Origin of the sequence: Anabaena lutea FACHB-196, assembly GCF_014698305.1 — a bacterium.
In the GTDB taxonomy this organism is placed as follows: domain Bacteria; phylum Cyanobacteriota; class Cyanobacteriia; order Cyanobacteriales; family Nostocaceae; genus Anabaena; species Anabaena lutea.
In genome coordinates this window covers 57,672-115,342 of the sequence record NZ_JACJST010000005.1, presented here as the reverse complement: position 1 = coordinate 115,342, position 57,671 = coordinate 57,672, and the positions used below count along the sequence as shown (strand labels likewise).

General features: G+C 39.0%; 44 protein-coding genes (1 of these 44 only partly in view). 20 read left to right on the top strand and 24 right to left on the bottom strand.

Going from position 1 to position 57,671, the window contains the following annotated elements:
• A protein-coding gene (gene ppk1 / locus H6G59_RS07525; protein WP_190712973.1) for a polyphosphate kinase 1 crosses the window boundary here: on the bottom strand, positions 1-384 show its 5' end (the start). Its footprint begins 1,782 nt before the window's first position; the window shows 384 of its 2,166 coding nt (coding positions 1-384); it begins with the start codon at positions 382-384; its stop codon lies off the left edge, out of view.
• A 155-nt stretch (positions 385-539) separates the two neighbouring features.
• Here ppk1 and H6G59_RS07520 point away from each other — a divergent pair, with 155 nt between their 5' ends.
• From H6G59_RS07520 to H6G59_RS07510, 3 genes are all read left to right on the top strand, one after another.
• Complete coding sequence (locus H6G59_RS07520; RefSeq protein ID WP_190712971.1) at positions 540-1,946, top strand: sensor histidine kinase; 1,407 nt, start codon at positions 540-542, stop codon at positions 1,944-1,946.
• A 591-nt stretch (positions 1,947-2,537) separates the two neighbouring features.
• Positions 2,538-3,011, top strand: a complete 474-nt coding sequence (locus H6G59_RS27710; RefSeq protein ID WP_422602070.1) for a DUF2267 domain-containing protein — start codon at positions 2,538-2,540, stop codon at positions 3,009-3,011.
• Positions 3,012-3,074: 63 nt separating this feature from the next.
• A complete protein-coding gene (locus H6G59_RS07510) occupies positions 3,075-3,818 on the top strand; it encodes a hypothetical protein (protein WP_190712967.1) in 744 nt (247 codons plus the stop codon).
• 193 nt (positions 3,819-4,011) lie between these two features.
• Here H6G59_RS07510 and H6G59_RS07505 read toward each other — a convergent pair whose 3' ends face one another.
• Positions 4,012-5,103, bottom strand: coding sequence for a tetratricopeptide repeat protein (locus tag H6G59_RS07505; RefSeq protein WP_190712965.1), 1,092 nt, complete (start codon positions 5,101-5,103; stop codon positions 4,012-4,014).
• Between the two features lie 188 nt (positions 5,104-5,291).
• Positions 5,292-5,921, bottom strand: a complete 630-nt coding sequence (locus tag H6G59_RS07500; RefSeq protein ID WP_190712963.1) for a sigma-70 family RNA polymerase sigma factor — start codon at positions 5,919-5,921, stop codon at positions 5,292-5,294.
• Between the two features lie 268 nt (positions 5,922-6,189).
• On the opposite strand from H6G59_RS07500, the gene H6G59_RS07495 reads away from it, so the two are divergent.
• Positions 6,190-6,786 carry a glyoxalase-like domain protein gene (locus tag H6G59_RS07495; protein WP_190712961.1) on the top strand — a complete coding sequence of 199 codons (597 nt, stop codon included), beginning with the start codon at positions 6,190-6,192 and terminating at the stop codon, positions 6,784-6,786.
• Positions 6,787-6,921: 135 nt separating this feature from the next.
• Here H6G59_RS07495 and H6G59_RS07490 read toward each other — a convergent pair whose 3' ends face one another.
• The 5 genes from H6G59_RS07490 to H6G59_RS07470 form a co-directional block, all read right to left on the bottom strand.
• A complete protein-coding gene (locus tag H6G59_RS07490; RefSeq protein WP_242038813.1) occupies positions 6,922-10,323 on the bottom strand; it encodes a CHAT domain-containing protein in 3,402 nt (1,133 codons plus the stop codon).
• 3 nt (positions 10,324-10,326) lie between these two features.
• A complete protein-coding gene (locus H6G59_RS07485) occupies positions 10,327-10,797 on the bottom strand; it encodes a hypothetical protein (protein ID WP_190712959.1) in 471 nt (156 codons plus the stop codon).
• A 56-nt stretch (positions 10,798-10,853) separates the two neighbouring features.
• Positions 10,854-11,549 carry a hypothetical protein gene (locus H6G59_RS07480; RefSeq protein ID WP_190712957.1) on the bottom strand — a complete coding sequence of 232 codons (696 nt, stop codon included), beginning with the start codon at positions 11,547-11,549 and terminating at the stop codon, positions 10,854-10,856.
• Positions 11,550-11,647: 98 nt separating this feature from the next.
• Entirely contained in the window at positions 11,648-11,854 is a 207-nt protein-coding gene (locus H6G59_RS07475) for a hypothetical protein (RefSeq protein WP_190712956.1), read from the bottom strand.
• Between the two features lie 119 nt (positions 11,855-11,973).
• The gene (locus H6G59_RS07470) at positions 11,974-12,402 is read right to left on the bottom strand and encodes a hypothetical protein (RefSeq protein WP_190712954.1); all 429 of its coding nucleotides are present in this window, start codon (positions 12,400-12,402) and stop codon (positions 11,974-11,976) included.
• A gap of 399 nt (positions 12,403-12,801) precedes the next feature.
• Here H6G59_RS07470 and H6G59_RS07465 point away from each other — a divergent pair, with 399 nt between their 5' ends.
• Positions 12,802-13,740, top strand: a complete 939-nt coding sequence (locus tag H6G59_RS07465) for an AAA family ATPase (RefSeq protein WP_190712951.1) — start codon at positions 12,802-12,804, stop codon at positions 13,738-13,740.
• Positions 13,741-13,819: 79 nt separating this feature from the next.
• Here H6G59_RS07465 and H6G59_RS07460 read toward each other — a convergent pair whose 3' ends face one another.
• Positions 13,820-14,782 (bottom strand): M48 family metallopeptidase, encoded by a 963-nt coding sequence (locus tag H6G59_RS07460; RefSeq protein ID WP_190712949.1) that lies wholly within the window; start codon positions 14,780-14,782, stop codon positions 13,820-13,822.
• Positions 14,783-15,011: 229 nt separating this feature from the next.
• Between H6G59_RS07460 and H6G59_RS07455 the strand changes: the two genes are divergently transcribed.
• The 4 genes from H6G59_RS07455 (at position 15,012) to H6G59_RS07440 (ending at position 18,816) form a co-directional block, all read left to right on the top strand.
• On the top strand, positions 15,012-16,559 hold the full coding sequence (locus tag H6G59_RS07455) for an ATP-dependent DNA helicase (protein ID WP_190713250.1): 1,548 nt from the start codon (positions 15,012-15,014) through the stop codon (positions 16,557-16,559).
• Between the two features lie 154 nt (positions 16,560-16,713).
• Positions 16,714-16,929 carry a DUF2839 domain-containing protein gene (locus tag H6G59_RS07450; protein ID WP_190712948.1) on the top strand — a complete coding sequence of 72 codons (216 nt, stop codon included), beginning with the start codon at positions 16,714-16,716 and terminating at the stop codon, positions 16,927-16,929.
• Positions 16,930-17,732: 803 nt separating this feature from the next.
• The gene (locus tag H6G59_RS07445) at positions 17,733-18,077 is read left to right on the top strand and encodes a DUF1815 family protein (RefSeq protein ID WP_190712946.1); all 345 of its coding nucleotides are present in this window, start codon (positions 17,733-17,735) and stop codon (positions 18,075-18,077) included.
• 241 nt (positions 18,078-18,318) lie between these two features.
• Positions 18,319-18,816, top strand: a complete 498-nt coding sequence (locus H6G59_RS07440) for an acyl-CoA thioesterase (RefSeq protein WP_190712944.1) — start codon at positions 18,319-18,321, stop codon at positions 18,814-18,816.
• Between the two features lie 38 nt (positions 18,817-18,854).
• On the opposite strand, the gene H6G59_RS07435 is transcribed toward H6G59_RS07440, so the two are convergent.
• From H6G59_RS07435 to H6G59_RS07390, 10 genes are all read right to left on the bottom strand, one after another.
• Positions 18,855-19,052: a hypothetical protein gene (locus H6G59_RS07435; protein WP_190712942.1), complete on the bottom strand. Its 198-nt coding sequence runs from the start codon at positions 19,050-19,052 to the stop codon at positions 18,855-18,857.
• A gap of 228 nt (positions 19,053-19,280) precedes the next feature.
• A complete protein-coding gene (brxL, locus tag H6G59_RS07430; protein ID WP_190712940.1) occupies positions 19,281-20,738 on the bottom strand; it encodes a BREX system Lon protease-like protein BrxL in 1,458 nt (485 codons plus the stop codon).
• Entirely contained in the window at positions 20,728-21,378 is a 651-nt protein-coding gene (locus tag H6G59_RS07425; RefSeq protein WP_190712938.1) for a hypothetical protein, read from the bottom strand. Before H6G59_RS07425 ends, brxL begins: the two co-directional genes overlap by 11 nt.
• Positions 21,378-25,394, bottom strand: coding sequence for a V-type ATP synthase subunit I domain-containing protein (locus H6G59_RS07420; protein WP_190712936.1), 4,017 nt, complete (start codon positions 25,392-25,394; stop codon positions 21,378-21,380). The genes H6G59_RS07425 and H6G59_RS07420 overlap by 1 nt, the downstream gene beginning before the upstream one ends.
• Positions 25,395-25,435: 41 nt before the next feature.
• Complete coding sequence (locus H6G59_RS07415; RefSeq protein ID WP_190712934.1) at positions 25,436-25,870, bottom strand: hypothetical protein; 435 nt, start codon at positions 25,868-25,870, stop codon at positions 25,436-25,438.
• Positions 25,854-26,687, bottom strand: a complete 834-nt coding sequence (locus H6G59_RS07410; RefSeq protein ID WP_190712932.1) for a DUF4007 family protein — start codon at positions 26,685-26,687, stop codon at positions 25,854-25,856. The genes H6G59_RS07415 and H6G59_RS07410 overlap by 17 nt, the downstream gene beginning before the upstream one ends.
• A gap of 241 nt (positions 26,688-26,928) precedes the next feature.
• Positions 26,929-28,125 (bottom strand): 1-deoxy-D-xylulose-5-phosphate reductoisomerase, encoded by a 1,197-nt coding sequence (locus H6G59_RS07405; RefSeq protein WP_190712930.1) that lies wholly within the window; start codon positions 28,123-28,125, stop codon positions 26,929-26,931.
• 48 nt (positions 28,126-28,173) lie between these two features.
• Positions 28,174-29,667 (bottom strand): glycosyltransferase family protein, encoded by a 1,494-nt coding sequence (locus H6G59_RS07400; RefSeq protein WP_190712928.1) that lies wholly within the window; start codon positions 29,665-29,667, stop codon positions 28,174-28,176.
• 53 nt (positions 29,668-29,720) lie between these two features.
• Positions 29,721-30,323 carry a Uma2 family endonuclease gene (locus H6G59_RS07395; RefSeq protein ID WP_190712926.1) on the bottom strand — a complete coding sequence of 201 codons (603 nt, stop codon included), beginning with the start codon at positions 30,321-30,323 and terminating at the stop codon, positions 29,721-29,723.
• A 117-nt stretch (positions 30,324-30,440) separates the two neighbouring features.
• On the bottom strand, positions 30,441-32,006 hold the full coding sequence (locus tag H6G59_RS07390; protein ID WP_422602021.1) for an ArnT family glycosyltransferase: 1,566 nt from the start codon (positions 32,004-32,006) through the stop codon (positions 30,441-30,443).
• Positions 32,007-32,848: 842 nt separating this feature from the next.
• Between H6G59_RS07390 and H6G59_RS07385 the strand changes: the two genes are divergently transcribed.
• Positions 32,849-33,757 carry a polysaccharide deacetylase family protein gene (locus H6G59_RS07385; RefSeq protein WP_190712924.1) on the top strand — a complete coding sequence of 303 codons (909 nt, stop codon included), beginning with the start codon at positions 32,849-32,851 and terminating at the stop codon, positions 33,755-33,757.
• Between the two features lie 221 nt (positions 33,758-33,978).
• Here H6G59_RS07385 and gltB read toward each other — a convergent pair whose 3' ends face one another.
• Complete coding sequence (gltB, locus tag H6G59_RS07380) at positions 33,979-38,697, bottom strand: glutamate synthase large subunit (protein WP_190712922.1); 4,719 nt, start codon at positions 38,695-38,697, stop codon at positions 33,979-33,981.
• An 891-nt stretch (positions 38,698-39,588) separates the two neighbouring features.
• On the opposite strand from gltB, the gene H6G59_RS07375 reads away from it, so the two are divergent.
• The 9 genes from H6G59_RS07375 (at position 39,589) to H6G59_RS07335 (ending at position 49,587) form a co-directional block, all read left to right on the top strand.
• The gene (locus tag H6G59_RS07375) at positions 39,589-41,538 is read left to right on the top strand and encodes a phosphodiester glycosidase family protein (RefSeq protein ID WP_190712920.1); all 1,950 of its coding nucleotides are present in this window, start codon (positions 39,589-39,591) and stop codon (positions 41,536-41,538) included.
• Positions 41,539-41,962: 424 nt separating this feature from the next.
• On the top strand, positions 41,963-42,382 hold the full coding sequence (locus H6G59_RS07370; protein WP_190712918.1) for a phosphomannose isomerase type II C-terminal cupin domain: 420 nt from the start codon (positions 41,963-41,965) through the stop codon (positions 42,380-42,382).
• Positions 42,383-42,594: 212 nt separating this feature from the next.
• The gene (locus H6G59_RS07365) at positions 42,595-42,921 is read left to right on the top strand and encodes a HesB/IscA family protein (RefSeq protein WP_190712916.1); all 327 of its coding nucleotides are present in this window, start codon (positions 42,595-42,597) and stop codon (positions 42,919-42,921) included.
• Positions 42,922-43,461: 540 nt separating this feature from the next.
• Positions 43,462-43,842 carry a 30S ribosomal protein S12 gene (gene rpsL, locus H6G59_RS07360; protein WP_190712914.1) on the top strand — a complete coding sequence of 127 codons (381 nt, stop codon included), beginning with the start codon at positions 43,462-43,464 and terminating at the stop codon, positions 43,840-43,842.
• Between the two features lie 368 nt (positions 43,843-44,210).
• Positions 44,211-44,681 carry a 30S ribosomal protein S7 gene (gene rpsG / locus H6G59_RS07355; protein ID WP_127053523.1) on the top strand — a complete coding sequence of 157 codons (471 nt, stop codon included), beginning with the start codon at positions 44,211-44,213 and terminating at the stop codon, positions 44,679-44,681.
• Between the two features lie 138 nt (positions 44,682-44,819).
• Positions 44,820-46,898, top strand: a complete 2,079-nt coding sequence (fusA, locus tag H6G59_RS07350; RefSeq protein ID WP_190712912.1) for an elongation factor G — start codon at positions 44,820-44,822, stop codon at positions 46,896-46,898.
• Positions 46,899-46,920: 22 nt separating this feature from the next.
• Positions 46,921-48,150, top strand: coding sequence for an elongation factor Tu (tuf, locus tag H6G59_RS07345; protein ID WP_190712910.1), 1,230 nt, complete (start codon positions 46,921-46,923; stop codon positions 48,148-48,150).
• A gap of 180 nt (positions 48,151-48,330) precedes the next feature.
• Positions 48,331-48,648 carry a 30S ribosomal protein S10 gene (rpsJ, locus tag H6G59_RS07340; RefSeq protein WP_008232935.1) on the top strand — a complete coding sequence of 106 codons (318 nt, stop codon included), beginning with the start codon at positions 48,331-48,333 and terminating at the stop codon, positions 48,646-48,648.
• 294 nt (positions 48,649-48,942) lie between these two features.
• A complete protein-coding gene (locus H6G59_RS07335) occupies positions 48,943-49,587 on the top strand; it encodes an LON peptidase substrate-binding domain-containing protein (RefSeq protein ID WP_190712908.1) in 645 nt (214 codons plus the stop codon).
• A 50-nt stretch (positions 49,588-49,637) separates the two neighbouring features.
• On the opposite strand, the gene pheA is transcribed toward H6G59_RS07335, so the two are convergent.
• Positions 49,638-50,534, bottom strand: a complete 897-nt coding sequence (gene pheA / locus H6G59_RS07330; RefSeq protein ID WP_190712906.1) for a prephenate dehydratase — start codon at positions 50,532-50,534, stop codon at positions 49,638-49,640.
• A gap of 117 nt (positions 50,535-50,651) precedes the next feature.
• Here pheA and H6G59_RS07325 point away from each other — a divergent pair, with 117 nt between their 5' ends.
• A complete protein-coding gene (locus H6G59_RS07325; RefSeq protein WP_190712905.1) occupies positions 50,652-51,239 on the top strand; it encodes a DUF1997 domain-containing protein in 588 nt (195 codons plus the stop codon).
• 33 nt (positions 51,240-51,272) lie between these two features.
• Here H6G59_RS07325 and H6G59_RS07320 read toward each other — a convergent pair whose 3' ends face one another.
• The 3 genes from H6G59_RS07320 to H6G59_RS07310 all read right to left on the bottom strand — a co-directional run bounded on the left by H6G59_RS07320 (position 51,273) and on the right by H6G59_RS07310 (position 57,418).
• The gene (locus H6G59_RS07320; protein ID WP_190712903.1) at positions 51,273-51,941 is read right to left on the bottom strand and encodes a ribonuclease HII; all 669 of its coding nucleotides are present in this window, start codon (positions 51,939-51,941) and stop codon (positions 51,273-51,275) included.
• 8 nt (positions 51,942-51,949) lie between these two features.
• A complete protein-coding gene (gene rne, locus H6G59_RS07315) occupies positions 51,950-54,121 on the bottom strand; it encodes a ribonuclease E (RefSeq protein ID WP_190712901.1) in 2,172 nt (723 codons plus the stop codon).
• Positions 54,122-54,691: 570 nt separating this feature from the next.
• Positions 54,692-57,418 carry a TIGR03960 family B12-binding radical SAM protein gene (locus H6G59_RS07310; RefSeq protein ID WP_190712899.1) on the bottom strand — a complete coding sequence of 909 codons (2,727 nt, stop codon included), beginning with the start codon at positions 57,416-57,418 and terminating at the stop codon, positions 54,692-54,694.
• Between the last annotated feature and the right edge of the window lie 253 nt (positions 57,419-57,671).

The following is a 57,671-nucleotide window of genomic DNA, read 5'->3' as shown; positions in this document are numbered from 1 at the left end:
TATATAATCTAGGATGTAAATCCCCTGATTTGCTAGTAAAGGTTGCAGTACTTGCTCAAACTGTTCGTTCTGTTTTGTGACTTGGGGACTAAGTTTGAGGCGAATATCATCTAGCTGTTGTTGCGGTGTGCGACCATCAGGGGTTAATAAATTGACTTTTGCTTCTACCTGTTGCTTTAAAGCCGCAATCCGCACCATGAAGAATTCATCTAAATTAGAACTGAAGATTGCTAAAAATTTCAGGCGTTCTAAGAGGGGTGTACGCGGATCACAAGCTTCATGCAACACCCGACTATTAAACTCTAACCAACTTAACTCACGATTTATATAGTATTGTGGATCACTTAGATTAAGGCTGGGGTTGCTCTTCTTAGATTTTGGCATGATTACCTAAGGGCTAGTAGATGTCGCCCATTCAACATCAGGGGACTCTACTAATATAGTAAGTCTTAGTTAAGTAAACTTTAACAGTGAGACTTCATCTGAAAGAAAATCCAGATTTTGTCAAATGTCTATTGGGTTTTCTCGGAGTTGTAAAAATGTTTCAAGCTACTCGTCGCCGCCTTGCCCTTTGGTATACTGTAGTAACTGCTGTATTGCTTCTACTATTTGCTACTGGAGTTTATGTATATGTACGCAGTACTTTAGTGGAAAGGATTGATGATACCTTAAATCATGTAGTGGAAGTTGTCGAGCGATCGCTCGTCATTGAACCCGTTAACCTGCAAATAGATCAACTCCGAGTCAATGTAGAAGCTAGTTTTCGCAACAATGCTGACACCACAGAAGATGATCACATTGACCTAGAATGGTTTAGTCCTACGGGAGAATTACTTTGGTCAACTCTCTCTGAACCTTTAAATATTCCTATTCATAATCATCCCAATGGGGAAACTGTGCGCGTAGTGGGAATGGGACGATGGGGTGATAGTAATCCTCACTCAGCAGCCAGCATCCAAGACTCAGCGCTTTTATTAAGACAAGTCACACAACGGGTGCAAAGGGGAAGACAGGTATTGGGATATCTGCGCGTGAGTCATCCCTGGTTTGAAGTCACTAAACCTAGTCGTCAGTTGATATTTGATTTAGCTTTGGGTACTGGGTTAATGGTGATTTCCGTAGCAGCTACTGGGTGGTTTCTTTCGGGTAAAGCAATGGAACCTGTGGGAGAATCTTACCAACGTTTGAAACAATTTACTGCTGATGCTTCCCATGAATTGAGAAGTCCCATTGCTTTAATTCAAACTAATGTGCAAGTTGCTCTTGCTGATTTAGAATTAGCAGAGGATTATCGACAACAATTAAAACTAGTAGAACGCCTAACCCAACGTTTAGGTAAATTAGTTAATGATTTACTCTTTCTCGCACGACAGGATAGTGGTATTAGTAAAGAGGTTTTTTCACCCTGTCCCCTAGATGCTTTATTAATGGAAGTAGTAGAAGAACAAAAACTTTTAGCTACAGAAAAAGAAATTTCCCTCACTCTCAACTTAGTTGATCCTCCCTTAGAACTCGACCCAGAATTATTGGAAAACAGCTTTACTCTGATCGGAAATTGGGATCAACTAGTGCGGTTATTTACAAATTTGATTGGTAATGCTTTGCAATATACTCCAGTAAATGGAAAGGTGACAGTGGAGTTAACACGGCTCGATTCCATCGCATTACGTTACACCAATTCCTATTTACAAATTAAAGTCAGTGATACAGGAGTGGGTATTCCCCCAGAGTCCTTACCACACTTGTTTGACCGTTTTTATCGGGTTGATCCTGCGCGTACTCATCAGATTGCTAAGACAGCTACAGCCACTACTACGGGTTCTGGCTTGGGTTTAGCGATCGCACAAGCTATTGTCGAACATCATCAAGGTCAAATTCAAGTTGATAGTATCCTTGGTAAAGGTACTACCTTCATTGTCACCTTACCAATCTCTCTTGAGAACTAACTATTGATGCAACATTTGTTTCTTGTGATAGATGAAGACAAATATACTAAGAGATTAATATACAAGTAGTTAAAACTCAAAAATTTCACATCTAATGTAAATTACCCTCGGCAGGAATTTGTCGATATTCATTGTTCCTAGCCTGGAAATTGTCTGCATTTTAGATGATGTGAAATTTGAATTGGAGGAAAGCGACTCATGCCAATTACTATCAGAAACAATATTACCTACACCTTACTCAAGAAAATTAACGAAACTGGGCAAGGAATGCATGAAGTTCACTTTAATCAAGCTGATTTTACCGGACATCAAATAACAATAGCCGACTTTTTAGGACATTTAGATTACTTAAATCAAAAGCATTATATCAATGCTGAGTTTACAGGTAATGCTTATGCAACTCAAGAAGACGTTCCTGATTTTATTCATCCCCAGGAATTTGACTTGCGAATTGCCAATACTCTCGGCGCACCAGATGGACCTTTACCTCATTTGATTACCTTTAAAAAAGCAGAAATGACGGAAAAAGGACAGCAGTTATTAAACAAACTGGAAGCTAATCCTCCGCAAGTCTCAGAGGAACAACCATCAATAGCTATTGCTGATAAAGATTTGCCTTTTTTAGAAAAAGTCATGGTAAAAAGTGGCTTACCAGATATTTTTGATGCCAGAGATGTAACTGAAGTCGTCTTCCGGGTGATGCGGGATTTAATGACAACAGAAGCAGCGGACAGAGTGGAAGCAGAACTGCATGAACCAGCGGAAATAACTACAGATAAATCCCTGCAATTAGAAATCGCAGATTTATGGCATGATACGAACCCAATTGTCGCCTTTTTGAGTCGAGTCCGTCCACCTTGGCAAGGACCAGGCATTTTTAAGATTGATAGCGATCGTTTTTTGTTTAGAGTTGAAAATGAAGGAGGAATGCCATCAACTGTAGACAGAGAAGAAGTAGTTAAAGCCGTATTTTCAGCTACGAAAGACGAATTATCACCAGAACGAATTCAAGAAGTTTCTACTTGGCTACCTGATAAAATTCGCCAACTCTGGGAACAAGCGTAAGAAAAGGCCAGAGGAGAATTACCTGTTACCTGTTACCCATATTTTCAGAGGAGAGAAATAATAATGAATATTAACAAGTGTACTCAATTAATTGGGACGGTTTGTGGTGGATTACTGATGAGTTTACCAGCCATTCCCCAACTAGTTATGGCACAAGCAACCACTGCTAAAGTTAATCCATGTCCTAGAATTTTCTACGAAGAACCACATAACAATCGCGTATTAGTTCCCGCAGGATGTCCTCCCAATGCTTTAACTCAGCAATTCATGAGACAAGGACTAATTACCCCAAATCAAAGCGGCTTAAGTGTTGGTGGTGAATCATCCTCAGTACTTAATCCCAATCCTGGTATTTTTAATGAAAGTCCTTATAATCTTTCTCAACGAAATTCTCAGCCAGTCAGCGCTACAATCCCTCAACAACAAGCAGTAGAAACCCGTTCCCCTGACAGTGGGTTACAACCACCAGCACCAGAACAAAGACAAGAACCCAGTACGAGAATGGCGCTGGCAGATGGCAAAGCAAATATCATGTTGATTAATGATACCGGAGCAGATGTAACTTATCAAGTAATTGGTGATACAGCTCCACGCATATTAGCAGGGAAGTCAAGCACGAATTTAACAGATTTAACCACACCAGTAACGGTGACATTTCAGCGGGAAGACAGAGGATTACTCATGGTAACTCCTAAAGCTGCTAGGGAAAAAGGAACCTTGGAAGTGACATTTAAAGAAACAACTGATGTCAACCAGGATAAAAGTGCAATGATAATTCAAGCAAATGGCTCAGTTTTTTTAAATTAGTTTTTTATCAGTTGTAATACTTTTCTGAAGATGAAGTTGCATAGAATAGGATTTCAATCAAGAATTATTACCTGCACATAAAGACAGATGAATTCATGGATTTGATGATTCTATGCTACTTCACATAAAATTGGTATCACCACTTTGCTATAGTTGTGATTAGTTACTGACCAATTACTAATCATCAAGAAGACTAACGTTTTGGTAATTCATTAATCTTATATAGCAACTTCGCTTCTTGTTTTACATCTTCTAATTTTCTCGCTAGTGAAAGCGCCTGTTGATAAAAATTACGTGCTTTGCCATAATTCCCTATTTTTTCATAAAGTTCACCAGAAGAAATAAAATATTTAAATTCTTCTGTAGGACTATTTAAAAATTTGGCAATTGTTAAACGTTGTTCTAACAATTCTAACGCCCGTTCATAGCGACCAACCGCAGCATGAGCCGTAACTAAACCATCAATTGCTCGTAATTGGTTAGGACGATCAAAATTGATTTTAGCTAATCGCATTGCTGCTCCATAATTACCTATGGTGTTTTGATAGTCTCCTACCATCAGATAAGCTTCACCTAAATTATTTAGAGTATTGACTTCACCAATAACATCACCTGTTTGTCGGCGAAAACCTAACGCAGTTTCAGCTAATTTTACGGCTTGGTTATAATCACCTAATCTCGCAGTTACTAAACTTAGATTACTTAAAGAAAGTCCTTGTCCTTCAATGTTTTCCAGATTGCGAGCAATTACCAATGCATCATTAATAGTTTCTCCTGCTGCTTTTGGTTCACCTTTTTGTAATAACACAGTTCCCAGATTATTTAAAGCAAAAATCTGATTTTGAAAATCTTTATTATCACGAGCTATTCCTATCCGGCGACGTAAAACATCTTCTGCTTCTTTGATATTACCTAATTTGATATAAGCACTAGCTAGTAAATCGTAAGTTATACCTTGGGCGGTTATGTCACGAATTGAGTGATAAATCTCTAGTGCTTGCAATCCTGATTGAATTGTTTTATCTGCATATCCTGAAGCATATTGTTGCCTACCTAGACGTACCAATCTATCTGCTTCTTCTCTTAATAGTCGTTCCGCAGGATTATTTAAAGGACGGTGGATTTGTTTGGTAATATCAATAGCACTAGCTACTGTAGGACTGAGCAAACAAGCAAATAGTAAAATATAAAAACTGCCATATTTTAATTTATTGACTTGCTGTCTGGCTGGATGAGAATTTAAGTTTAGAATGGTATGACCTGATAAAAAATTCCCATGTTTCATAACACTTACCCGTGAAATTTTGGATTTAAGTAGAAGGTTTAAGAAAAAGTTTTAGTGCTTAACCGAAGAATCTAGTACATAACAGCATCAGTCAAGTAAGGATTAAAAATTGCTAAAAAGCTGATAGAATTTGCTTTTTAAATTTTTAATGTTTAATTTTTAATTCTGACGAAGTGGTACTAGCTACGTTAGGACTGAGTTAAGTTTTCGCCTAAGTAAATAGCGCGAATATCAGCAGGTAATTTGTCTTCTAGCATACGATAACCTTCTTGGAGAAAATTGGCTACTTCTCCCGGAGAAATATTTTCTCCTTCAGCTTGTAGATAAGCCGCAATTCTAGTTTCACTCCAGTGAAAGGTTTGCGCCATCAGCACTATTAAGCGTAACACTGGTTGTAGTTGATTTAATGCTTGTTCTACATAACACCATAATGGCGGTGAAGTAGCCTGGAGAGAATAATGAATTGCTTCAGTTGGTGGTAATTTAATTTCATTAATGCAGAAAGCAGTGATGTTGATTAACCAGTTTTGCAGGGTTAAATCTTGTTTTCCTGTTTCCGGGTTAGTTAAATCGAGTCCACCGAGTTCATAATAGATATGTCGCCAGGTGAGAGCAAACAGATAATCGGCTTGCACAGGCGATCGCGCTGAATGTTGAATCAAGGTGTAGACTATAGGGCTATAGCGGCAAAAAATCACCGTAAAAAACTTGCCACAATCTGGATAGCGCTGAAATAGGCTCAGTAGTTCCTGGTCACTGTGATGAAACAGCGACTTAACCAGGGGGTGATTAGCTTCGGGAAAGTGAGGAATTTGCACAAGCCTTTAAATAGTAGTGGTTAAAATATACAGGTTAATGGTCATTGGTCATTGGTCATTGGTAACTGGTCATTGGTCATTGGTCATTGGAGAAGACGTAATTAAGTTATTCTTAATTTTCTCCGCGTCTCCGTGTCTCCCCATCTCCGCGTCTCCCCATCTCCCTGTTCCCTGTCTCAGACTATGAGATAAACTAAAAACAAGAACTTAATGTTAGTCTTAATCGACAATACTAAAAGCGGCTCCCTCATATAATATTCGTTTGTTCATGGTTATAGCAGCTAGTTTGATACCGTTCCTGGTTAGTCATTTTACTCTAGGCTCGTTTTTACCGTCTTTGCCCTTGGATAGCCTTTTCTCTACCCAAGGCATTATGGTTATGCTGTTGGCGGCTTATGCTGGGGCTATGTGGATGTTTCTCACTAGCGCCCCCAAGGTACATACTGTCATGGTGTCGGATTTGGAAATTGCCCGACAGTTGTATGAAGGGTTACTAGATTTGCCAGCGGCGGAAGTACCTTTGCACTATTACTACAACTACGAACAAACCATTGGTGCGACAGGGATAGACCCGCTGTATATGTCTACCAGTCCCAGTTGGTCAAATAAAGCGATGAGTAATGCCAATGATGGGTTGTGGTATCAATTAAAGAAAAATACTCAACTGCACATTATTACTGGTGCAAGTTTGGGGATAAAAAATCAGCAACGTCACGTTTGTTTTGACCGCGAATGTCTGGAATTGATTTTAATGCGGGTGGAAGTACGGGGTTTGAAGTTTAAGATTCGCAATCAAAAGCCTTTGAATTTTTTGGTGAAAGATTATGAAGGGCGTGTGATTGAATTGGCTGAGGTTGCAGCGTAGGGGCGGGGTTTCCCCGCCCTCATAAATCAATTATCATAAGGGTGTGTTGGGGTTTTCCTGATATACCCTTAAATTTTTATTAATGAACCGCGAAGGCGCGAAGGACGCGAAGAAAGAAGAGAAGAAGAGAGAGTTTTATCGTAAGCCGTGGCAAACAAAAGCAGCCCAGTAGCGAGGATGTGCAAAGGGAAATTCTGGCTCAGATGTTTGAATTTTTTGTTTTATAAGTCTATTTATTTTGGCATGAATATTATATTGATCCTCCCATTTTGAATACTCAACTGAATTACGATTATATTGTTGTCTATTTCCTATTAGTTCTTTTTCCTTTTCATCTATTTGATTTGATATTTCTGCTAAATCTGCTTTTCTTAGTTCCCGCAGTTTAATTTGCGCGTGTTTTAAAGATTCTGGTCTATTTTTACCTTGTTTTCTCTGTTGATAGTAAAAAATGGAAAATAGCGATGTTGCTAAATCATCAACTGACCATAAAGAACTAACTACACTTCTAGCACCGGCACATAAAAAGCCTGTAGAAAGTGTAAGAATATCATCAGTTAATGGAGTTGTACCTAAATTGGTTTCGCAGCAAGACAGAAACACATCGACAAGATTAGGTAAACGCCAACCAGGTGACATCAATTGTCCTAAAGTAATATTACCATCAGCTAATTTTAAATATGATTCTAAAGGATTATATAAACAAGATTCGGCATGATGACAAGAGTGGAGAATTTGCACTTGTTCAGCTAGTTGTCGGTAATTTTCAGGAGTGGCTTGACTACTACCTATTAATCTTTTATCTACTGGAATATTATACATTTTGGCGATTTGTTCACCTTCAAATCTAGCGCAAGGTAAATCATCTGTTGCGTCTTCTACAGTTCCATATTGCAGAGAATTGATATCTAATGTTTCTAAATTGGGGCGTTGGTGACAAAAATCTAAAATTTGACAACTGGGAGTATAACGAATGAGGAATTTATCTACTAAATGTTCTTGATATTCTCCTGTGGGTAAAGCCGCAAAAGGAATTTGATGTAGTAGGAGGTGAGGTACTATAATTAATTCCTCTATTCCTTGAAGATGTTGGTCAATTAGTTCTGATAATTGCAAACGTTGAGAAAGTTCACGCAGAATAGTTTCGATTTGACTTTCCCATTTTTTAGACTTTTTTTCTACATATTCTTTATAAGGTAATAACCAATTATGAACAATCCAATTTTGGAACGTCTCTAAACCTTCTCCGGTGCAAGTATGAAGAGTTATTCTGTCTTTTCTGACTATAAAAATATGGGTGTCAGTGTTCGTAGTATAGAAACTTAAAATTGCTGTAGTTGGATTATCAATTAACTTTTGGATATCTGTCAGACTAAGAGGATGAACTTGAATTTCTCCAGCTAATACAGGATCTTCACTTCTTATCTGTTCCCAAACCTGCTTTTTTTCTTCTTCTAAAAATTCTATTTTTTCATTATATGCTTGGTAAACTGCCCGTGTTTCGCTGCGGTTATTTTCTGATTTATGCTGTTGACGTTCTGCGTCAATTAATTGTTGTAATTCTTCATACTGCTGTAATAACTCTTGGACTTTTGGTGGTATATTCTCACTTTGAGAGAGATTATTACTTGCCATTAAGTCTACCAGACGTTTGGAACGCGAACGTTCAGAATATTCAAAGGCTTTATCTATTTGTCCAGAATTGATACAAGCTTGTATTACGTTTTGGTAAATATCAATAGATTCTTGTAAAATCTCTTGACGACGTGATTCTGATTTTGCCCAAATGCGGCTAGTTTCAACTGCTTCAATGGCTGCAAAATAACCTTCTATAGCTGTCTGCCAGATTCCAGCAGAGTAAGCGGTATTACCTAAGTTTCTTCCAGTTCTAAGACAATCTAGTGGTAAGATTAATTGTTTGTATACAACTAGGGCTAACTGAAAATGTTGTATTGCTTCTATAAAACGTCTGTGTAAATTATATATATGTCCAATATTTGTGTGAGTTAATGCCCAGTCTTCTGGAAATTCTTCTTGAATACGAACTTTTAAAGATGCTTTAAAAGCGGTTATAGCTAATTCTAAGTTTTTCTCTGTATCTCCTTTAGAAAGCTCACCATAACAAATTCCTAAATTCATTTGAGCCATAGCCCATTCGTAAGGAAACGATTTTTGTGTGCGAAATTCTAAACATTTTTGTAAAGCCATTATAGCCAACTCTAAATTATCGGCTCTACGTCCATAAATTCTATCAAGATAAGCAATACCCAGGTTATTTTGAGTTGTAGCCCATGCTTCAATAAAAGTTTCTTGATTGAAAATTTCCAAAGCTTTATTAAAAGAATCAATTGCTAATTCTATTTTCTCTTCTCTATCTTCTCTGAGAATCTCCAGATAGGCAAGTCCCAGATTATTTTGTAAATTAGCCCATTCTTTAGGAAAGTCTGTCTGCGTAAAAACTTTCAAAGCCTGTTGATAACACTTTATAGCCAATTCTATATTTTCTTCTTTTTCACCTTTAATACGATAACGATAGGCATTGCCTAAATTTTCTTGAGTTTCAGCCCATAGCTTAGGAAAAGCTGCCAATGTTACAACTTCCAAAACTTCTTGGCAAGTACTTGCAGCTAATTCTAAGTTTTCTGCTTTATTTTCTCGAAGTCTTTCACGGTAAGCAATTGCCAGATTGTTTTTGCTCATAGCCCAAAATTCAGGAAAAGCTTCTTTGGTACGGACTTCCAAAGCAGATTTTAAGGCAGTAATAGCCAATTCCAGATTCTCTACTTTATTCCCTTTTATACGCTTGAGATATGTACCTCCTAAATTATTTTGGGTTTGCGCCCATTCTTCGGGTAGATTTTCTTTATTAGTCACTTGTAAACAACTTTGCAAAATAGCAATAGCCAATTCCAAATTCTCCGCTTTATCTCCTTGGAGACGATTAATATAACTAACGGCTATATTTTGTTGAATTATGAACCATTCATGAAAAAATAGTTCTTGTGTAAAAACAATTTGTGCTATTTCATAACCAGTGAGAGCAATTTCTATACTTATTCCTTGATTTATTAAAGAAAAATTAGTAATTAGGTTACTCAAATTGAAAATATTATTTGCTAAAACTTCTGGTTCTATTAATTTCTCTTTGAGGCTATTAATAGCCCAGGATTTTAAAATTTTGGAAAAATCTTCATCAAATTTATCTATATTTTTTTCTAAAACAGGATAGACAACCTCTGAATTAGCTCCGCTACTAGAAATTGCCTGTAACACCATCAGAATAAGTTCAACATAGTTTTCTGCTGATGATACTTGACCTATAGCCCCAGAAATTGTGAGAGCAACATTACGCATAAATATAGCATTATCTTTATCTCCTTGTTCTGATAGACCTGCTGCTACTTGCTTTATTGTTTCTACTAAACCTGCATCTATTAGGCTTTCATTAGCCTTTAAAATTTTAGCTTCTTCACCATATTCAGAGTTAAGTAGCTGACTTATCAAGTTTAGATAAGCTTTAATCCGGGTTTCGCTCATTACTTAGTTACCCAAAATCTCTGTCAATTTCTCCACCAAATCTTCTGCCAAATCCAACAACTCAATTTCATCAATCCCTTCATTCCTAGAACTGCGATTACTTCCTGCAACTGCAACACCACCAACTAACAAATTCTTCGCAGCAAAAATTCTTTCATTCTCTGTTAATTGACTCAGACAATATTCTAAACCTTCAATAATTTCTGAAACAGATTTATTCTGTAACTTTTCCCTTACCTTCACTGCAACCACATCATCACTTTCTAAAAAAGTTGTCAATAATTCTCTATGACTTGGTTCTTCTTCATCATCTCCCCAAGTTTCTAACCAATCACCATCTATATTTTCAAAATATAAATCTACAGAATCAAGACCATGATTTATCCAGTCTTGCTGCAACTGTCTACCTTCTTCTAAATGTTGCATAAACTGTGTAAATTGCTCTTGACCGTTAATTGGTCTTTCTTTTACCATGATTATTAACTCTCTTGAAGAACCATACTATAAAAATCATGAATGCACATAAACAGCTATAAATTGAATTTTAAATAAACACCTATTTGCAAATTATCGCTGTTATATAGTGAAATATTAACTATCTGTTTCACAAAACCATCTATACCAGGATTGTAACTTAAGAATAATCCTCTTTCTATTTCCCAATATTTAAGTGTGTTTTCCCACTTATCAAATTTATCTTGAGAATATACATCAGATAAGCTGGTAATTTGAATACATAAAGCCTGTTCTAGGCTACTACTAACAATTATATCAGTTGCCATCGACAAATCGGCAATATAAGACTGCCAGAAATCACCCCCACAGTTGATAATTTCCTTAGCTACTGCTGTCAGAACTTGAGTATCACTCTGATCAAATTCTCCAGACATTAATTTTTGTTTCCACTTTTCCAAATTGGGGTCAACTTCTTCCAGCCATTTGGGAAACAGATAACTATACCAATATCTTTCCGTTGGGGTCATGCGCTGATAATACTGTTGTTTCTCGTCTTCAGTAGCTAGACTTGTGATGTTTAAGTAAGTGCGAGCATCCCTAACTATCTGTCTGAGAAAGAAGAGGACAAATTTCTTCGCAGTCAAAGAACCAGGCTTGATATCTTTAACCCAGCGATTGATCTGTTTTAACCTTTTTTCTAAGTTTGGATCTACGGTCGATGCTTCCTCAATGAGTGACTTGAGTATTTCCTTAATCTCTTGTGGCTGCAAAAAAATTACACCTAAAAAATCGAATTTGTTTTATATACATTACTATCATTTAATACTTTTTTCAAGTAAAAAGATATAAAATCGCAATATTTCATTCCTCATATAGTTTTTTCTGACTCTATAACAATTTGTTCATTATCATCTCCCCAAGTTTCTAACCAATCACCATCAACATCATCACAATACAAATAGGCTGCATCCAGACCATATTTCATGATGTCATCCTGTAATTGACGGGCTGCTTCTAAATGTTGTAAAAATTTTTCTAATCTTTGTTGACGGTCAGTTAATTTTTGGTTAATCATCACTATTGATATTACTAAATCACTAATTCCACAAATAATCCTGCTATTGTTATTGTCAGTTGCAGAAATACAATCGCATCTCCACAACTGGCACAATTTATCATTGCCAATCCCCAACCTTATTTATGACTATCAAGTAACGCATGGCGAGAAAAAATACCCTTCAATTTCAAATTAGTAAATTCAATAACAGAATTGATTAACTCCTGTTGTTCGGAGTTTAAATTTAGTGCTTCTAATGCTTGATTAAGATTACTACCAATATGCAATTCATGAGCAAGTTGTGTACGTTGTGAAGAATCTAAAACTGCAAGAATTTCCTTATTTCTTCGTTGACGTACAGCTTGAAGTTTTTGGCGTTCCTGGGGAGTCAAATCATCTACAGAAAATACAATAATGTCGCTAGTATCTTCGCTGAATGAGGTGAATATTACTTGAGGGGAAGTAAAAAAATTATTTGCTGATGCTACAGTAATTCCGGGAAATAAGAAATTACAAGCAACAACAAGCAATAACACCAACAACCGTTTCGTCAATTTAATCATCATGTTGAGAAAAACCTAAATCAGATTCAAGACTGGGGCATAGTCAAGCCCTTATCATTTTCCTACTTATTAGGTAATACCATTTTTCAGAAAAATTGATACATATCATTTCTCCTAGCCCTGGTATGTTAGCGGCTTGAATTCCTTTTATATGTTTCAAATTTTAAGTAAATAGGCATAAACTAATGAGGGACTGAACAAATTTTACCAATGACTAATGACTAATAACCAGCCTTCGGACTGTCTCTATATTGGAGGCGGGGTCAAGGAGATAATGTTTTCTCTATGACTAAACTCAGGAATTGATAATAAAGAAATATATATCAGACGTATTAGAATTACGTTCTTTTATATTTACCGACTTGCCGCTATCATCAAAATCATTGCTAGAGGTAATAAGTCATGAGTGGACAGATTTTGGAAACATCAGCATTTACCGCCGTTACCCAAGATAGCGAAATCGATTTAGAGGCAGCTTTTCAAGAATCTCATATCCAAGACATTCTGGATAAGTTAGACCAGGAGTTAGTCGGCTTAAAGTCTGTCAAAAACAAAATCAAGGAAATGGCAGCTTTGTTGTTGGTTGACCGGATTCGTAAAAGTCTGGGTTTAACTGCCGGTGCGCCTAGTTTACATATGACATTTTTAGGCAATCCAGGTATGGGTAAAACTACTGTAGCCATGCGGATGGCAGAAATTCTTTATCGCCTAGAATATATCCGCAAAGAACACGTCATGTTAGTGACGCGAGATGATTTAGTTGGCCAGGGAATGGGGCAAACTGCACCAAAAACTAGAGAAGTTTTAAACAATGCAATGGGTGGTGTTTTATTAATCGATGAAGCTTATACTTTATACCGCCCAGATTATCCAGGTGATTTTGGTTTAGAAGCAATTGAAATTCTCATGCAGGTAATGGAAAATCAGCGAGATGATTTAGTGGTCATTCTGGCTGGTTATAAAGACCACATGGAGAGATTTTTTCACAGTAATCCGGGGATGAATTCTCGCATTGGTTTACACATTGAATTTAACGATTATGGCGTTGATAGTTTAATGACTATTGCCCAATCCCTAGTCAAATCACAAAACTATTGTTTTAGTTCAGATGCAGAAAAAGCCTTCCGTGAATATTTAATTAAACGGAAGACTATGCCCCATTTTGCAAATGCTCGCAGTGTTCGCAATGCCATAGACAGAGCGCGTTTACGTCAAGCTAATCGTTTACTGAGCAGTGGGAAGAAATTAAATAAGCAAGACTTAATTACTATCGAAGCAGTAGATATTCTGGCTAGTCGAGTATTCAGAGAAGGTGTTCCCGACTGCGAACCAGAAAGTTGATTTAGTCATTAGTCATTAGTCATTGGTCATTGGTCATTGGAAACACTATCACCAATCACCCATGACCAATTATCTCCTGCTAATTAGACTTTTTCATTCTGTCAATTTCTCGTTGTAATTCTTCAATTTGCTGCCTCAGTTTTTCTGATTCATTTTCTGGGTTTTCAACTTTGACATTAACGGCTCCCGTAGCTGGTGTTTGCTGATAGTTACCACGCTTTATTTGCTGATATTCTTCTGATACTGCCCAAGACCGTAAATAATGCAGGCGTTCGACTGGGAAAGGGTGAGTCAGCATTGTTCCTTGAGCGCCGTTATACATCAGAAATTTATATACTTGATTCAATCCATCATCATCTAGCGCTTGATATTTTTCAGACTGCTGGATAAATTCTTGTAAACTACATTCGTTGGCATATTTGTTACTACCACCGGAGATCTTCATCATTGAGGACATGACTGTATTTAGGTCATCTGTTACCAACAAGGCTGCACGATCTGCGGTTAGTTCGGCTTTGCGTCGCCATTCAAAAAAGGCATAAATCAAGGCTTGACTAACGAAATTGCCTAAACCGAAGGTTAACTCACCAATGACGGAAGCGGCACTCATCGCCCACATCGCCATTTGAATTAAAATAGTATGACCACATTTAATATGCCCCAGTTCATGGGCTAACACTGCCCGAATTTCGGCTTCGTTAAGTAAGTCTAGTATGCCTGTATTTACGACTATGTAAGGATTCTCTTGCCCTAAAGCATGGCTATTGGCTTGGGGATTGTGTGAAATAAATAGTGCAGGTTCGGGGTAAATGTCCAAATCCCGCACACATTCTCGAAATATCTGGTAAATAGTGGAATATTGGCGAGGCCCAACTTGGATGGTGTTACCCATTAAATAGACTAATTGAGGGCGTTCATAAATAAATTCTACAAATTTACGAGCGATTAAATCAAATCCCGGTAAGCTTCGTAAGGCTTGCTCTGCTTGCTGATCCAGTGGATGTCTGAAGGCTTCGCTGGAAATTCCTGTGTAAGTTGGCATAATTTAGGGAAGAGGGAATAAGGGACAGATGACAGGGAACGGGAAACAGGGGAGACACGGGGACGCGGGGACACGGGGACGCGGAGAAAATTAAGAATAACTTAATTACCTATCACCTATCACCTATCACCGATTACCAATTACCAATTACCAATCACCCCTGACTAATGACAACATAATAGAAATGGGGCAGTTCGGAAAAAGTCACTTGTTATGGGATGAAAAGCGTGTGATTGAGGCAGAAGTTCATTTGTCACTACATAACTTCCTGCGATCGCAGGCGGGGTTTCCTTCTTGGCCCCATCACTTGACGATGGCCAGGTTGGTAGCACGCGCCTTGCGCTTGGGACGTAGTGCTTTAATTCAAGTAGGGGCAGTTTGCGGTTATCAAGGACGATATCGCACAAGTTTTGTTGCCTCTGCTTTAATGTGGCATGGGCCTGTAATCATTGTTGCCACAGAAACTGTGCAGCAACGCTTGCTGTTAGTAGAAATTCCCCGGTTACAGCAATGGCTACCAGCGAACAAACCGATTAGAAGCGGTGACGCTTGGCCTAATCCTGAGTTTCAAGGGCTGCTGTTAACTTCCCCAGAAGCTTGGTTAAAAGGTCAGTTTGCTACTCAAAACCCATTTCCTCCAAATATTCCCACAATTATTGATGGTGTTGACGATTTGGAAGATTGGGTGCGTCATCAGCTGACTGAAGATATTCAACCCCATGATTGGGAGCAACTGATGTTGGCTTGTCCCTATGAAACTGAGGTAATTCGTGAAGCCAGGGTAAAACTGACACATGAACTATTTCAGCATCCAGAAAATCCCTATGAGTGTTATCTGATTTCTCAGCCAGAAACAGAAATTCTGCAACGTCTGTTTTTGGCTTTAGATCAAACTTGTCTTCCAGATGCTTGGAAACATTTCTGGCAGCAATTTCACAGTCTTGATGAAAATCTTTCCTCTCTTCCCCTATTCTGGGCTACTATTGACCGTCGTCAAGGTTTATTTTCTTTACATTATGCCCCGATTGAGTTTGGAAAAATTCTTGCTCCTATTTGGCAGCGGCAACCTGTAGTTTTAGTTGGCAGTGCTTTGGAATCGGAAACAGAGGCTCCTCTATTTCGTCAGCGTTTGGGGTTGGAGGATGTAACTTGCTTGAAGTTCTCATCTGATAGTCAAGGGGAAGCTATTCAACTTTATGTACCCTATAAGTTGCCTCTACCCAATACACCGGAATTTCAAGCAGCATTTATTCACAAAGTCCGCACTCTGGTGTGCTTGAGTGCTACAGCACCGGGGCTAACGGTGGTGTTAGTGGGAGATGTGCCACTTAAGTCGAGAGTGGGGGCAATTTTGGCTTCGGAATTTGGCTCGCGGGTGCAGGTAGAAAAAACTTGTTTGGATGAAAATGGTATTTTAGTAACTGGGTGGGAATATTGGCGGGAGCATCAAACTGTTTTACCTGCACCCAGGTTGTTAATGATTGCAACTTTGCCTTTACCATCTCTGGAAAATCCTTTAGTGGCAGGTAGGGTGGCTCATTACAAGCGATCGCACCAAGATTGGTTTCGTCTGTACTTGTTACCCACGGCTTTGAATGAATTGCAAAGAGCGATCGCTCCCGTCCGCGAAAATCAAGGTATCGTAGCTTTACTGGATAGTCGTGTCGTTAACCGCAGCTACGGCGCTCAAATTCTCGCTTCCCTAAGTCCTCTAGCCCGTTTGAACTATCTCGATCCCAGTCTGTTTTCTCAGACTAATGACCAAGATCCTGATTGAGCAATAATGAATAAGAAAAGATCAGCCCAACAGTTATCATCAAGTTAAATCGTCGCCATTTGAGACGAGAGATGAAATTTCTCAACAAGATCCAGATCTCACAATGTCTGGGAACATATACTAAGAACCTAAATTGAATTTTGAATTGCTAATTATGGGTGAAGCAAAACGTCGGAAAACCACACTTGGTGAACAATACGGTCAAGACACTCCCATCTTACCCTGGGTTCCCATCACTAAATCTCAAGCTGAACTATTTGTGAGTTTAACTACTCGTGGGGCTTGGTTCGGCATTGGTTTAATGGTTGTAGCATGGGTAACTATCCGTTTTATCGGCCCTGCTTTTGGTTGGTGGCAAATAGTAGATTAACAATCTCCGTTTTTGTATACGCGGAGATTCTGATTACTTTTACTCTTTGACAAGGCTTCTCTAGGAGATGCTAGGCGAAAGCCTACACAGAGTTCACCAGAAATGTGATATGGCAGGTGACAGGTGACAGTGTAAAAAGTCTTTTGGTGTATAGGTTTTATCAATGGGTTACGCAGTGCGTTAGCACTACAGTTGTTATCCGAACCATGTTGGCAGTTGCTATATCAAGTTTGCTTAACTACTTATAATTCCAAACTCTCCGCGTAAGAGCGTCACCCCATCCCCGCGTCACCCCATCTTCCCATCTCCCATCAATCCTAACCTTTTTGTGCTGAGGACAACTAGTGTTATATTTTTACTCAGCACTGTTTCGGTAATGTAAAGAAGAATTTCACTACACTATAGATAGAAGCAAAAATCCGAAAAGTCGCGCTAGAGTAAATGAATACCTTGAATAGTGCTGCAAACTGCCTATAAAACTTTAATATGGAGCTTTTCTGTATTTGACTAGCACCAGATTTGAGTTACGCTGAAGGCGGATTGCTGTAAGTAAGAGGCGACAATCACAGAAATGTCTAAAGACAATGTTAATTTTAGAGATTATAGCTGAAATTATAATCTTGCAAATTGAATAGTTTGATACGACAACTCTAATCGTTATCTACTACCCTAAGCAAGGTGACTAATTACAAACTTTACTGTTCTTTTGATATTGTAATGAATAGTTTACAATATCAAAGAATGGGAAAATCTAAAGAAAATATAAAAGAGACTCAAATGACTGTGGTGTCTGGAGGAAAAAAGTGTTTCTGAGACTGGCACATCAACATAGACAATTTGTCCAAGACTTGGTAATGAACCTGCAAGCCTTGGCAATAGTATTAGAACGGAGCGGCTATCTAGCTTCCTGCTATACCTGTGGCGACCAAATGAATAGTGCTTCGTTTATGGTGAGCTTGGGAGACAGCCACCTAATTCGCTTTCTAGTATCAGATTACGGAATTACTTGGACTGAAATGCGGGATGACCGCGAGCTAATGAAATTAGAAGGTGCAGAGGCAATTAACCAATTGCAAGAACTAGCAAATCTTGTCAAGCAATCTATGCAAACTTCTACAGGGAATAAAACCCTTGTCACGAAAGGCTAAGTTGTTAAAATCGATGGCAAACGGGTTCTACTTGTTGGTAATTGGGAAAAAGGTAATAGTAGCTTGATTCGTGAACACCTATTACCTATTCACCATTACCGGAAATTGACTGTTTTTTAACTGATTTGTTAAGTGTTTTTCAGCGTCTGCTAAAATCTAATGGGGAGGAATTAAACCTATTACCCATTAATCAGAAAAATTATTCGGTAGCTTGTCAAAGTTGCTACTCCAAAGATTTAAGATGTCTGAAGAAACACCAAATCAACCACAACTACCACCAATCAGCGCCATTGACAGGGTGACGAAAGCGGAATTTGATAATTGGTTTGAATATCCTGTGAGAGTGCAACCTCACCACACCGATTATGGAGGCATTGTTTGGCATGGTACTTATTTAACTTGGATGGAAGAAGCGCGAGTAGAATGTTTGCGCTCCATAGGTATTGAATTTGCTGATTTAGTAGCTTTAGGCTGTGACTTGCCTGTTGTAGAATTGTCGGTACGCTATCATCGGTCACTTCAATTAGGGATGATGGCGTTGGTAAAAACCCGTATGGCTGAGGTAACGGGTGTCCGAATTAATTGGGATTATAAGATAGTTTCCACTGATGAGCAGCAATTATATCTGACTGCCCAAGTGACGCTAGTTGCATTAGACCGTGAAAGAGGTAAAATTATGCGTCAGCTACCTCCTACATTCAAAGATGCATTGGCAAAGATTGCTACATCACATAAGTAATCAGTTAAAAATTCAAAATTAAGGCTCCTGAACTGGGATTAATTACGTACAGAGATTTGGGAAATGTTTTGAGTAATTTCAGCTAGTTTCTGCCAAATATCTTGGGGTGTAATCCCAAAACCAAAGTATAATAAAACCACTATCGCTGCAAAAGTAACAGCAGTTTTGATAGTGGTTTTTACTAATTTCCAAAGTATAACAAATATTATCCAAGCGACTATTAAAGTAATGATCATAATCTTACATCCTTGAAAATCAATGCTGTTAAATTAAGCTATTTATTATAGGCGAAAATGTCGAAATAATTGAGTTGATTCATGAAAATTTCATTAAACTTTTATTTTAAGTTAAATACAATAATCAAACCTTTTGAAAATTATGAAAATTATTTCACTGCGACTCAAGAATAATTTTTTAGGTTGGGATTTTGATGAACTTTATTGTGGATATTTAAATTTTAAAAATCATTTAACATCAACATAAATTTCTTTACCATATTTCTTATATTCATCATCAAGATTGTATAAGATATTGCGAATTTGTTGACGAATTTCTCTAGCAGGTTCTAAACAATCTCGTTGATAATCTTGTAAAGTTAATTGCAAATGGGGATAAAGGATTTTTAAAAAACCTGATGCTGTTTTGAGAATTGCTTTTTCATCTCTAACTGTAATAGTTTGATGATCAAATTGAGTATGTTGTTCAGCATATTGATAAAAACGATTATCTCTTCTTAAAGATAATAATGCTTCTCCAAAAAAGTCCATTTTTAAACCTATTTGATTAGCAATCATATCCCTTTGAAACTTAGGAATTTCCCAACCGGGTAAAATACCAGAGAAACGATCTAAAAATGCGGTTTCCCATAAAAATTTAGGTAAATTATTCATTAAATTATATCTATGTTTAGGACGTTGATCTCCATCTAGTTCAATGTTACCTAATAATACTAAAGAACAATCACTAGAAATAGGAATATCAGAAAACCCAGAACGGTTATAACGTCCATTTGCAAGATAGGTTTTTAAAGGTCCAATAATTTCATCAGGATTATCAAAAGTTAAACTTTGAATTTCGTCTAAAACCACTACATCATAACGTCCTAATAAACCCACTGATTTAGTTTGACCATCAATAAATAATTTTGCAGGTGTTATTTTACCTCCACTCACTACAGAGACTTTGTTATTGATATTTTCATAAACAAAACTTTTTCCTGTTCCTTTGGGCGCTAATTCCATAATATGATAATTAGATTCAACTAAGGGAATTAATCTAGTTAACATCCATGTTTTTGAGCGATAATTATAATTTGGATGTTCAGGATTAAAACCCATTGAACAAAACATTAAATCTCGCCATTGTTCTGTGGTAAACTGAGAACGATATTGAGCGTATTGTTGTAAATCAACTTCCGAAGATTGGAAAGGATCAAAATCAATAACTGATACTCTAAAATTATTATTCATATTGCTTTTCAGACGCAAAGTAATTTTACCCCATACCCCTTGTCTCAATAACTTTTGATAACGTTCTACAATATCTGTGGAAATTTCACAATCTGAAAAATTTAAAAGTGGAATATTCGCTAAAGGTTCAGGAATTTGTTTAGAGTTTGAGTCTAATTTTATTCTTACTTGTAATAGTGCAATTAATTTATGGGTTTGTCCTTGAGTAAGTTTAAATTTAATAACTTCTTGATCATCTTTTCTGGGAAAAGCTCTCTGCACAAAATCATTAATAATTGCTAATTCTAGATCGTTTAAAATTCCATTTCCCGGAACTTTTTTATCTAGTAACCACTCTGCAACAAAACTAGGAATACCTAAATTAGTTAGTCCACTAGAAGGTAAGCGTTTTTTATCAATACTGTATATTTGAAAGAATTGTTGAACCAAATCATTATTGTAATTAGAAGTCATCTAAATCTCCTTGAAAACCACTATTGTAAATTTGTTTAATAGTAATATATGATTCCGAGTCAAGTTTTGATTCTCCTAAATCATCATCATTAAAACTAAAGGTTAGTTTACCAGATAATTTAATAGTCATTTTATTTTTGTCTGGTGGTAATTTAGGATATTCACTAATTATCATTGGATGAATAATTTTATCATGAGGAGGAATAGTAAAATCTGGAAGTTCTACATTTTGAAAATTGCGTAACTCATTAATAGTTAGATGCAGATTACTCAAAGTTATGGGATAATAATTATGAATTGTAATGGTTAATTCTCCTGGTGTTGAACCTTCACATTTACCTACACAATTAACTATTACAGTTTCAGTAAATTTATTAGTAATTTCTTCAATTTCTGGGGTAGAAATATCAATATTGATATCTTGTTTATTATCTTGTGGTTGTTTTGTCTCAACAATTAAATCTAATTTATTCCATACTCTTAACCATTCTTCAGTCCAGTTACAAAGTGCTTTACCTTTAATCCAATAATGATCGTGTTCCAGGGTAAAATGTTTTAACCATTCTACTTCTGTAGAAATGACAATGTGGTTATTTTCTGGTGGATATGAACCAGTAGAATCTAAAATGATTTTACTCATTAATTTTCCTCCTGGTTATTCAAGAATGCTGCTAATTTTTGATATAGTTCTTGTCTTCTAGAAACAGGAAGTTGTTTAAATAAAGCAATAATTTGGTTTTCTATACTTTCAGATTGAATTGCTTGTATTTGATTATTAATATTTTCTAATGTTAAATCAGTATCATCTTGTTTTTTGATATTAGTTTCTTGTTGATTTTCCTGTTGTTGAAGATTTTCTAAGATAATATGATTTAATTTTTCTAATATCTCCTGGACTTTTTGTGCCAATTCTGGTTGAGTAAAACGGTTTTGTTGTTGACTAATTTCTTGGGATAATTCTAGTGCTTGATTTTTGGTTATTCCTCTGAGTCTTTCTTCCCAAAGTGCGATTTTTTGGACTAAATTTTGAGATTTAGTTTCAATGTCATTAATTATTTGCTGATAATGTGATTCTTGTTTGACAACATCATTAGTTAAGTTTTCAATTTCATTAATAGTATCAATGTAATCCTGTTGAGTTGCGTTATTACTCAGAGTTTTATAAAGAATTTCAATTTTATCTAAAGATACTTTAATTTCTGATTGATATTGAATATCAGTTAGTTTTCTATTAGCAACTTGAAGAGAGTAATTTAAGGTATCGAGTAAATGTTGCGGTAAGGAAACTTGAGCAATTTTTTCAATTGCTGTTTGAACTTCAACTTGATAACCACCCATTTCTTGTTCTGTTTTCAGAAATTCAGATTTTTCACTTAATTTTTCAACAACTTCATTAATTTTATCTTGAACTCTTTTTAAAGCATTAGTGTGACGTTGCTTTTGTTGTTGAGTAGGATAAACAATATCTGATGTACCAGATAATACTGATGATTTCGAGTTATTTACTAAATTAAAAGTTTTTGGTTTTGCTAATTGTATTTGCAGATGAGGATAAATATTTATCAACGCTTCCAGGTTGACATCATCAGATAACTTTTCTGCTGTTTCTATTGGTTTAAACCAATGATCAATTTTTTTGATTCCTGCTAATATTTGTTCTCTTTTAGGTTGAATTGCTTGCAATTGTATTTGATCAGGATCAGCAGAATTAATAAATTGATCAATTTTTTCAATTAATTTTTGCGCTTGGTTATAATCACATTTTTCTGGTATTTCTGGACATATAACAGGTTGACTACGAATTAACTGAGGTTTTTTAACAGATGTTAAAATCCATTCATTGACAAAATCTTTAGGTTTATCAAATACATTAGTTGTTACCCAATCTTTGATGGCTCTTTCTTCAATTGATACTTGATCTTTCTTGGTTTTGGGAATACCAAAGTTTCCTTTTAGGGTTACTTCAGCACGATGATAAGATATCCATCCTACAAATAGCATTGTAAAGGTATATTCATTATACCCAAAGGGAGGTTTAGATAATTCTTGCCAAATTTTATCTATATTAATAGATGTTTGTTGTTTATTTCGTAATGCTGTTAGTTCATCTATTTTATTCCATGCTGTTATCACATTTTTATTGGTGGGAATTTGCACAGAATATTTTTGAGAAGCTGTTTTAAATAATCCCCAACTATTAATAAATACTTGAGTAACTAATGTATGATATGATTGGTTAGGAAATTTAGTAGGATTGAGATCGTCTTCTAATAACCGTTTAGCTAGATAACCGATTATAGTATTTCCTGTAGAACTTTTTAACGCCATCTTATCATTTTTAGCAATGGGTGGTACAAAAGAATAGAGATTGCTTAAAAGATGACTAACAATACTTTCTCGATCTTGCTTTTCAATAGTATTAAGTTCATCTAAATTGAGACAATAATAATTTGCAGAAGCAATTACTTCTTTAATTTTCCTTTTGATTTTATCTTGCAATTCTTTACTTAATTGTTGTAAAGCTGTTCCCGCTTCCTGTTTTTCAGCAGTGGTTTTTCTTCTGATAATGTCTAGTTTTAATAAATCAACACAAATCTCTCTCACGGGTTTATTAGGAATAGTAACAGCAATACTATCTTTATGTTTAGATTGAGAAATTAGCTGATTTACTTTGGTGCGAATATATTGTATTTCTTCAATAGTCTCCGCTAAAACATAAGCAAAAATTCCTTTCCCTGCTGAGTTTTCTATGGTTTTATAATCGGATAAAGCTTGTTCAAAGTCTGTGATACTATAAAATTTATATTCAAAAAACCATTCATCATTCAAAAGTTGATTTTTTTCAATAAAAGCTGTTCCTTCAATTTTATCAAATTGCAAATAAGTTATAACTTCTTTTTGACAATGGTTAACAGCTAAATTAACTGAAATTTTATTAGCTTGTTTACTCGCTTCTTCTGCTATTTCTTGACTAATTTCTAGTAAGTTACTACCAGCATAAAAACGATAGGTATTATCTCCAGAATTGAAGTAAATAACTTTTCTGTCTTGGGTGAGTTTTTCTAAGGTTTCTTTTGTTTGTTTTTCAGATAAACCTGTTAATTCACTGAGAATAAAATCATGTTTTTCTGATGCTGGTTTATGAAGCTTATTGTGACTAACATAAAATAATAAAAGTCCTTTTAAAACTGCAATTTCTTCAACTGTAGCAGATGCAGCTATGGTATCATAGGCTTTTTGATATTCTGAATAATGACGATAAAATTCTGGTTGGTAAAAGTTATCTTTAAAAGCATCAATTAGGGAAATAGGAGCAAGATAGTTTAATTTACCGTTCTTTTCAACAGGTTGAGAGTTAATAAAATTTTTCACATCTTCTTTGATATATTGAATTGCTGTTCTACCTTGAGTAAAATCTAAGTTACAAAGCAAATAACTATTCAACGGATGAAGGGGAAAACAACCAATAGTTAAAGTGTTATTAAATTCCTGTAAACTCCAACCTCTTTCTCGATAAATATTAATTCTGTGTTCATGAGATTTTCTACTATCAGTTAAGAGTGTATTGTTCCAGATTTGAAAAAATTGATTCCATAAATTAGTGTTATCTTGTTTTGGTAATAAAGCTTTAATTACTAATTCTAAACTAGAAATTGGTTCATAAGTGCTTTCAGCAATTTCTAACCGAGAAGCAAGTTTTTTGTAATCGTCTGCTGATTGACTGGGAACTGATTTTAGTGGTCTAATTTGAGTAAAACAAACTAAAGCTAGTTTACTTTTATTGTTTTCACAAATATTGGTAATGCTTTGTAATGTAAGTCCTCCTGAATTAAATGAATCCTTAGCCCATGCTTGTAAATACGCATTTAGTTCATCAAATAAAATTAAAATTCCTGCATATTTCGCATTTTCACCAGAACATAATTGATTGATTAATTCTGCTAAGATTTCTTCAATTTTTAAATCTGTATCAAAGTCAATTGCAAATCCTTTATTTAGTTGTCTGCTAATTTCTTTAACTGTAGAAATTACCCGATAATTGTCTTTTTCTAATAAATCAATAAGACTGTCAAAATCTCCAAATTGGTTTCCTGTGGTTTCCAAGAAATGATTAACTTGATTAATTTGTTCTTCGGTTAAATTGTACAAATATTCCAGGGGTTTTTGACAAAGTTGCTGTGCTAATGAATCGGTAATACCTTCATTTTCTAATGTTTGACGCAGGGACTTTAAAAATATCTGTCTTAAATCTATTCCTTCATCGCCACTAATACAAATTACTAAATGTTTAGGATTCCGTCTTTTATAAGCTGTTAAATCTTCTAATATTCCTTGATTATTTTCTGCTGCAATTTTAATTTGATTTAATATTCCTTGAATTTCAGAACCATCTAATAATTGTTTAAAATAGTTAGCTGCAACTACAGCAAAGTGAGATTTACCTTTACCATAATCTTGCACAAATAAATGAATGTTTGAACTATTTGGACTTTGATAGCTTTTTTGAATTTTATCCAATACATCTAATGTAGAATGATTAAAAACAAATCCTTGACATAAAAGTAAGTTTTTTTCAGCATCAGCTATCATACCAAAATTAACGGCATTAGCTACCATTCCTGATTCATTAATTGTGACTATTTGGTTAAGTTGCATGATGGTAAGCCTCCCTGGTATATGTGGTATATGATTCAGTTTTAAACTATGGTTGTAATTCGTTTTTTATTCCAGTTAATAGGATGTATTTGCGTAGGAAGCAAAATCCATAAAATACTTTCTAAATGTCTCATGTTTCCTAGTTTGTGCCAAAATAAACTCAAGGGGGATGATGGTTGACTGTAAAGATAGGTAATGAGAATTTCTAAGTCTTTTAATATCACTATGGGTTTATTTGCATGATCACAAATTTCTTTAATCGCTGCTAATTCTTGACTGATATTTTCCTGGAGAATCAGATATTTTTGTTTGCTGTTAATACGACTAATTAAGTTATCACGATAACTGATAATTTGAGCATTGTTATTAAATGCGAGTTGATGAATTTCTGCATCATGAGGACTATCCCACAATAATAAATGTGGGTAATCTGCTGGTTTTACATCTTGAAGGGATAAATTATTTATTGTTAACATAGGCTTTTTCTAATAAGTTAACAGGATCATCCCAACGACGGATAATTTGATAGGGTGACACTGTGCGTCTTTGTTCAATAATTCCCAAGGATTCTATACTATTTAGATGTTGCTGTAATGTTTCTGGTTGAATACCTAAAACTGGGACAATTCCCATTTTTTGATTGATGATATCGTCTGTTAAAACAGAAGTTTGCTTATTAAAATCTCGCTCCCAAAGTTTAGCAATAAAATAACCAATTAAATGAGAATTAGGAAGTTTAGCTTTTCCTGTTTGATATTTGTCGGTTTTAATTTCTTGGATAATTTGACAATTAGCTAATGCTTGCGGTTCGGTATAAGCTCTTAAAATATATTTGAATCTTTCAGGAATTACTTTAGCTGGTTCTTCAAATATAGGAATACAATTTTGAAATAATTCATCTTTGCTAAATGTGGGATTTTCTGGCAGAAATGTATAAATAAAATAAGTCCATCCTCCCCATTCCGCAGGGTTTTCTGGTATTTGCTTTAAACCTTCATTACCAAAGCTTAAATAAAAGTGCATTAACCAATCGGTAATTATTGATTGTAAATAAAGATCATGTTTTAAAACTATTTTTCCTTCTGGACTTAAATAATTATCTTTAACTAAACCTGCTCTGGTTGCCCAACTTTTAATTTTGCCAACTTTGGCATTACCTAAACCTGTTTTTGTCATCAGGTTTTCTAAGGTGTCTTTTAATCCTTTTTTTTCTGAAGCTGCTTCTAGTATTCTTTTAATTTCTTCTTTTTTGAGGGAGAAGTTACCGTTGAAATGTAGTTGCATTTTAGCCATAGTCTATCCAGTATTCAGTAATATGAGATTTTCAGTTATCTTGCTTAAAAAAAGTTGCCCTCGCAAATAAAAACTGCTATTTGGGTTTGACTGCGGTGGCAGTATTTTCAGTTTTGTTTAAGTGCTGGTGCTGAGTTTATTATAGTGTATATTATGATATTTTAGGAGTCTGAGATACCCGACTTCTTCTTTGTTGCTGTCAAAAAATTTTCAGCTAATGTCAGAAGTCGGGGATCTGGTATTAACCCACAGAAATTACCTGTGGTTGAATTGCTAACTTTTCAGCCGCAGTTAAAACTTCTTGCCTAGCCCATTTATCTGCTGCCAAAATGTCATCTAAAGAGGGATTTTGTTTGTTATGATTTTGATGGCTATCACACACAAATTCAATACACCGAGCAATATCCAAATAGTGAATTTTCTCTTCTAAAAATAAAGCCACAGCTTGTTCATTAGCCGCATTCAAAACCGCCGGCATAGAACCACCAGCCCTACCAGCAGCATAAGCTAAACCCATGCAAGGATATTTTTGATGATCCGGTTCACGGAAAGTTAAATCACCAGATTTTACTAAATTCAATCTTTCCCAATTCGTGTAAATTCGCTCCGGCCAAGATAAAGCATAAAGCAAAGGTAACCGCATATCTGGCCAACCAAGTTGAGCTAGAACTGAAGTATCTTGTAACTCTATTAAAGAGTGAATAATACTTTGAGGATGAATGACAATTTCGATGTTGTCGTAATCCATCCCAAATAAATAATGAGCCTCAATTACTTCCAAACCCTTATTCATCAAAGTTGCAGAATCTACAGTGATTTTTCGCCCCATTGACCAGTTAGGATGTTTAATAGCATCAGCAACTTTTACTTCTGGTAATTTTTCCACAGGCCAATCTCGAAAAGCACCACCGGAAGCAGTCAATAATATCTTTTTTAAACCACCTTTAGGAACACCTTGCAAACATTGAAAAATCGCCGAATGTTCGGAATCTGCGGGTAATAGTTTCACTCCGTGTTTTTCCACCAAAGGTAACACCACAGGAGCGCCGGCAATGATAGTTTCTTTGTTTGCTAAAGCAATATCTTTGCCCGCTTCAATAGCCGCAATGGTTGGTAATAAACCTGCACAACCAACAATACCAGTAACCACCGTTTGGGCATCGCCATAACGAGCAACTTCTATCACTCCCGCTTCACCAGCGAGTAAAATGGGTTGGGGATTTACGTCTTTAATAGCTTCCCGAAGTTCTGGTAATTTCTCAGCAGCCGAAATAGCAGCGATTTGGGGGCGAAACTGGCGAATTTGCGCCGCGAATAACTCCACATTCCGCCCAGCAGCTAATCCGACGATTCGGAACTTATCTGGGTGTTCAGAGACGATATCTAAGGTTTGAGTACCAATTGAGCCAGTAGAACCAAGTAAAGTTATAGCTTTCACAATTATTTAATAATTAACGGTAATTTTAAATATAAATTGCTTCGGCTACTAATTTCCCGATTTTTTGAGAACAGAATTGATATCGCTATCTATAATCTGGCTACAAGAACCTGGCCGCTTATAGATACAAGTTTCTTGCCAACATTTCTGCAAAGTATAGTTTTGATATTGAGATGGTATGGAACGATTGCCAATAATGTAGTTAAAACCTGCTTTTAGCTCTTCAAAATCTGCGGCTTTTTCAACTTGATATATAGGAACATCCTGGTGAAAATAGGTATACCCTCCTGATAAAGCCCAATTAACCCCCCAAAGACCAAGACCACACACTGTATTTTCTGTACTTAAGCTTTGTAAGGCTAGTAAATTATCAGTTGTAGCATACAAATGTGTGTTTTCTAAATTAGTACCAAAAGTAGAAAAATTCAAAGGATTATAGATATTAAATCGGCTGATAAGAGCTACAGAAGTGGAAGTCCAGAGGAATAAACAAAGTAATATTGCTATTACTATTTTTCGAGTTGAAAGCCATCTGTGGGACAAATTTAAAACTAATTCTGCTGTTCCTATTCCTGCTAATATCATCACCATTGGTAATGCAGGATAAATAAAGCGATATTCTTTATGAGCTAAGAAACTGTGAGACAAGATAATAATTAAAGCTGACCATGCCAAAATAGGAATACGACGGGAACCTAAAAAAGCCAGAATAACTATAGGGATAGAAAACCAAGACCAAGTTTTAAGCAATAAAATAAAGTATTCATACCAAGGAGAAACTCCATAAAGTTTACTTCTTCCTTCAACAAGATTTACCCAAATATTTAACCAAAAAGATTGAAAAGGATAAGACCAAGTAAAAGCATCAACAGTTCCGAAGATGAGTAGGGGGGCGATAATTCCTGCTATCATAGGCAACCATTTATGTTGCCACTCTCGTCTACAAATGTAAATTACAATAAAAGCAATACAAGGTAAAAAATGGATTCTTAATGCTAGAGATATTCCCAACCAACATCCTGACAAAAACAACCGATTTCTGAGTTTAAATAAATTATTTTGAACCCCTAAATATATTCCTGGTAACAGAAAATGTGTTGCTACGACTTCGGTAAAAGCTTTGGCAGAAAAGTAGATAATTTCAAACCAGATAGTGCAAATAGCAGCACAAATAAAGGCTGTAATTGTTCCTCCTATTTTTTTTCCCCATAAATATGCGACTAAGATATTACTCAGGGAAAGTAGAGATAAAAAGATATTAATTCCTATTAAGTAGCCAGTAGAACCTTCTCCCAGCCACGAAGTTAGACGCATAATACCGGCTAAAATTCCTGGTAATACCCAGGAACGAATACCGTCTCTAAATTCCCAGGTGACGATACCGTTACCAAAAGCTAGTCGGTGTGCAGGTTCTAGGGTTTGAAAAATTTCATCCGCCCAAAATATATTGGGGAATTTTAAAGCAATACCAACGCGCAGTATTAATGCGAATATAATCAGGATACCTAATAATAGTTTATCTAGTTTAAACAGGTGATTCATCTGTTGTTATGATTGGATCATATCATTCATATAATATGATAAGCCGACAAGTTTTAACTATTATTTTCTGATTCAGATTCCACAACTCCAAACTTCACTTTATTATATAAATACTGTAAAGAAATCTCAAAAGTTACAGTGACAAGAGATATTTTTTCATCTTCTTCATCATACTCATACAAATTCCATCTTTTCTTTCCAGTTTTAGAAAATTGTTCTACATGAATGCGGTTTTGATCAATTAATAAATATTCTTGAAAACTGGGAATTGTTCTGTAAGCTTCAAATTTATCTTCTCTGTCGTAACCTTTGGTAGATTTAGATAAAACTTCAATAATTACCTGGGGATTTGTAATTGTATCTGTGCGATTATTGAAAAATTCTGGTTCATCTGCAATAATCATTACATCTGGATAGGTGTATATTAGTCTTTGGGGTATCCATAGACGTATATCACCCATAAAAACTTCGTAATTTTTATCTCTAAAGGCAAAATTCAGCCCAGAACTGAGATTTAAAGAGATGCGGTTATGATTGATAGATGCACCAGCCATCGGAATAATTTGTCCTTCAATGTATTCGCTTTTGTAGTCAGCAGTTGCTTCTAATTCCAGATATTCCTCTGGGGTGTAATATTGCTTTTCTGTGATTTGCATATTTTTGATTAGAAAGCTATCTATATTAATTTAGCATATTAGCAATAGTTATTGCTAACTATATCCACTATGAATTGGCTAATATTTAATTTTTTGATATTCAAAAGTATACCTTAATTAGTCTTGAACAACAATTGAAATCAGTTTAAAATCGTTAACTTCTCCTATAACTTGACTCTGATTTAAATTCAATTTCTCCAAAGTCTCATTATCCACCAACAAATTAAATTTCTTAGAAAACATTTCCTGCAACACCGAAATAGGAACAGCAATCACTTGACAATCACTATAAAAATCTAAACTAGGACGACTATAAGCAAAAGAAGTATAAATAGTTGTTCCCGCTGGAATATGTTTACGAATTAATGCAGCAACTGGTTTAACTGGAAACGCTTCGTTTAACTCCCATATCCAAGAATTTGAACTCATTAAAAGTAATAAAACTAAATACATTCCAGTAAATAAAACTGGGATAAAATTACGATTTTGCTTAATAACTAACCATGCAGTAATTCCCATACTGATTGCTAAAACAATACTCATGATAATTAATATTGGTTGTGGATCAGCAAAACTAAAATAAATACAACCTCCCAAACCAGCGACAGTCAAAAAAGCAAAGAATCCTCCCATAAATTTGACATTAAACTTCCCTTGCTGCCAAATTTCGCTCAAATTAGCACCAATTGCTAGAGCTAAAAATGGATATATAGGCATCACATACCAGGGAAGTTTTGTACTCATAAATGAGATAGTCCCAAAGTAAATTACTGTGCCGATAATAATCAGAGAACCCCAACTAGTATGACGTTTTCTCCAAGCTAAATATAATCCTCCAGGCAAAAACAATAACCAGGGAAAACCATATTTAAGTATTTCTATGAAATAGTACCAAACAGGTCCACTATGACCTTCTACAGATTCTACAAGTCGCGCAAAAGTTTGTGATTGCAAATTTGTTTGTAAGAAATTCTCTCCATAATGTTGCCATTGGGCAATATACCAAGCAATTGGTAAAGCATTTCCTAAGAATATTCCTAGCCATAAATATAAGCTTTTGAATAAATAAAACTGTCGATTTGCTAATATAAATAAACCTGCAATTCCTCCTAATAGCAAAACTATCATGCCCTTGGTAAGAGTAATTAATCCTAAACTAAAGCCAATTCCTAACGCATAAATTCGCTGCTGACGGGATTTTAAAATACAAAATAATAACAATAAGAAAAATGTAATAACTGCACCATCTAACATTGCTAGTCTGCCATGACGCACCACAGGTAACATAGTCATATAAACCAAAGCAGTAAATAATGCTGGTAAACTTTGGTTAAAAACTAAATTTCCTACGGAATAAAGTAAAGGCACACCTAAAGCAGTTAATACTGCACTTGGTAAGCGTGTTGTCCATTCATTTACACCACCCAAGGAATAAGTAATAGCAATTAACCAGTGTATTAAAGGTGGTTTATTATGATATGGATCACCTCCTAAAGTTGGGTAAAGCCAAACCATTTTATCAACTGGGTTACGCCAAATTTCACGGGCAACTTGGGCTATAGTACCTTCATCCCAATCTCTTAAAGGTGAGTTTCCTAAAAATATTAACCACAGGCATAAAGATGTAAATAAAAAACATAAAAACCAGCGGTTATTCCTCATATTTAAAATAAGATATTGCATAAATTTATGGCGCTCTAACTCATGTTATGACACAGTTAGATGGTAAGGCTGAATGAACTAATTTTAATTGATGAAGGTAGCCGCGATAGTTTCGCTCGCTGTAGGCATCGCTCTTTGAGCATGATCTGGGAATTATATCATCATGATAATCGAGTGCGTTATCTGAGTCTAGTTAGAAATTTTGGTCATCAAGTCTCAGTAGACATAGGAGTGAAAAAGAATGTAAAGCCGAGAATCCCTACCCAGGTCACTTCTCTACAAGGGTTCTGGAGGGAGCATATTTCATTTCTAGAGATGTCTAGTCTCAATAAGAGCCTGAAATATGAAACAGGTTTAAATTTTGAGAAGAGTATCTAGCTTAACGACTAATCATGGCTTGATAATGGGAAACTATAATCAGTTATTTGTTGTCTACATACAGTATGAAATTCCAAAAACAACAATATGCTATTAAAAATTTAATATTTTCTTTAAAAAGAAGGAATGAACTAAAAAAATAAACTACACATTAACAGTGATGCTACTGATAGTTTGTGCCGTTATTTGGAGTTAGATACTCTATTCTTTTTGGCTATTTATGTGGAATAATCATTGATTCATTATCCTACTGTGTTGACAAAAGTACAAAAGTTAGAGATTCATCACTTAAGAGGTTAGCTAAAGACTAACGTATTAGGCAACTCCGTATAATTTATCATGCTAGATTGCGGAATTTCTGTAAGTTTGTATCGCAATTTTCATGATTACTAGTCAGCCGTTAAGTATCTAATATCTAGACAAAATGTGTTATAACCTACCGTCAGAAACCTGACTGATGGTTCAACCCTTAAAGGAGCTACATAGTGGAACAAAATAAGTCGTTTTTTTGGCCTCAGGGAATATTAATTGCCTTGGTTTGCTTAACTGGTACTGTGGGAATTGGGTTGATGCTCCTGGTTAAGCCAAATGCATCTGAAGCTCAAAGCAGCCAAAATTTGAGCGTGAATGAGATGTCCGCCAATGTAGGCACTCAAGAGCGTATTGAAGAATTTAAGACAATGATGCTTAACAGTTGGCAGCAAGAAGCGCAAGCAAAAGGCGTTGCTCCTGATGTGCCACTAAGGTTTCAAGGGGCAACCATTAAGGAAGCAAAACTTCCTCCAGAAGAAAAAGTCATTGCGCTCACCTTTGATGATGGGCCTTGGCCTAAAAGTACAACACAAGTACTGGATATCCTCAAAAAGAATAAAGTTAAAGGGACATTTTTTGTTGTTGGGCAAAATGTCAAGATTTATCCCGACTTAACCAAGCGGGTAGTTGCTGAAGGCCACACCATTGCTAATCATACCTGGCATCATTGGTATCACCACATGAACCCGCAAGTGGCAGCCTATGAAGTTGCTAATACTACAGACATTATTTATAAAACTACAGGTGTGAAAACCAGTTTATTTCGTCCACCCGGCGGCCATATGACTAATGGAGTAGCCGGTTACGCCAGAAATAATAAGTATGCAATTATTATGTGGTCTTCTGACTCAGTAGACTACTCTCGTCCATCTGTACCTAAATTAATTAATAATATCTTTAGGGCTGCAAAACCAGGCGGTATCGTATTAATGCACGATGGTGGTGGTGATCGCTCTCACACTGTCAAGGCTTTACCAGAAATTATCAGTAAGTTCCGCAAGCAGGGTTATAAGTTTGTTACTATCCCCGAACTTTTAGAACTACAAGATAAAAATCAGGCGTTAGTTGCTAACAAGAAGTAATTACAGCAGAATTCAGGAGTCAGTAGGGGCGTATTGCAATACGCCCGTACAGGAGTCAGGAGTAAAACTGGCGAATGTGTCTAGGTTTCAATTTTGATTCTGTACCGTATGACTACGCCACGCAAGCTATCGGCTGACGCTCACGGTGAAGCCTCATTGATCTGCAATCTGCTGTAAGTAAATCACCTGTTTTCAGGGCGGGGAAACCCCGCCCCTACGGATTAAACAGAACTTAGTTGTTTGTGTTCTGAAGTTGCTTCAGGATTCGTTTCTGGACTGTCGGCTTCAGAAGGTGGGACTAATTGCCAGAACTTGGGTAAATATTCTTCCCAGTTTTGGATAATTAGCTTCGCTTTGGGTGAATCTGTGCGATCGCTATGAGTTTTAATTAACTCATAAAGTTGTTTTGCACCTGCGTCTGTCACTACCCGCTGGGTTTTGACAATAGCTTTGTTGACTAATTCCGGGAAAGAACCATCTTCATCTAAGAAATATCCCAGTCCCCCTGTCATACCTGCACCTACGTTTCGTCCGACTTTCCCCAGGACAACAATCACCCCACCAGTCATGTACTCACAGCAATGATCCCCAGCGCCTTCAATGACGGCTGTACCTTTAGAATTACGTACAGCAAAGCGTTCTCCAGCTAAACCATTGGCAAATAACACACCACCGGTCGCACCATAAAGACAAGTATTGCCAACTATCACATTTTGTGCTGGGTCATAAGTAGCTTCTGCTGGGGGTTTAATGATAATTTCCCCACCATGCATTCCCTTACCTACGTAGTCGTTAGCTTCACCGGTCAGAGTTAATGTTAAACCAGGTAGATTAAACGCGCCAAAGCTTTGCCCGACACTTCCCAGGAAATTGAGGTTAATTTGCCCTTCAAAGCCGCTATCGCCGTATTGGGAAGCGATCGCTCCCGCTAATCTTGCACCCACTGTTCTATCAGTGTTGACAATAGAAATCGTCTTGTTGACAGTAGTTTGATTCTTGATTGCAGCTTGAATATCGGCATCAGCCAGCAATTGGTCATCCACAACTGCACCGTTGCTGTGAACTTCTTCATGTACCAACCAGCTACGGTTTAGTTTTGCGTCTGGTAGCTTAGTTAAGCAATCCAGATTCAGGGCTTGAGTTTTGGTGAGATTGACATGAGAACGCACTGTTAACAAATCTCCCCTACCAATCAATTCAGTGAGAGAACGATAACCCAGCCTAGCTAACAGACTACGGACTTCTTCCGCGACAAAATAGAAGAAATTAACAACGTGTTCTGGGATACCGCTAAAACGTAGACGTAGTTCTTCTTTCTGAGTAGCAACACCTTTAGGACAGGTATTTAAATGACATACCCGCGCCATAATACAGCCTTCAGCAATCATGGCGATTGAACCGAAACCGAACTCCTCCGCGCCCATTAATGCACCGATGAGAACATCCCAGCCACTCTTGAGACCGCCATCTACTCGCAGAATGACGCGATCGCGCAAACTATTCTCCATCAATACCCGATGCACTTCACTTAACCCGAGTTCCCACGGGCTGCCAGCGTGTTTAATAGAACTCAAAGGTGATGCCCCAGTACCGCCATCATGACCAGAAATCTGGATAATATCAGCGTTGGCTTTGGCTACACCAGCCGCAATTGTGCCAATGCCAATTTCTGCGACTAGCTTCACGGAAACTTGTGCTTTTGGGTTAATTTGATGCAAATCAAAAATCAACTGCGCCAAATCTTCAATTGAGTAAATATCATGGTGTGGCGGCGGTGAAATCAAAGTCACTCCGGGCTTAGAACGCCGCAACATGGCGATGTAAGGACTTACTTTTGGCCCTGGTAGTTGTCCACCTTCACCTGGTTTTGCACCTTGGGCGATTTTGATTTCAATTTGTTTGGCGCTGGCTAAATATCCTGGAGTTACACCAAAGCGACCTGATGCTACTTGCTTGATGGCACTCGCAGCCGTGTCACCATTCCGTAACCCATTCAAGTGGGGAAGAGTGGGTGAATGACCAGATGAGTCAACATCATTTAACACTTTGTAACGAACTGGATCTTCGCCACCTTCACCAGAGTTAGATTTACCCCCAATGCGATTCATGGCAATGGCAAGTGTCTCATGTGCTTCTCGTGACAATGCACCTAAAGACATTCCCCCAGTACAGAAGCGTTTGACAATCTCGCTAACTGATTCTACTTGTTCAATGGGGATAGATGGGCGATCGCTTTCAAAATCCAGCAAATCCCGTAAAGCCGTTGCCGGTCTACCTTCTAAATGCTTTTTGTAAACTTCGTAATGGTCATAATGCTTACCGTCTACAGCCTTATGCAGCGCCTTAGACAGTTCCGGGCTATTCATGTGGTATTCACCACCGGGACGGTACTGGACAAAGCCCAGATTTTCTAACTTTTTGGTTGTTAGTTCTGGGAAAGCTTTGCTATGGAAAGAAAGCACCTCTTGAGCTAATTCCATGCAACTCAGACCACCAATCCGGGAAGTAGTCCCCCAGAAACCCAAAGCTAACAAATCTCCACCGATACCAATAGCTTCAAAAATTTGTGCGGCTTGATAGCTAGAAAGCAGGGAAATTCCCATTTTTGAGAGAATTTTCAGCAAACCTGACTCTACAGCTTGACGATAATTAGCGATCGCTTGTTCAAGAGTCAACGGATTAATTTTACCCCTTTCCATAAACTGTTGCGTTTTCGGGTCAGACCACCAATCCCGCACAGTATCCAAAGCCATATACGGACAAACCGCACCAGCACCGTAGCCCAGCAGACAAGCAAAATGGTGAGTACTCCAACATTGAGCCGTATGCACTACCAGCGATGTTTTCATCCGCAAACCTTGGCGGATTAAGTAATGGTGGACAGCACCCACAGCTAACAAAGGTGGAATGTAGGTTAATTCTGCACCAATTCCCTCTTTGTCCCCCTTATTAAGGGGGGTAGGGGGGATCTTATCACTCAATATCAAAATCTTCGCACCAGCCTGGACTGATTCCGCTGCTTGTTTTTGTAAAGATTCCACCGCAGCTTTCAAACCATCTGGCCCCGAAGCAATGGGGAATAAAGTTGATAACTCCGCCGTCGCAAATCCTGATAACTTAATTGCATCCAATTCTGTATCAGTCAGCACTGGCGACTCTAGCTTTAATTTCCGAGCGTGTTCTGGCTTGGGTTCCAACAAGTTACCCCTCTCACCCAGTTCCACTGTCAAGGACATCACCAGTTTTTCCCGTAAAGGGTCAATGGGTGGGTTAGTCACCTGTGCAAAACGCTGTTTAAAATAGTCATACAGCAGGTGAGGTTTTTCTGACAGCACAGCCAAGGGAATATCATCCCCCATGCAAAAAGTTGGTTCTGCACCTGCACTGGCCATGGGCTGAATTACCATTTCCACATCTTCTGATGTGTAGCCGAAAGCAATTTGCTGTTGCAGTAAGGTTTGTTTATCGATCTTGCCAGTTATTAGTTGCTCGTTGTCAGTTGGATGATGACCGTTACCATTACCATTCCCGTTACCATTAACAAAGGACGGTTTTACTAACTGTTTCAGTTCTTGGCGGTACTGTTGCAGCCATTCTCCATAAGGATACTGTTTAGCAATCCGCTGTTTAATTTCCCAATTCTTGAGAACTTCCTGGGTTGTCAAATCCACCGCAATCATTTGTCCCGGCCCCAGTCGGCCTTTTTCAATAATATTTGCTTCTGGGAATTCCACTACACCAGCTTCAGAAGCCACGACGATATAATCATCTTTGGTAATCACATAGCGAGCCGGTCTTAAGCCATTTCGATCTAATGTTGCACCAACTTTTTTCCCATCACTAAATACCAAAAGTGCTGGGCCGTCCCAAGCTTCTTGTAGACCGCTGTAATATTCATAAAAATCAACAATTTCTGGATAATTCTGCAAAGAAGGTTGATTTTTGTAAGCTTCTGGAACCATCATCATTAAAGCTTCCAAGGGGCTACGTCCAGAACGCACCAGCAACTCCAGTACATTATCGAGTGTGGCTGAGTCGCTACTGTCAATATTTACCAGTGGCTTGAACTCGTCAGCACGTCCATTCCACACTGGATGATCTAAGGTAGCTTCTCGTGCCATCATCCAGTTAATGTTACCCAACAGTGTGTTAATTTCACCATTGTGACCCAACAGCCGCATCGGTTGCGCCAAAGGCCACTTGGGCATAGTGTTGGTACTAAAGCGGCGATGATAAACTGCAAAAGCACTGTTGAAAGCCGGATTTTTTAAATCCTCATAAAATTCTCCCAACACTGCCGAACGCACCATGCCTTTGTAGACAATTGTCCGGTTTGACAAGGAGCAAACATAAAATTCTTCAGAAATGTTTTTGGTCGCTTTGGCAATACGACGACGAGTGATATACAGTTCTCTTTCTAGTTCATCACCACTTTTATCAGCCGAAGCTAGAAAAACCTGTTCTATTTGGGGTTGATTTTCTCTGGCTTGTACACCCAACAAATCTGCACGCACAGGGACTACTCGCCAGCCCAGTACAGTCAAGTTTTCCGCTTTTGCAACTTGCTCAAATGTAGCTTTTGCTTGTTGGGCAGCAAGCTGATCTTGGGGTAAAAATATCATCCCCACAGCCATCTTACCAGTGTCGGCAACATTAATTCCTTCTTGTTGGAACAATTCCCAAGGAATTGCTGTCAAAATCCCTGCGCCATCGCCTGAATCTTGGTCTGCGCTACATCCGCCTCTGTGTTCTAAGCACGTTAGGGCGGTTAAGGCTTTTGCCAAAATTTCATGACTAGCTCGATTTTGGCGATGGGCTATAAAACCCACACCACAAGCATCTCGTTCTTCTACTAACCATCTTTGTCCTTGGTATGTATCCTTGATTTCCATCTCTGACAATGTAATGTTCTGACCCTGATTCAACGATTGACGATTCATACTCTATATCCTGAAATGTTGAGTTACGGATTTTGCCAATATTGCTACTGCTGAGAAGAAAAATTTCTAACTTTAACGATGGAGAAATACATAATCACGAAAATTTAGGGAAAAAAAATTTTAACTTCGGGGTTACTTTATGGATCACCCGTGTTAAAATTATTGCGTTATTTTTTTTAGGTGTTTATGTACTGTTAGAAAAGCTATCTTTGTCTGGATAATCTATTTTCCCTGACATTATTCGTATTTAGATACTGAATCTAATTATTTCTATGCTTTTTGAAACTATTACACTATATGTCCATTTGACAATTCCTACTAGTTTCATTGGCAACTGTACTTCACTGAATTTGCAACTATAGCAGCTATCGGTGAGGTTGGAAGATAATTACATTTGGCTTTAAACGCTGGGACTACTATTATAGACTTTTTTTAAAAAGTGTCATTTAGAACATTGACTGATAGTAGTTTTGGGGGAAAAGTTGCTTGCCTGTTTTTACTGGTTATAAAAATCCAACTTAAATAATATCACGGTTGTTGCAAAATAAAGTCATAATTTTTTAAGATTTCCTCATAAATTAGTCAAGAAGACGCTCTTATACCCCATGTCTAAAGCCAGGGGATTCCAGCGAGGAATGTCTTTTTTCTTCTCCACGACTCAAGTCAGGGGCTTGAAACCATTTGCGTCGAACATCGGACACGGGCGACTCTCCGCGTCGCCCTTCGGGTTCGGAAGTGATGCCTCCGGCACGTCCTTCGGACGAACGGACTCGACGGGAACCGCCAAGACTCCGACTTCCTCACCGCGTCTCCCACTCTGGAGCGTCCTCTTCGGTCAGGTAGCTCTGAGGGTGGTAATTTTCATAAGTACTGAAGTTAAGGTTAGTAAAAATGACGAATTCTTGCCGACGAGCAGACTTTAATACCATTACCCTAAATTTTAAGAACAGGTTTTTCCGCTACTCTATCCCTCTTCTATCAACAGCACTGTGCTTAACTGCTACTGTTGCTACTAACGCTCAACCAGTTCCTATTCTGACTTCTCCCTCACCTGCTTCTGGAGAAATAATCCCATCTGGTAATCAAATTTCTCTCAACGGTCGGACTTTAACAGGGGCTTGGTTACAGGAATCGGGAAATACTGGTAAGGTGACAACTCATTTGAGTGATGGGGCATTCAGACAATTAATCGGGGTAGATTTATTAAATACTAGTAACCCTACTCAACAACCGGTGGAGTGGTTTTCGTCAATCAAACCACCATTAGCTTTAAACGCCAAGTTGTGGAGAGGATATCGTTATTTAGATATTTCTAGTTTTGCACAAACAGCAGGCTGGCAGATGCAGGCTAATGGCAATACTTTGGTGATTTCTACCCCCCCAGCAAAAATTACCAATCTTCGTTTGGGAAAAAGACCTGTGGGTGAGAGACTGGTTGTGGATTTAGATATTCCCACTCCTTGGCAAGTTACACAAGGTCAAGCTATCAAAAGACCCATCGACCCTCAAGAACCAACTTCCTCAACTACCAGACCGCCAAATCGAGAATGGACAATTACTTTAGATGCGATCGCCGATCCGGCTTTAATTCAACGTTATACTCCCCAGCCAATCATATTACCGCCAACCGGGTTAAAACAATTACCATCAGCACCAACTTCTGACCCACTGATTCAAAAAGTGGAGATAGTCAATAATCAAACTATGATCAGTCTTAGTGTTCCCTTTGGTCTTTCACCGCGTATTAGTGCGATCGCTAACCCCAATCGCTTAATTATAGATATTCAACCTGATGCTTTGGTAGCAAAGGATATCACTTGGGCAAAGGGATTACGCTGGCAACAAAAGTTTGTCACTTTAGGTAAAGACAGCTTTCCAGTTGTATGGTTAGACATTAATCCCCGTATCGTAGGTTTAACACTTAAACCTATGTGGGTAAATTCCGATATTTTAGCAGGCACTGCCCCCTTGATTCAAACTGCACAACGTTATTTAGCAGTAGCAGGTATTAATGGTGGTTATTTTAACCGCAATAATAGATTACCTTTAGGAGCTATTCGTCGGGATAATCAGTGGATATCTGGGCCGATTTTAAATCGGGGTGCGATCGCTTGGAATGATTCAGGACAATTTTACTTTGGCCGTCTCACCTTAAATGAAAATTTAATCAGTGCCAATAACCAGTCTTTACCCATTCTTTTTCTTAACAGTGGCTATGCCCAAACTGGTATTGCTCGTTATACATCGGTTTGGGGCAGTACTTATACACCTCTCACAGACAACGAAATCCTCCTAGTTGTCCAAAATGACCAAATTACCAATCAGCTACCTGGTGGTAAAGCAGGTGTCACCCCCGTTCCCATTCCCCAAAACGGCTACCTCCTCACCTTACGCGGTACTGCTACTACTAACGTCAATAAATTGCCTATTGGCACAAAAGTCAGTATTACCAGCAATACTACTCCCACCGATTTTAGCCGTTATCCCCACATTGTCGGCGCAGGTCCACTCTTGATTCAAAATCGGCAAATTGTTCTCGATGCCAAAGCTGAAAAATTCAGCGCCGCTTTTATCTCTGAAAAAGCAGTTCGCAGTGCCATTTGTACCACCAATACAGGTAATTTGATGATTGCCGCCGTGCATAATCGGGCTGGTGGAGCAGGAGCTACCTTAGCCGAACACGCCCAATTAATGCAGGTTATGGGCTGTGTAAATGCCCTGAATTTGGACGGTGGTAGTTCTACTAGTTTATACTTGGGAGGGCAATTACTCGACCGTTCCCCCAGTACTGCGGCTCGTGTCCATAACGCTATTGGTATTTTCCTGAACCCAGAACCATAAGCCAATTGCAACCTAGAAATGCAAAATTATAGAAAAAATTTTTCATGATTTTGCATTATGATTCTTCCATTCCTTTTTAAAGTTGAGAACAAGCTGGCATTTTCTTTGATGAAGAGTTAGTATAGACCCAAAAGTTTTACTGGTAATCAGTTACGCCATGACATTTAATTTTGCTATGGTTAGCAAAGTGAAATTAAATTGCTAATTTTCACTATTTAAATATCACGTCAAATTCGTAAGGATTCAGGATACAGAATGTTTGATAGCAGGGAACTCTTAACAGGGAACAGAAGAGAAAATATTCTTCATCCTTCTTTCTTTCTAACTCCTGACTCCTGACTCCTGACTCCTGAATTCTTACTCAAATTCTTGCATCCCTTATTCAGAATAATAAATTTTTTGTATGTCTCCATCTGAGGTAACTATGGCTTCATTTACAGAAACAGCCCAAACTAACACTCTCACCCTCAACGCAGCCCTCAATTCTAAAAGTATCGCTGCTAGTGAATTACGTCCTTGGGGTTCTTTTACAGTTTTGGAAGAAGGGCGCGGATATAAAATTAAGCGGATTGAAGTTAAGCCTGGACATCGCCTCAGTCTACAAATGCACCACCACCGTAGCGAACACTGGATTGTGGTTTCAGGTACAGCTAGAGTAGTTTGTGGCGAGAAAGAAGTTTTACTCAGTAATAATCAGTCAACCTATGTACCTCAATGTACTGTTCATCGTTTAGAGAATCCTGGGGTAATTCCCTTAGTATTAATTGAAGTCCAAAATGGCGAATATTTAGGTGAGGATGATATTATTCGCTACCAAGATGATTACGCTCGTACAGAAAAGTAAGCATGGGAAATTGAGCAAAAGGTGATATCCTGTCCGGTTGAATACTTATCATTAGGGAACCGCACTCTGACGCGGAAAGTTTTTTGATTAGCAATTAGCCGGACTTAATATGATTGGGTAATTTTCCTGCTCCTCTTCAACTCTGGAACTTCTTGTCCACAAGTGTCAAACTCCCGTTAATATGATGATGGAGTTTGTGCAACAAAAATTCCATGATTAATGTGAGTCCAGCAGCCGCAAATGAAATTGGGCGATTAAAATCCAAGCAACAGCCAAATATCTTGTTTCGCTTGCAAGTGAAACCTGGTGGATGTTCTGGGTTGTTTTATGATATTTCTTTTGATGAAGTCATCAAAGTCGAAGATCAGGTTTTTGACGTTAATGGCACTCAAGTAGTCCTAGACGCTCAAAGCATGAATTATATTACTGGGTTGGTATTGGATTATTCAGAAGACTTGATGGGTGGTGGTTTTCGCTTCCATAACCCACTAGCGATCGCTACCTGTAGCTGTGGAAATTCCTTCTCTATTCATGTATAGCAGGCGACAGGGATAGGTGAAAAAATTAATTGCTGCGAATCCACTCCAGATAGCGAAGCGTGGTATAAGTCATACACCTGACTACAGAATTCCTATTTTATTTTTGAAATACACCTAGAGTGGGCATTGCCTACAGGAATTAAAATTTTTCAAAAATGATTTAGTATTAAAAGATAGCAATCCTTGCGGAAGCGGTGAACACACTTTAGGTTGGCTTATTACGCGGTAATTAACTGATAGCGCTCACAGATAAATCACTAAACCGCGTCATCGCTCAACAGCAACTCTAAAATATGTGTTGATTATTCCTGACAGTTGTCTATAACAATGCCTGATTATTAGTCAGTAATAAAAAACCATAGCAAGTAAATCTGTGAAGAGTTAAAAGTCTTGTTGTGTCTGATTTTCATGATCAGTGTATGTCATAACCTACCTGGCAACTGACACAATAACAAAATAGTAATTGACAGAAAATTATGAAAAACGCTATAATCAGGATTTGTTAAAATAGACTATAAGCAGCAACACGCGCTGTAACTCATGCCAACAATACAGCAGCTAATACGTACGGAACGCGAGCAAGCGCGTCAGAAAACAAAGTCCCCGGCTCTGAAACAATGCCCTCAACGTCGAGGAGTTTGTACCAGAGTCTACACAACTACACCGAAAAAGCCGAACTCAGCGCTCCGCAAAGTAGCAAGAGTCAGACTTACCTCTGGATTTGAAGTTACAGCTTACATCCCAGGTATTGGTCATAACTTGCAAGAACACTCTGTTGTGATGATTCGTGGTGGTCGGGTAAAAGACTTACCAGGTGTGAGATACCACATTATCCGTGGCACGTTAGATACAGCTGGAGTTAAAGACAGGAAGCAAGGTCGTTCCAAGTATGGAACTAAGCGTCCAAAAGCAGCCAAATAATAGGAACAAGACGATTAATCGCATCACTTACGATTAATCGCCTTATTACCTAAAACCGCAGTCAACCCAAACCAACAAGCTGCTTCCTCTTGTTTAATAAATAAAGTTGCTCTCGGCGCTAAACGAACAAGTGTAGGTTTTTCAAGCAGAATAAGGTCAGCGATAGCAGCACTTTAATGTAAATATTAAAGTTTACAATGTTTTCGCCTTGTGTATCTGGTAGGGGAGCAGCAAGTAAATTAGTTCAGCCAAGCTGCAACTAGAGCCAAAACTCAAGGAAGTGAGAGCGGCTACTTACACCGCTTTTAAGTTCCTATGTTCTGATAGCATATAATTTCGTTGCCAAATTCCGAATTTAAGGATGAAGTATGTCTCGTCGTGGTGTTAGTCAAAGACGCCCAGTTCCGTCTGACTCAGTGTATAACAGTCGTCTGGTCAGCATGATTATCAGGCGGATCATGCGTCATGGCAAGAAATCACTTGCCGCAAGGATCGTTTACGATGCATTGAAAACTATTGAGGAACGCACTGGTAATGGTGCTTTAGAAACCTTTGAAAGAGCAGTGCGAAATGCAACGCCTTTAGTAGAAGTGAAAGCTCGACGAGTAGGTGGAGCAACTTACCAAGTACCCATGGAAGTGCGGACAGAAAGGGGTACTACCCTAGCCTTGCGTTGGCTAGTGCAATATTCTAGAGCCAGACCAGGCCGCACAATGGCCAGCCGACTCGCAAATGAGTTGATGGATGCTGCTAACGAAACAGGAAGCGCGATTCGCAAGCGGGAAGAAACGCACCGGATGGCTGAAGCAAATAAGGCATTTGCACACTATCGTTACTAACTAGAGCAACGATATATCGCCATCGGAAAGCGGTATATCGTAAAATTTCCTGAAAAAGACGGTTTTCCGTAAAAGTATAGAATCTTAACAAAGAGTAATATACAAGATATCATGAGGCAAAAACTATAGGAGGTAACTGTGGTACGCACAAACCCGCTAGAGAAAGTACGCAATATCGGTATTGCGGCGCATATAGATGCGGGCAAAACAACGACAACAGAGAGAATATTATTTTACTCTGGGATAATTCATAAAATTGGCGAAGTTCATGAAGGAACGGCCGTCACAGACTGGATGGATCAAGAGCGGGAGCGGGGAATTACCATCACTGCTGCTGCGATCAGTACCAGCTGGAAAGATCATCAAATTAACATTATCGATACTCCTGGTCACGTTGACTTCACTATTGAAGTTGAACGTTCCATGCGCGTGTTAGATGGTGTAATCGCCGTCTTTTGTTCCGTTGGTGGTGTCCAACCACAATCTGAGACAGTATGGCGACAAGCTGATCGCTATAAAGTGCCTCGGATCGCTTTCATTAACAAGATGGATCGCACAGGGGCGAACTTCTATAGAGTTCACGAGCAGATGATTGATCGTCTGCGTGCTAATGCGATCGCTATTCAACTGCCAATTGGTAGTGAAACTGAATTCAAAGGTATCGTTGACTTGGTGCGGATGTGTGCATATATGTACGCTAACGACCAAGGTACTGATATTCAAGAAACAGAAATACCAGCCGAATTGCAGGAAAAAGCAGCCGAATACCGCATCAAGCTGATAGAAGCAGTGTCAGAAACCGATGACGTGCTGATGAATAAGTACTTCGAGGGCGAAGAACTTACAGAAGCAGAAATTCGTTCTGCCCTGCGTAAAGGCACAACTGCGGGGACGATTGTACCAGTACTGTGCGGTTCAGCCTTTAAAAACAAAGGCGTACAGTTGATGTTGGATGCAGTCGTAGATTATCTACCCGCACCCACAGAAGTGCCACCAATTCAAGGCATCTTGCCCAATGGCGAGACTGTCGAACGCCGAGCCGATGACAACGAACCTTTAGCAGCTCTGGCATTTAAGATTATGGCTGACCCTTATGGTCGCCTGACTTTCGTTCGTGTTTATTCTGGTGTGCTGAAAAAAGGCAGTTATGTCCTCAACGCCAGCAAAAACAAAAAAGAACGGATTTCCCGCCTAGTGCTGATGAAAGCAGATGACCGACAAGATGTCGAAGAACTGCGAGCAGGTGATTTGGGAGCAGCATTAGGATTAAAAGACACCTTGACAGGTGACACTTTATGTGATGAAGGATCACCAGTAATTCTGGAATCCTTATTTATTCCTGAACCCGTAATCTCGGTAGCGGTAGAACCCAAAACCAAGAACGACATGGACAAATTGTCCAAGGCGTTGCAATCTCTCTCAGAAGAAGATCCCACCTTCCGTGTGCGTGTAGATCCCGAAACAAACCAAACTGTAATTGCTGGGATGGGAGAACTCCACCTAGAAATTCTTGTAGACCGGATGTTACGGGAATTTAAAGTGGAAGCGAATGTCGGTGCGCCACAAGTCGCTTACCGGGAAACGATTCGCAAAGCCGTAAACAAAGTGGAAGGCAAATTCATCCGCCAAAGCGGTGGTAAGGGTCAATACGGTCATGTTGTCATCAATTTGGAGCCAGGAGAACCAGGCACAGGTTTTGAATTTGTCTCCAAGATTGTTGGTGGTACCGTACCTAAAGAGTACGTAGGCCCAGCAGAACAAGGCATGAAAGAATGTTGTGAATCCGGTGTTGTCGCTGGATATCCACTCATTGATGTCAAAGCTACTTTGGTAGATGGCTCTTACCACGATGTAGACTCTTCGGAAATGGCTTTCAAAATTGCTGGCTCAATGGCAATGAAAGAGGCGGTATCGAAAGCTTCACCTGTCATCTTAGAGCCTATGATGAAAGTTGAAGTTGAAGTACCCGAAGACTTTATTGGGAACGTCATTGGCGACTTAATCGCCCGCAGAGGGCAGATTGAAAGCCAAAGCACTGAACAGGGACTCGCTAAGGTGGCATCTAAAGTTCCACTGGCAACCATGTTTGGCTATGCCACTGATATCCGGTCGAAAACCCAAGGTCGGGGTATCTTTACAATGGAGTTCAGTCACTACGAAGAGGTGCCTCGCAGCGTGGCTGAAACTATCATTGCAAAAAGTAAAGGGAACGCTTAATTAAAAAAGGAAACGAGCATTCATGGCACGCGCAAAGTTTGAAAGAAATAAACCCCATTTAAATATCGGTACTGTTGGCCACGTTGACCACGGCAAAACTACTTTAACAGCAGCAATTACCATGACTTTGGCTGCTAATGGTCAAGCTGTAGCTAAAGGTTACGACCAAATCGATAACGCACCAGAAGAAAAGGCACGTGGTATTACCATCAATACTGCTCACGTTGAGTATGAAACCACAGATCGCCACTATGCTCACGTAGACTGTCCCGGACACGCTGACTATGTAAAAAACATGATCACCGGTGCGGCTCAAATGGATGGTGGCATCCTCGTAGTGGCTGCTACCGATGGTCCTATGCCCCAAACCCGGGAACATATCCTGTTGGCAAAACAGGTGGGTGTTCCTAGTCTGGTCGTCTTCTTGAACAAAGAAGATTTGATGGATGACCCCGAACTGCTAGAACTCGTAGAACTGGAACTTCGGGAACTGTTAACTAGCTACGATTTCCCCGGTGATGATATCCCTATTATCAAAGGCTCTGGTCTACAAGCTCTCGAAGCCATGACCAAGAATCCTAAGACGCAACGGGGAGAAAATCCTTGGGTTGATAAAATCTACGAACTGATGGATGCAGTAGATGCCTATATCCCCACTCCTGAGCGGGATGTAGACAAGCCTTTCTTGATGGCTGTAGAAGACGTTTTCTCCATCACAGGTCGTGGTACTGTGGCTACAGGTCGGATTGAACGGGGTGTAGTCAAAGTCGGCGATAACGTCGAACTGGTAGGTATCAGAGATACTCGTGCCACTACCGTAACTGGGATTGAGATGTTCAAGAAGAGTCTTGATCAAGGTATGGCTGGAGATAACGCTGGCGTACTGCTGCGGGGTATTCAAAAGACTGATATTGAACGGGGCATGGTAATTGCTAAACCCGGTTCTATTACACCTCACACTCAATTTGAAGGTGAAGTGTACGTTCTCACCGAAAAAGAAGGTGGTCGGAAAACACCATTTTTCGCTGGATACCGTCCTCAGTTTTATGTCCGGACAACTGATGTAACTGGCACTATCAAAAGCTACACCTCCGATGAAGGCAAAGAGGTGGAAATGGTTATGCCTGGAGACCGGATCAAAATGACAGTAGAACTGATCAACCCCATTGCGATTGAGCAAGGTATGCGCTTCGCTATTCGTGAAGGTGGTCGCACTATTGGTGCTGGTGTGGTATCCAAAATCCTGAAATAGTAAGCACCTTTTTCCTTCTCATAATCAAGGAGCAGGGATGGTTTGATGCATCTCTGCTCCTTTAGCTTCCCCAAAACAATTTTGGAGTTTAAATTTTGGATCTGGTATTGCATCTGAAAATCTAAAATCTAAAATCTAAAATCTAAAATCTAAAATTCACAGAACCTGGAAAACTTTCATATGGCAACTCTACAGCAGCAGAAGATTAGAATTCGCTTACAGGCTTTTGACCGACGTTTATTGGATACATCTTGCGAGAAGATTGTAGATACAGCTAACCGCACTAACGCCACAGCTATAGGACCTATTCCTTTACCAACAAAACGGCGGATCTATTGCGTACTGCGATCCCCTCACGTCGATAAAGATTCCCGCGAACATTTTGAAACCCGCACCCATCGCCGGATTATTGACATTTACCAGCCTTCTTCTAAAACTATCGATGCGCTGATGAAGTTGGATTTACCATCTGGTGTAGATATCGAAGTCAAATTGTAAATTAGTCATTAGTCATTAGTCATTAGCACTTGGACAAATGACTAATGAAATTTTGTGGTATTAATATTTACTTTGTCCTGGAGAAATTTGTGGGAGAGACTCTCTGAGGGGCAGAAGGGGAGACTCAATGAAGCAAAGATAGATGTCTCGGTTTCTTCTTTCTCTCCATGATCGTGTCTTTTCTTCAACTCAGGACTTTTTATTAGCTATTAAACAAATGATAGAATATAAGTAAATTACAGAGAAATTAGGAAAAATAAATTTTTTAAGAATTAAATTTATACTCAACTAACAATGACATCTTCTTCTAAAATTGCAGTCCGTGAACTGCCTCTTTTCCCTTTACCTGAAGTGGTTCTGTTCCCCACTAGACCTTTACCCCTACATATCTTTGAATTTCGCTACAGAATCATGATGAACACGATTTTGGAGAGCGATCGCAGGTTTGGAGTCTTGATGGTCGATCCAGTTAAAGGCACAATTACTAACGTTGGCTGCTGTGCGGAAATTATTCATTACAAGCGGATGCCTGACGACCGGATGGAAATGCTAACTTTAGGACAGCAACGGTTTCGCGTTTTAGAATATATCCGCGAAAAACCCTATCGCGTTGGGTTAGTGGAGTGGATTGAAGACCAACCGCCATCTAAAGATTTGCGACCTTTAGCTACTGAGGTAGAACAGTTATTGCGAGATGTCGTCCGTCTGTCAGGAAAGTTAACTGAACAAAATATTGAATTACCAGAAGATTTACCAGATTTACCAACAGAGCTATCCTATTGGGTGGCCAGTAATCTGTATGGTGTTGCTCCAGAACAACAAGCATTGTTAGAAATACAAGACACTGCGGCTCGCTTAGAACGAGAAGCAGAAATTTTAACTTCTACTCGTAACCATCTGGCAGCACGTTCTGTTCTTAAAGATACATTTAAAAATTAATGCTTAATAGAGTCTACAGCACGATCCGCGAACGTAGGCTCTATCAAGAATTAGAAATTCTCAATCAAGGTAACACTATAGCTACCAAAAACTTTTATTATTTCTGTGTAATTACGTAACTCAGATAAAGCTGTTTGCACTTGAGTTGCACTTGCTTCTATGTCAATGAAAAATATATATTCTCCTAATGAGCGTTTTGTGGGACGAGACTCAATTCGACTAAGGTTAATACCTAGATTAGCAAATACTTGCAAAGCTTTAGCTAGTGCGCCAGGTACATTAGCAGGTAAGCTAAAAGCTATGGAGGTATGAGTAGGAGCGATCTCTCTAGAAGATATTTGAACAACAGCATCTTTTTGGCTGTGACTAATTACCCAAAAGCGAGTACAGTTGTCTGGATAATCGTTAATACCAGTGGCTAATATAGGTAAATTGTAAAGTTCTGCTGCTCTGCTCGAGGCAATCGCTGCGGTTGTCACCTCCTGTTTGAGTCCCTGGAGAGCCTCAGCCGTAGAGTTACTCGGAATCAAATTCACATTAGGCAAAAATTGCCCCAACCATCCCTGACATTGTGCTAAAGCCTGGGGATGAGAATAAACAGTTTGAATCCTCTCTAAGCTATCAGCACAGGAAATTAAGGTATGGGAGATAGGCAAGACTAAAGCCAACTGAATTTGTAAAGTTTCCAATTGCCACAAAGTATCCATCGTCATGCTGACACTGCCTTCAATGGAATTCTCTACAGGCACAACAGCTAACTGGGCTTGGTTTGTAGCCACAGCTTGTAGTGATTGGGCAATAGTGAGATAAGGACATAAGGTAGCGACAACTCCTGGCGTTTTTTTCAGCCAGTTGAGATAAAAAAAAGCAGCTTGTTCGGCGTAAGTTCCCGGTGGTCCCAAATGTGCGATCGCTAAAGGTGGACTTTTCTCCATTGATACAGTCATGCTTTTAATCTTAAGTTACAAGTTGGATTGATAATTAAACAAGGTTATAGTTTTTTATAAATAAATCTAACTTTATTAAAAAATATTAAAATTAGACAATAATGCGTTAATTTGCTTATGGCTACCAAGTTTACTGCCTCTCAATCGGTCGAAATTGCTGTCCCTAAGCAGCCTATTTCTATTCACCACTACTTGCGTCAGCCTCAACGTCTTGTCAACAGTTTGGCTGATAACAGTCGGATTCAACAGCTTTCCGAGGAAGTATTTCGCTTAAAAATGCGTCCTCTGGCTTTTATGTCACTGAGTATTCAACCTACAGTAGACATGAGAGTTTGGGCTGATTCCCAGGGAACAATTTATTTGCGATCGCTCGGTTGTGAAATCCTTGGTTTTGAGTATATCAATCAACGCTTTGCTCTGAATTTAAAAGGATACTTGTCACCCTATCAACTAGGTAGTGAGACTCGCTTACAAGGACAAGCCGATCTAGAAGTGCTGGTGGAGATTCCCCAACCATTTTCTCTGACTCCAAAGTCGATTTTAGAAGCCACAGGTAATGGTTTGCTCAAAAGCGTATTGTTGACTATCAAGCAAAGATTATTGCATCACCTCCTTGCTGATTATCGTAATTGGGTAATATCGCACACAGAAATAACTAAAATTGGCAGTGATAATACTGAAATACCAATCTTGAACTTCGATTAACTTTCTATTCACTCGGTACTCGGTACTCGGTACTCATAACTGAATTTGGCAAGGACGAAAAGATAGACGATGCAGGGGTGAAGTTCCGTATTTTTGGAGAGCCAGTAAATGTCTCTGGCTCCCATAGCCTTTATTCTGCTCCAAGTTATACATGGGATACTTTGATGCTAGACGCACTACTAGATCATCACGCCAAACTTTAGCCATGATGCTAGCAGCTGCAATGTTGAGCGATCGCTCATCTCCCTTAACGATTGTTTGTTGTGGTATAAATAAGTCCTTTACTAACTGATTACCATCAACTAAGCAAAGTGTAGGCTGTACCTTCAACTTCAGTACAGCCCGCTTCATTGCTAACAATGTTGCCTGCAAAATATTTAATTGGTCAATTTCCGCAACTGAAGCATAACCAATTTTCCAATCTAAAGCCAGCCCATCAATTTGCTGCGCTAGTTGAGTTCTTCGAGAACTAGACAACTTCTTGCTGTCTTTAATTTTGGCTGCCATCAAATGTGACCAAGCCTGTTCAGGTAGGATCACCGCTGCTGCAACTACGGGACCAAATAAAGCACCTCGCCCCACTTCATCTATACCCGCAATCAACCCCTGAATGCCTAAGCTGGTGGAAAACTCCAGCCAACTAGATTCACCTAAGGGTGCGGTTGACCAAACATCTGCACTTGTTTGCACTGTTTTGGCCATAAGTCCCGCTAACTTTCCTCTAAGCTTGACGTATCTGCGTCTAATGCTGAGGAACGACGGCGACGACGGCGATTAGCAATAGTAGTGCTATTTATTTCATTTTCATCTGTGAAAGTCTCAAATTCTGTTCGCGGAGTATCTGGGAAAGATGGCTCGATTGCTAATTTAGGAAAAGATGGTTCTTCCACCTCAACTTTTGGTGTTGGCTTTTTGACTGCACTCACTTCAGGACTAGTTCTTTGAAGAACAGTTGGTTCTGAAGTAGATTCAGTTGGTGAAGTTGGTATTTGTCCAGGTTGAACAATATTGAAAATCACTGATTTGGAATTCTTCACCTCTTGGTCTAACTTCACCCCAGGAGAAATTCCCATCAAAGCAAACATATCTTGTTCCTGAAGTGTCATTTCTACAGAAACAATCTGTGGAGGTTCTACTACGGGTTTGACTGGATCAATCTTAACTTTCGTCCGCTCTACTCTTTCTGTCCATCCAGATTTGCCAAGACTAGGTGTGCGGGTAGCGTCTCTGGCCTCTCTCAGAGGAACTTCGCTAATACGTCGCGTTTCGGAGAGCAGAGAGGGAATTTCTTGTATTGGTGTCAGTTCAGTGTCAGTATCCATATCCAAGTCTGGCTCGTTCACAAAACCCAGTGGATTAGCAACTAACCGCGTTTCATCTTTTCCGTTAGCCCCATTGATACCAATGCGACTGCGGCGAGTGCGGGTACGACGCTTATTGTCGCCCAATTCTTGATAGCTGGGATGATTAATCAGATCCATGGCACTCAATTCCGAGTCACCTTCAAATCCTTCCCCAAAGCCATCATAGCTTTCCCTTTCCCGTGCTTCTATAATGCGGTTAGCTGACAGACGGGGTTCTCTTTGCGGCGGCGGTGCAAACCTTTCTGGTATGTCTGCTGCTGGGATTGGTAATCGGTTTTCTATTTCTCCTGGTAAGCGTACGGTATGCCCTAAACCGCCGCAGGTGGGACAAGTTTCCCCAAACAATTCGTAAATGTTTTGACCTTGCCGCTTACGAGTTAGTTCTACCAAACCTAGTTCGGTGAGTTGGGCAATCTGAGGACGAGCTTTGTCAGCTTTCAGAGCTTTGTTAAAGTGTTCTAATACTTGTAGTTGATCGCGCCGCGATTCCATATCAATGAAGTCAACGACGATGACACCAGCAATATTTCGCAACCTTAACTGACGGGCAATTTCTGTAGCTGCTTCGCAGTTTGTCCACAAAACTGTTTCTCTAGCTGTTGCTGATCGAGTGAAGGAACCTGAGTTAACATCAATTACTGTTAATGCCTCTGTCGGCTCAATAATGATGTAACCTCCAGAAGGTAAGTCTACTCTGGGTTTAAGGGCTTCACGAATAGCTGCACTAATGCGGAAGTATTCTAAAATGGGAGAGCGATCACGATGGTGGTCAATCAGCAATCCCTGTGGTGTTTGTCCTCCACTCCAGTTCTGTAAATACTGCTTCACTCGTCGCAAACCAGTACTGGAATCGACGACAATTCGATTCACATCCGCGCCATACATATCTCGCAACACGCGCTGGATGAAGTCGTCATCCCGATTGAGCAATGCAGGAGCGCGGGTAGATTGAGCTTCTAGCTGGATTGCTTCCCACTGCCTTTGCAGTACTTCTAAGTCTTCAATAATTGCTTCTTCTGGCTTGCCTTCAGCTTCTGTCCGCACCAGCACACCCATACCTGCGGGTTTAATTAAAATTGCTAGGGCGCGTAAGCGGTTGCGCTCACTTTCGCTTTTAATCCGCCGAGATAAATTTACGCCTCTGCCATAGGGCATCAGCACTACGTATCTTCCAGGTGAGGTGATGTTACCAGTTAACCTTGGGCCTTTTGTTCCCGTTGGCTCTTTCATCACTTGCACCAATACTTTTTGCTGTGGTGTCAACAGTTCGGTAATGGCTGCGGCACTACGCTTGAGCTTCAATGGTCCCAAATCAGTAACATGAATAAAGCCGTTGCGTTCTGGGTCGCCAATATTTACAAAAGCCGCATCTATGCCTGGTAATACATTTTCTACTACTCCTAAGTAGATATCACCAATTTGGTGATGCCCCGTGGCGACAACCAGTTCTTGTATTTGATCTTCAGAAAAGACGGCAGCAATCTGATGCTGCTCCGCGATAATAATTTGTTTTGGCATTCAAGTTCCTCAAAAATTGGTAGCACCAACAGGGATTAGAAGAAGATCCTGTTATACTTCTAGTACCTACGGTCGCTGCTACAATGCGCTACTGGTAATAAAAATTGTAAATCTGGGACAGCTTCCCATAATAGGAAGCTATGAAAACTGTAATTGCGTTTACACGCCTGATTATTCCAGAACGGCTGCATATAGTTTTAAGTAGTTAAATCAACCGTCCGTGGTTGATTTCTAATGCAATACCTTCACCATCTAGGGTAATGGTATTAGTGCAGGTGTTGTAAAAAGCATAGAGTTAGATATCAGGCGTAGAGCTATTGTCAGTTTATGATTCACGAGGTAGCTATCGAGAGTGTTTTTGAATCTGCTTTAGTTTGTCTGGGATACAATCCTAGAAGTTGCACTCTCATATCTTTGCTTTCGCTCCCTGGGTATCAGGGCAGTGAACCAAGTCATTCAATGCAGCGCCAGAAAATTTCTCTTCACTTCATTCTAACGCAACCTTGCTAAAAATCAATTCCCATAATGATGCTCATTCAGGACAACTACTAGCAAGTTGCCCTTTAGGGATTATATCCCTAAAACTAGTCGATTGCGGTGGATATGCAGGAGGTGAAATTCTGCACTAACCACGATTTCTAGTATAGACAAAATTTGCTCAGGGCGCAATATTACTCCATCAGGGCGACAGCTACCCACATAACGCAAGACGGCTTTTGATTCTGTTTGGGAGTTGTCTACTTCTACTAGTTCAAGCTCAAACAAGCGATCGCGCAGATTTATGATTTGCTGTTTTCCTGATTTGGTTATATGTTCTGACAATATCTCGTTTTTAGCTTTGATAGCCGCAATCCAGTCTTGCCATTGTGTTGCTGGTACTTCCCCAACTGTAGACACTGTTAGCAAATACTCTGCCGCTTCCATGATTTGGGTAGCTGCACTAGCTTTTAAATCTATCTCTTCCACATTATATATGGGTATGTCTGTGGGCAATTGGCTCACTAGTTGCTCACGAAAACTTTCCACATCCATTGGTTGAGTTAATTCAAAATCGACAATTTCACCGCTGCTAGTGGCTCCCAATGCTAAGGCGCTGGTTAGGGAAATACGGGGATTCGGATGAAATCCACCACTAAAAGAAATTGGTAAACCTGCACGTCGCATTACTCTGTCAAACAAGCGCATTAAGTCGAGGTGACTTACTAAAGCCATATCACCCTGTTTACCAAACCAAACTCGCAGGCGTTGTGCTTTGGTGGTGTCGGGGACAAAGGAGCCAGCAAATGGCGGAATTGCAGGCGGCTCAATGACGATATTATGCCCAAAATCAGTGCCACAGACACCGCAATGAGAACAACCTTCAAAAGAGCAATCGGGAACAATTGCCGCTTCTAGAGCGCGTTGTAAGTCTTCTTGCAGCCACTTTTTGTCAATGCCGGTATCTATATGATCCCAAGGCAGGGAAGTATTGAGTACCGAGTACCGAGTACCGAGTATCGAGTGAGGAGTGGTGAGTTTTGAGTCCTGAGTGAGGATTTCTCCCCCTGCTTCCTGCTCCTTGCTCCCTGCTGCAAACAGATTCCATTCGCCGTTTTCGACTAAGCGATATTTCCAGTCTAGTCCAGCTTCAGCGATTGCATTTCCCCAAGCTGTAAAAGCCTGTTCTACATTTTCATACCAGGAATCCATGCCTGCACCCAATTCCCAAGCACGTTGCAAGACTTTACCTAAAGAGCGATCGCCCCGACCTATAAAGTCTTCCATTGCCGAAAGGCGAATATCAGTAAAATTCACCTTTGTATTCCGTATTCTCCTGAATTCTTGCCGCAGTAAGTTTTGCTTGCGCTTAAACTCTGAGGTAGAAACTGAGTGCCATTGAAAAGGGGTATGTGGCTTGGGCGTAAAATTAGAAATCGTCAAATTAAAGTTGAGTGATCTTCTGCCTTTAGCCCAACATTCTCGCTGTAACCAGCTTACCGTCTCCGCAATCCCTAAAACATCGTCATCAGTTTCACCGGGCAAACCGATCATGAAATACAACTTAATTTTATCCCAGCCTTGTTCCCAAGCTGTTTTTACTCCCCGCAATAATTCTTCATTTGTTAAACCCTTATTGACAATATCCCGCATCCGCTGGGTTCCCGCTTCTGGAGCAAATGTCAAACTCCCTTGGCGTGTTCCTCCCAGGATATTAGCAATATTCTCATCAAATCTGTCTACTCTCTGACTGGGTAAGGTGAGAGAAATATTTTCATTTTTTAACCGATTTTTGATTTCCATCCCTACTGCTGGGAGGGCTAAATAATCAGAACAACTCAGAGATAACAATGAAAATTCATTGTAACCTGTCGCCCGCATTCCCGCTTCAATCGCTTCTACTACCTTTTCTGGTTCTACATCCCGTGCTGGACGAGTCAACATTCCTGGTTGACAGAAGCGACAGCCACGAGTGCAACCGCGACGAATTTCAATTGTCAAGCGATCGTGTACTGTCTCGACGTAGGGAACTAAGCCAATAGAATAGGCAGGAATGGGTGTTGCCACTCTGCGAAGAATGCGTTTTGGTACATCTGGACGCAAAGGATAGACTGCACCTCCTTCTCCCATTTCATAAAACTGAGGCACATAAACACCAGGAATCTGTGCCAAGTCTAGCAACAGTTCTTCCCGAGGCAATTTGGCTTTTTTCCCTTCTTCTAATACCAAGCCAATTTCTGGTAAAAGTTCTTCCCCATCGCCCAAAACAATAAAGTCGAAAAAGTCGGCATAGGGTTCAGGGTTAGATGTTGCAGTCTGTCCCCCTGCGAAAATCAAGGGAAATGAGGATTGGTGATTGGTGATTGGTGATTGGTGATTCTCCCCTGCACCCTGCACCCTGCACCCTGCACCCTGCCTCTCTCTCCAAGTCAGGGGAATTCCTGCCAAATCCAACATTTCCAGGATGTTGGTTGCACCTAATTCATAACTGAGACTAAAACCTAAAATATCGAATTCTGTGAGCCAGCGTTTAGACTCTACCGCAAACAAGGGGGTCTGGGTGGTGCGGAGTTTGGCTGCTAAATCTGTCCCTGGGAGGTAAGCGCGATCGCACAACTGATTTGGCTGGGCATTCAAAATGTTATAAAGAATGATATGCCCCAAATTAGATGCACCTACTTCATATACCTCTGGATACGTTAAAACCCAGCGTATAGTTGCCGTATTCCAAGGCTTGTGTACTGCTAGACTCTCATTACCCAGGTAACGAGCAGGTTTTAAAATATCCGATGTTATTAATTGTTCTACTAAAACAGCCACCGATGCTCTCTTTTAGCTACCTTAAATTACAGCTAACCAGACCTAACTTAGCATTGATTTATGTCTTTCAACCGCATTCATTGTCTTAAACTACAACTGTTTTACAAAAATTTACTTCTCATCTGAAATTTAGGCTCATACAGTATGGCAGTTCGTTTTGATTTTGGATAGCTTGCGTGGCGTAGCCACACTTAGTTGGGTAGGTAGAAGAGAATAGGAAATAGGGAACCAGGAAAGAAGCCTCTTCGCGTTG

Bases quoted from the DNA above. Each gene is read 5' to 3' on its own strand.
- H6G59_RS07520 (WP_190712971.1), top strand. From the start codon at position 540: ATGTTTCAAGCTACTCGTCGCCGCCTTGCCCTTTGGTATACTGTAGTA.
- H6G59_RS07510 (WP_190712967.1), top strand. From the start codon at position 3,075: ATGAATATTAACAAGTGTACTCAATTAATTGGGACGGTTTGTGGTGGA.
- H6G59_RS07505 (WP_190712965.1), bottom strand. From the start codon at position 5,103: ATGAAACATGGGAATTTTTTATCAGGTCATACCATTCTAAACTTAAAT.
- H6G59_RS07495 (WP_190712961.1), top strand. From the start codon at position 6,190: ATGGTTATAGCAGCTAGTTTGATACCGTTCCTGGTTAGTCATTTTACT.
- H6G59_RS07490 (WP_242038813.1), bottom strand. From the start codon at position 10,323: ATGAGCGAAACCCGGATTAAAGCTTATCTAAACTTGATAAGTCAGCTA.
- H6G59_RS07485 (WP_190712959.1), bottom strand. From the start codon at position 10,797: ATGGTAAAAGAAAGACCAATTAACGGTCAAGAGCAATTTACACAGTTT.
- H6G59_RS07475 (WP_190712956.1), bottom strand. From the start codon at position 11,854: ATGATTAACCAAAAATTAACTGACCGTCAACAAAGATTAGAAAAATTT.
- H6G59_RS07470 (WP_190712954.1), bottom strand. From the start codon at position 12,402: ATGATGATTAAATTGACGAAACGGTTGTTGGTGTTATTGCTTGTTGTT.
- H6G59_RS07465 (WP_190712951.1), top strand. From the start codon at position 12,802: ATGAGTGGACAGATTTTGGAAACATCAGCATTTACCGCCGTTACCCAA.
- H6G59_RS07460 (WP_190712949.1), bottom strand. From the start codon at position 14,782: ATGCCAACTTACACAGGAATTTCCAGCGAAGCCTTCAGACATCCACTG.
- H6G59_RS07450 (WP_190712948.1), top strand. From the start codon at position 16,714: ATGGGTGAAGCAAAACGTCGGAAAACCACACTTGGTGAACAATACGGT.
- H6G59_RS07440 (WP_190712944.1), top strand. From the start codon at position 18,319: ATGTCTGAAGAAACACCAAATCAACCACAACTACCACCAATCAGCGCC.
- H6G59_RS07435 (WP_190712942.1), bottom strand. From the start codon at position 19,052: ATGATCATTACTTTAATAGTCGCTTGGATAATATTTGTTATACTTTGG.
- brxL (WP_190712940.1), bottom strand. From the start codon at position 20,738: ATGACTTCTAATTACAATAATGATTTGGTTCAACAATTCTTTCAAATA.
- H6G59_RS07425 (WP_190712938.1), bottom strand. From the start codon at position 21,378: ATGAGTAAAATCATTTTAGATTCTACTGGTTCATATCCACCAGAAAAT.
- H6G59_RS07420 (WP_190712936.1), bottom strand. From the start codon at position 25,394: ATGCAACTTAACCAAATAGTCACAATTAATGAATCAGGAATGGTAGCT.
- H6G59_RS07415 (WP_190712934.1), bottom strand. From the start codon at position 25,870: ATGTTAACAATAAATAATTTATCCCTTCAAGATGTAAAACCAGCAGAT.
- H6G59_RS07410 (WP_190712932.1), bottom strand. From the start codon at position 26,687: ATGGCTAAAATGCAACTACATTTCAACGGTAACTTCTCCCTCAAAAAA.
- H6G59_RS07400 (WP_190712928.1), bottom strand. From the start codon at position 29,667: ATGAATCACCTGTTTAAACTAGATAAACTATTATTAGGTATCCTGATT.
- H6G59_RS07395 (WP_190712926.1), bottom strand. From the start codon at position 30,323: ATGCAAATCACAGAAAAGCAATATTACACCCCAGAGGAATATCTGGAA.
- H6G59_RS07390 (WP_422602021.1), bottom strand. From the start codon at position 32,006: ATGCAATATCTTATTTTAAATATGAGGAATAACCGCTGGTTTTTATGT.
- gltB (WP_190712922.1), bottom strand. From the start codon at position 38,697: ATGAATCGTCAATCGTTGAATCAGGGTCAGAACATTACATTGTCAGAG.
- H6G59_RS07375 (WP_190712920.1), top strand. From the start codon at position 39,589: ATGACGAATTCTTGCCGACGAGCAGACTTTAATACCATTACCCTAAAT.
- H6G59_RS07370 (WP_190712918.1), top strand. From the start codon at position 41,963: ATGGCTTCATTTACAGAAACAGCCCAAACTAACACTCTCACCCTCAAC.
- H6G59_RS07365 (WP_190712916.1), top strand. From the start codon at position 42,595: ATGATTAATGTGAGTCCAGCAGCCGCAAATGAAATTGGGCGATTAAAA.
- rpsL (WP_190712914.1), top strand. From the start codon at position 43,462: ATGCCAACAATACAGCAGCTAATACGTACGGAACGCGAGCAAGCGCGT.
- rpsG (WP_127053523.1), top strand. From the start codon at position 44,211: ATGTCTCGTCGTGGTGTTAGTCAAAGACGCCCAGTTCCGTCTGACTCA.
- tuf (WP_190712910.1), top strand. From the start codon at position 46,921: ATGGCACGCGCAAAGTTTGAAAGAAATAAACCCCATTTAAATATCGGT.
- rpsJ (WP_008232935.1), top strand. From the start codon at position 48,331: ATGGCAACTCTACAGCAGCAGAAGATTAGAATTCGCTTACAGGCTTTT.
- H6G59_RS07335 (WP_190712908.1), top strand. From the start codon at position 48,943: ATGACATCTTCTTCTAAAATTGCAGTCCGTGAACTGCCTCTTTTCCCT.
- pheA (WP_190712906.1), bottom strand. From the start codon at position 50,534: ATGACTGTATCAATGGAGAAAAGTCCACCTTTAGCGATCGCACATTTG.
- H6G59_RS07325 (WP_190712905.1), top strand. From the start codon at position 50,652: ATGGCTACCAAGTTTACTGCCTCTCAATCGGTCGAAATTGCTGTCCCT.
- H6G59_RS07320 (WP_190712903.1), bottom strand. From the start codon at position 51,941: ATGGCCAAAACAGTGCAAACAAGTGCAGATGTTTGGTCAACCGCACCC.
- rne (WP_190712901.1), bottom strand. From the start codon at position 54,121: ATGCCAAAACAAATTATTATCGCGGAGCAGCATCAGATTGCTGCCGTC.